Origin of the sequence: Psychrobacter pasteurii, from assembly GCF_900162815.1 — a bacterium.
Classification (GTDB): domain Bacteria; phylum Pseudomonadota; class Gammaproteobacteria; order Pseudomonadales; family Moraxellaceae; genus Psychrobacter; species Psychrobacter pasteurii.
The window spans coordinates 1-57,671 of the sequence record NZ_FUGD01000055.1; the positions used below are offsets into that span (position 1 = coordinate 1).

Genomic DNA, 57,671 nt, shown 5'->3' on the forward strand with positions numbered 1-57,671 from the left:
GGTTAGGTTTTGCGATAATATATTTATGAGCTGATTAAGGTTTGGCATAGTGTGGTTCGTAAGAAAAATTACTATTATGCCTTGTCCTTAGTCAGCTTTTTTGTTTTTGTCGTGTACAGAGATAGAGTATATAAAGCAGTTTGCAGCACTACACAACGTTATTTACCCCTCTGTACAATTTCCAATAGAAGATATTCTTAACTCTCGCCAGCCTTTAATTCAGCTTTTTAGTAAAAACCCCAAAGGCTTTTCCGGTATTAAACCCAGTAAAGTACGTTATCAGTTAAAAGGCTTTTTTAGTCATCAAGATAACTGGCTTCGACATCAACTGCGTACTTTGCTGACTAATAGAGCACCTGAGCATTTAATATGCGCTTTATATGGTCATGAACAACCTGACCAGGAGGCAATGCATCCAATGTCATCACTATCAATTAATGAGATTAAGAGCTTAAGTGACTGCCTTGGTGAGGTGGCATGTGAGCTTAATTTAAAACAAGTTGAGGTAAGGATACATGACTAATTTAGTTGCGCATAAATTAAGAACACAAAATCGTAATAGCTCTCACCAAGATATTAAAGATGAGGCAAAAAGCCTGGTGCAGTCTTATATGAGTGTTAATCCACTCGATCAAACGACTAAGCTGTCTGATTATTATCAGGATATAAACATTCTTTTGGAGAATGCCTTTGATACACCGCTTAGCTTTCAGCTGGCTCGTCAAGGCTTTTTAGAAGCTATCCGTATATACAACAAAAAGCATAATACTCATTTAGATGAGCCAGTAGTTCCCATTTTAGCAGAGCGTGATACGTTAAACATTGGGTATGAATGGTTTGTACAGGGTTCTCAAGTGAGCCTAGCTGTCCAAGATATGATTGGGATATGGCAAAGGAAAAGAAGATTTAGTACCAGTGATCTAATTGAATCAGCGGTATTCTGTAGTATCGTCTATGGCGGTATCAATGATATAGCAGTATTGAAGTCTTTCTATAACTGGATGCTAGGCAGTCGAGATGTTTATAGATTGGATTTGCCGAATGGCGACGGTGCAGAAGCTACTCAAAGTTTAGCGTTAATTGTATTAACTGTGAAAGATGATAGTTATGGCTGTCATGAAACGGATAGCAATGAGTTAATTAGTACGTTTGATAGCGAATTAAATCGTTACGTTGAGTATATTCCTGATGATATGACATTGTGCTTTTTATACGCGCTAAGAGATAAGAATGTTAAGCGTGAGAGTATAAAGTCTTTTGATACATTGATTAATGACATTAGTAAGAAGCTGAACCTCAAGAATAAAGACAAGGCAAAACCACAGTATTCCCAGCTAATTAAATATGCAAACTATAACTGGAGGCAGTTAGAAGGATCTAATCTTGATAATGCCTTATCTACTATCAAGCAAGGCACAGTTAAAACAACAGGTCTGCCTAAAGATAAGCTGATTAATTACAACCGAGAGTCAATTAATCAAAGTCCTAAGTCATTACAGTGGCATGAATTATTTGAAGCAGTCACCTCACAAATCACTACTAATAATAAAAAGAGAAGTAGCTATCCTGCATTTAGTAAAAATTTGATTAGAGAGATGCAGGAAGCACTTAAAGGTACTAGAGCAGGCTCCACCAACTGTATTGAGCAACTGCTAGATGACTTTCCTCAGCCAAATGCACAACGTATTTTGGGGTGGGTGCGTCATTTATTAAATGATAAAAGCATAAACCAAGAGAGTATAGCTAAATACGTAGGCTGTATAGGACGTGATTGGCTAATGCTAACAATGGATGAGGATATAGATGCGTGGGGTAGCAAAGAGTATGAGACTATCTACGAGCAAATCATTCAAAGCAAAGTTAAAGATGGCCGAAAAAAACCTGTCATGAAAAAAGAATCTAATCTCATCGGTGAGCTGGCAGGTCAGATTGAGTTTTCATATTTGAATAAGCTAAAAGATACACAGAAATTTACCTATGGCCGTTTGCGAACTTTCCATGATTATCAGCGTGATTATTACGACGCACCTTATGTGTATTTTCCTTGGGGTAGTAACCGCCAAGTTATAAAGGCCAACATAATATCTCCTCGAATTTATCGTGCGATGAAAGCTTATATCAATAACTCAACGCTAGAGGATGAACAGAAAAGACTGTGCTTGGTTGTTTTGAGCTTAGCCTATCGGTCAGGAATGCGCATAAATGAGCTCATTGGCATTAAAGTGTCGGATATCGCTGATATATATGTTAGTAATGATGATTTAATAGTAGAAGATCCTAAAATATGGCTAAGACCTAACCATTATCGACGATTAAAGAGTAGCAGTGCTAGCCGTGTGATACCACTAGGATGTCTTTTGAAGCAGGATGAGATGAAGCTGTTTATTGAGCATTATCATTACCAAGAAAGATTAAAACGAACATATTTATTTTCACAAGGATCAGGTAGGCAGCCGCTCCCAAGCACATTTTTTAGTAATATGATGAAAGTAATCTGGGATAGATTACTTGGGAAGCACGATTTTACTTTTCATAGCTTTAGGCATACGGCAATAAGCCATTTAGCTTTAGCATTACGCAAGTCTCCGCTAGTATCTGTAATGACTGATTATGAGTTAGAGCAGTGCAATGCAATTAGTAAAAGTATTATTGGATATCATCAAGAGCAGGGGGCCTGGTTTGGGCTAGCAAGTTTTGTAGGGCACTTAACCTGTGATACCACATTCGAGCATTATATTCATACCGCTCATCTGCTGGCAGGTGTTCAACTAAGTGAGTCAAAATTGAGATTGCCGCTTACAGTCTTGCAAGCGGTAACGGGACTTAACTATACCTCAGTGTATAGAAGAGGTGCTACTTCTTATGATCCCGCAACTAAGCAGGTGCAGCTATGGAAGCTAAGGTCCTACTTAGTGAAGAAGATTAGTGTTAGCAACCAATCTTTGTTTAACTGTGAAGATCTGAACGACAAAGCTCTACCGGCCACAACTAGTGAAAATCAAACTCACTCTCACTTAGATGAAAAAAGTAACTCTATTTTTATTCACTCGAAATATTATGATGTGATCGCGTTTTTAGAGGAATTAGAGAAGGTTAGTTTAGACAATCGGAATAAGGCGCTTCCTGAAGTAGCGATAAGGTATGGAATTAGCCTAAGCGAAGCTAAAGAGCTTTACTTGAATGCTAACCATATCTTTACCGATGATAAGAAATTATTGCTCGGGGCACCAAAAGGTAGTAAAAATCAGGAATTACTAGTTAGAGCCTTAGATAGGGCTTATCGACTATCTATAAAAAATCCTGAGGCTCTCAGAATTTTCGTAGAGATATTTTCAAATAAGCAAAGTTTTAACTCGTCGTCCCTGCATTTTGGAATCAAGCCTAAACAAGCAGAAATATTAAAGCATTTTTTAGATGTGGGTTGTCAAATTATTAATGCGTCACACTGGCAGATTAGAGCATCGAGTGAGAAAGCAGTCACCGACTTAAAGCAAAGTTTAAGCTTGGATAGTCAGATACGAATTGGAAGTCGTTTAAACTATCATGGTTATGAGATTAGAGTAGTGCAGAAAAAGACTAAACGATCTGATAAAAACTTAGCTGTTAGTGATGAGTATCTTGCTTCTTCAGGGGTGCTTAAATATTTAGGATATTTATTACAGGTTCTAATTAAAAATTAAGTATAGGTAGAGTAAGAGTACGCTTGAGATGAAGTTTCCTTTAGAAATTGTTTCTCATTAATAAAGTATGGGCATCTTGCGAGTAGATGTAAGGCAGCGATTGACTAAAGGTGTGAGTGGTAGCCTTTTTGGTAATTAATGCTGTCTTGCAGTTCGGTTACTTAAGTAGTTGCTTTGTCAGTTGTTTAATTAAATCATCTGATATACCTTGCGCCTGTAAACTCTTAATAAGAATGTTTTTATCATGAATTAGAATATCAGTTGTCTTGCGACGTCTAGCCTGCATGACCTGTTCAAGCTCATCAGGTGACAACAAGTCAAACTTAACCGCCTTACCTGCACGTAAGTCATCAAGATGATTAGCCCATTCATTCATCATTACTTGGCGCTCTGCTAGATGCTCAGAGGTGTCATATCTTCTTTTAACGCTACTTTGCTCTAAGTGCGCAAGCTGTATTTCAATAACATCAGATGAGAACTCAAGTTCATAAAGTCCAGTGCTGGCAAGTTGTCTGAACCCATGGCCTGTCATCTTAGGGTAGGGGTCACCAGTGTAGCCCATGCGTCTAAGTGCCTGATTAAACCATGCTTCACTATAAGGCTTGTTACTCATAAAGTTATAAAAGACATAGTCTGTATCACCTGTAATTGGTCTCATACGCTCTATTATCTCCATGGCCTGTGGTGATAATGGAATAATATGATCTTGCCTCATTTTCATCTTATGAGCAGGGATGCGCCATATATTTTTATGATAGTCAATCTCTGACCATTCAAAGTATCTAAGCTCTTTTGTTCTCACAAAGCACAAAGCCATGAGTTGTAGTCCAGCTGTCGTTTGTGGGTGTGCATACGAACTATCATTACAGTAACTGTCTATGTTTTTTAGTAAGTCAGCAAATTGATGCTGCTCTACTGCCTTCATACGTTCAGCTCTATGAGGTCTTAAAGCTTTGCTTCTGCCTAGTGCGACATTATTTATATTGTAGCCTTGCGTATTAATTGCATATTCTAATATAGCGCTTATTAAGCTCATGCACTTGTGGGCGGTTTCTGAGGTTCGTTTGCCTTGTGTCTCAAAGTAACTTTGAATGGCTAGGCCTGTTTGAATTATGTCTTGTGCGGTAATAGCACTGATTGGATAATCGCCGATATGTTTGAGAATATGATTATTCAAATATCCTTTGAGCTTTTGCACATTTTTTGGGGTGGTATCTTGTCTCTCTGAGATATAAGCATCTGCTATCACTTTAAATAGATCTTTTTGTTCAAAGCGGTTTTTTTCTTTTTCTCTATGCTCTTTTGGATCGATACCTTCAGCTAATAACTCTTTAGCTTTATCGCGTTCAATTCTAGCTTGCTTCAGAGATATTTCAGGTGTGAATTTACCATCAATAGTCTGATTGGCGGTTTTATATGAGCCAATGTGTAATGTCTTTTGTTTAGGTTTTATATCTTTATCAGATTGATAGCGATATGCCATAACCCAGTACAGTGATCCTTTGGGATCGTGAATTAGGTATAGGCTGTCACCGTCTGAATGTCTCATACGCTTGGCAGGTAGTGACTGTTTGGCAATTGATTTAACGCCATTGTCTGATAGAAGGTAATTTTGTCGCTTGTTCATAACCACACCTATTTAAACATAGCTAATTATTGTGTACAACATTATGTACAACATTCTATAGGTGTTACTAGGTAATTACAAGTTATGGCAAAAGATTAAATGCTTTTATAATAGGGGCTTTGGAGGGGGTTAGGTAATAAATGGTAATGAGGAAATATAAAGATTGGTGCGCTCACAGGGACTCGAACCCCGATCGATCGCTTAGGAGGCGACTGCTCTGTCCTGTTGAGCTATAAGCGCATAGAAGCATAGAAAGGAAAAATATTTTATCATAATTAATAAGGCGTTTTGCTCACTTTTCTACACGTTGATCTGTGAAAATATGAAGAGCGTATCAGTGGGACTAGCAACCACATTCACTAGTGCTATAATGCCGCGACAATCAACATATATGAAAGGTTTACATCATGGCACGTACCGCTAGCGCATTACATATTTTAGTGAAAGATAAAGAACTGGCTGAAGATATTATTGCCAAGCTGAAAAAAGGCGCTCATTTTGATGTGCTGGCTAAGAAGCATTCAACCTGTCCATCTGGTAAAAAGGGCGGTGACTTAGGTGAATTTAGAAAAGGCCAAATGGTACCGGCATTTGACAAAGTCTGCTTCAATGGCGAGCTGTTAACCCCGCATTTAGTGAAAACAAAGTTTGGCTGGCATGTGGTCAAAGTGCTTTATAGAAACTAAATTCTAGAGTCAAAGCCTTGATGGGAAAGGCTATGTATCAAAGCAGTAGAGATATCGATAGGGCACAAAGCAAACCTATCTAAAATTAAGATCTAGAATAGACGGATAAAGATGGATATTGAAAGCGGCACTGACAGTCAACTAGATAGTCAAACAGATAACCAAACCGACAATCCAATAGAGATTATCTATGAAGATGAGCATCTGGTAGCCATTAATAAAGAAGCGGGCCTGTTGGTGCATCGCAGTTGGCTTGATAAAGGCGAGACTCGCTTTGCTATGCAATTAACCCGTGATGCTGTCGGTTGCCATGTCTTTCCGGTACACAGATTAGACAGGCCAACCTCGGGCGTATTGTTATTTTCTAAGAGCTCTGCTGTCGCACGTAGCCTTACCGAAGCCTTTACTGAGCATAAGGTTGCTAAGCAGTATTTGGCGGTAGTGCGTGGCTTTATGCCAGAGAAAGGCACCGTTGATTATGCGTTAAGCTTTAAACCTGATGCCATTGCTGATAAATTTGCTGATTTAGACAAACCTGCTCAGGAAGCAGTGACCCACTGGCAGAGCTTAGCTCAAATAGAATTACCATTTGCCGTATCAAAAAAGCATGATACCAGCCGTTATAGCCTAATGAGCTTAATACCTGAGACTGGGCGAAAACATCAGCTACGCCGTCACATGAGACATCTGTTTCACCCGATAGTAGGGGATACCAGCTACGGTGATGGTCGCCACAATAAGTTTTTTCGTGCTCAATATGATTGTACGCGCATGCTGCTACATGCTCAGATGTTAACACTTGATCATCCCGTCACGGGTGAGCCATTAGTGTTGACGGCCGGATTTGATGATCAATGGACCCGCATCTTGCAAGAATTTTCTTGGGTAGATAGTGCTAAGGCTTAGCTTAGCCAGTGTTAGGCTTAGTCTGTACTTGAGGAGATAATATAGTTTGAAATTTTAGTTACTCAAGCATCTCTTCAACCGACACATCAACGTCAGAGTTAGCATCGGTATTAAACAGATCATCTACGCTGTTTTGATAGGTTTCAATGCTCTCTAATTCTGATGATTTCAACACTTTTTGAACGCTGCTAGAGAGTAAGAAGTGTCTGAAAATCATAGCTGCTGAACTGCCGTTATTGTCTTGTGCGGCAGTGTCTTTAATAGACTCTAAAATATAACCCTGAAACTTTACTTGTGAACCCTCATTGCTAAAATTTGATTTGCTCATCGCAAAGTCAAAAGGGGGCGTGATGTTTTTTTCAGACAAGCTGCTATCTGTGCTATCAGGTTTAGCTGAGTTAGAGCTGTTTGACTTAAAAGAGTCTTCAATACGCTTCATGGTTGGTGCATCCGTTAACACTAGATGGGTCTCTGGATTTTCGGAAAGATAGCTGCGTATTTGCGAGTTATCAACATAGTTAACCGTCGTTGTGATGTGCGGGTTGTGGTGTTTGAACTTGCTTAAAATATCGCTCAAAGGTTGTTTTAGTTCGTGGTTTGCCACAATATGTAGCGCTTGCTGTGGCTTAGGGCTTTCTTCATTTTTACTTAACCCCAAATCTTCATCATAACTAACGGGCAGTGGATGAGAGATGCTTTGATTATGCGAGCGCATAAACATAAGCAGGGTAGATAATCCCAGTAAGGCAAGACTAAGCCCCAGCAAAAAATAAAATAAGACAGGCGTTTGGGTTAATTTCATAAATAAATGAGGCTCGGTAGGTTTGGATGTCGGTCTTAAGGCCTATCCTCAGTGAGGTAATGTATTGTACCTTATACCGTGATATGAAACGGTAACAGGTTAGTATCTGCTCAATGAGTAGCCTTTCTTGCCAATCTATTAGACTTTTGGCATTGCACAGATTAAGACCCTAGATTAAGAATTCAGTTCACAACAGTAAGGGCATCCACTCATTGCGACAGTAGTTGACGTATAGTGGTGTTTAATGGTTTTCTTTTTGCCATAATCGGTTATGCTTATCTAACCGTTGTGTCTTTGCAATGACCGTATTTATTTGAATTGCCTTTAACAAAAGATTGCACCTCTATGTTCAAAATTATCCAATCGCATCGTACCGAAAACTTAGTTGATGAATTGCTGGTTGAATATCAATCTGTTCAGCAGTCTATTTTTGATCCCTTTGTGGTTATCGTGCCGTCAATGGTATTGGGTGATTGGCTTGATAAAACCATTGCCAGTCGTGCCGGTATCAGTACGCTTGTGATGACTAAGTTTTGGGGTCAATATCAGTGGACGCTGATGCAAGATGTCTTAAGTCGCCATAATTCTTATCTACTACAAAATAATCCTAATGAGACTGTGCTAAATGTACCTGAGGTAGCGGTGCTGTCACCGACTGTGATGCAGTGGCGTCTTTTTGGTTATTTGACCTATTACCAACAAGCTATTATTGAAGATGATAAGCATCCGGTGTATCCGCTGCTGTCATCATTAATGGATGAGCCACAAGAGGGTGTTGAGCCGGATAAGGCACAGCAAGATGCGAGGATTTGGCAGCTAGCTAGTGATTTGGCACGGGTGTTTAACCGTTATTTGACCCACCGTGAGGATTGGTTAAGTCTGTGGTCAGATAATAAGCCACTTAATGTGGATGCATTAATTGCAGAAAAAGACGCCTTATCTTTGCGCTTTGATAAATATGCACGTGGCACCCCTGAGTGGTTGGTTGATCATTATATAGAGCTTGAAGTAGCTCAGCGTTATCTGTGGTCACACCTATTCGCTGATGTGCATCAGTATCGCGCCGAGTTAGAGAAGACCTTTTGGAAAGCTTTAGAGGATAATAAGGCTGGCGAGCGCGAGCAATTACCCAAAGTGCTGCGTATTTTTACCATTCAGCAGCTGCCACAGACTGAGCTTGATTTCTTGCAGCGTCTATCTCTTTACATGGATATCACGCTACTGCACTACAACCCTTCTAAACTGTTCTGGGCGGACATCGTAGATAAGTCATGGCTACAGCGTCAGCAGATTATTAACCCTGAAATCGTGTTTTTACGCGACTATGGGCACAGTTTATTATCGCGTCTGGGCAAGCAGTCCCGTGATACCTTTGCCATGCTTGCTAATTTGTCCGGTAATGAGCTGTATCAAGATGCGGTTGTGGACTGGCAGGATAATTTTGATGATGATTTATCTGAGGGCTTTATTGATGATTTTAGTTTTGTAGGTGATGAACAAAATGATGACTTTGAGCAAGAGTCGGCTTCTCAAACCCAAAACAGCCCCAGTTTATTAAGACGTTTGCAAAATGATGTGTTGATGCTTGATGAGCGCTCAACGCAGCAAGCGACTGCGGTTAAAGTGTCACAAGCCATTAGTGAGCAAATTGAGTCAAGCAGTGATGATGCCACTGATACAGAAACGAGCACTCATGATAATGATGATAATCAAAGCACGGCTGCTTGGTACGAAGATGAGGTGCTTGAGAATAAACGCTTTGAAAAAGAGCGTGTGTGGTCGATGTCATCTCAAGATAATAGCCTAAGCATTCATTCGTGCCACAGTCTACAGCGTCAACTTGAAGTGCTGCGTATTATGATTGGGCGCTGGTTGAATGAGCCACTACCCCCTGGTGCAAAAAAGCGCCATATTTCAGACATCGTGGTGCTACTGCCTGATGTAGAGCGTCATCATGCGCTCATTAGCTCAATTTTTGTCAGTGGTAAAGGTCAAGATGGTCTGACTCTACCAGCGAAGGTAACTGGTGTGGTTGATGCCTCTATTCGTCAATTGTGGGAGGCGATTATTGGATTTTATAAGCTACTGGGTAGTGACAGCGCCCGCTTTGAAGCTGCTGAAGTATTGGATTGGTTAATGTTGCCGCCACTGTACGAAAGCTTTGGCTTGACCCATGATCAGATGAGCCGTGGCTGTGATTTATTGGTTGAGGCGGGGTTTATACGCGGTTTTGACGAGTGGCACTTGAAGCAGACCTTAGATGGCAATGACTTTGATTACCGCTTTAGCTTTGCCCAAGCCTTAGACAGATTAACCTTGGGTTTGATTATGCCCGAAGCGCAAATGAGTGACTGCTTGTATCCGCTTGAAGCGCAGCAGTGGCCAAGTACAGCGATTGCTGAGATGAGTTTGCCATTGCCTGAGGTGAGTCTTAACGATGCGCCTATTATTGAGGCGCTGTGCCGTATTTATAGCGGCCTGCTTGCCCGCCGTAATGATCACAAACAAAAACTGAAAGCCGAGGATTGGCTAGATCAGATTGAGCGCCAAGTGATTCACCGTTATTTTGGTGATGTAGATCAAACCCGTAGTATGCGTGCCATTTATAACGCCATGAACGGCTTTAAGTCAAGCCTGCGCGCCAACCGTCATTATCGACAATACGCCAGTAGCGATAATACCGATAACCGAGAAGTTGAGCAAAGGCTGGCGAGAGTTGAGCAATTACCGCTAAAGCTAAGCTTTATGCTTGATAGTATTGAGGCAGAACTTGAAAGCCAGCAGGTGAGTGCTGAGCCAACGGGAGTGATTACCTTTGGTCGCTTCGGGGCATTAAGAAACGTACCGTTTGATCTGGTGGTCATGCTCAATATGAACCTCTCTGAGTTCCCAGCGCGTGACCGTGACAACCGTTATGATTTGATGAAAGCGACGATTTCACGCCGCGGTGACCGAGTGAGTGAAGATGATGACAATGGGGCGTTCTTGGATGCCTTATTGTGCGCACGCAGTGCTTGCTGGATATTTTATAACGGTCAGAGTCTCACTGATACCCATGAGCATTTGCCAGCCAACCCTGTCAGCGAATTGTTGCAATTCTTGCAAGGAGAAGTGCAGTGGCAGGTTAATTCACTCGACAGTCTGCCAGAAGTGGTAGACCCAACCACCGAAAGTCTAAAACGTCATCTGCCTAAGCTGGTCAAACAGTGGTTGGTTACCGAGCATCCAGCACTGCCTTTTGACAAGAGTTTATTTGAGCAAGCGGTGGAGGCTGGGCAGTCTGAGCCGAGCTTAACAGACAAAGCCTCTTTATCAGAAAATAGCCTAAGCAATAAAAATCAAGGCTCAAGCCCGCAACTAGTATTGACTGACTCAAATGATTTAAATAACTCCAATAACGAGCCGTCTGATTTTGATGCTTTAGAGGGTATGCTGGATCAGGCAATGCAAAAAACCAAACTGGCCCAGCAGCGTCAGTTCCCGCCAGCCCCTTTATGGCAAGCAGTGTTTAACACGCTAAAATCTAGAAACTCTAACGACCATCCGCAGTTGGTCAGTTTGCCCAACCAAACGCATTATGAGGCAATCGCTCAGCTATTGGGTGATGAGTTAGGTCAATTAGGCGATATCGACTCTCAAAATTTGGCCGCTCTAAATGATTTGTTAGCGATTGACACTAAGCTAGAGCCTAATGAGCAAAATAAAGCCTTGGCTCAAGCGTTGTTTGATATTGGCGAGATTGATGTCGAAGGGGTGCTGGCTTATCAAGTACGTCACCCGGCCAAAGCCTTTTTGCGCACGCAAGAGGTGCATATCGTGCAGGGTGAGGAAGCAATGGCGAACCAAGAACCCCTATTTTTGGATAGCCTGAGTACCTATCAGATTAAAGATTATTTAATTCATGAGATGGCCAATGCTTCAGTCGCTAATCAGTCAGATAGCTTAGATAGTTTGGATAATTCGGAGAGTCAGGCAGAGACAGAATCTCAAGCCACGCCAGTCTTAATGTATCAAAAGATTATGCCTGCTGGGGTGGCCCGCCATACTACCTTACCCAATCAACATGAGAAGCTACAACAACAGTGTAAGGCGTTTAAAGAACAATTGATTATCAATGGCATCGATTTTCAAGAATCGGACACAGACTTTCCAATCATTACACCCATAATTGAGCATCCCGTACAGGTTGAGCTGGCAAGTGTGTTTAATCAAAAAGGAGATAGCACACTGTTATCCTTTTTGCCGAAGACAATTAAGATTAAAGGTGTAGTGCCGATACAGGTTAATGAGACTGGTGCGCGCCTAAAAGCAGGCGTATCGTACGCCAAACAGTCGCCTAAGCATTGGTTTAATATTTTGCCCAATTCTGCCAGACCTAGACATTTGCTTAAGTTTTGGTTATCGCATCTATATTGGCAGGTGGCCCGACGCACCACAGCTGAACAGGTGGCGTTAAATGACGGCATGAGCATTTGGCGTTTTAATAAGGCAGGGTCTAAGGTTAAAAAGCTTGAAAAAGCCACTGCTTATAAGCTGAGCCCCGTTGTTTACGAGGATGCTGTGATTGAACTGGTTAAATGGGCGGTTTTCGCCAAGCTATCAGGTCAGGTGCCTCTGACTTTATTGCCAGAGTATGCCCTTGGTTATTTGGACAAATGCTTAAAAGCTCAAGAAGAAGAGGGTGCTAATTATTGGCCAAAACGAGGCGACTTCACAGAGTGGCTGTTCCCAAATTACACGTCAGATGCGATATATGATACTTGCTCGCAGCATGCCATTTGGCAATACATTCTGCGCGATCAAGATGCGTTTAAGGCATTAACAGCCTCTTTAACCGCCTTGGCTCAGCCTTTATATGAGCCTATGTTTGCCGCGCTTGATGGATTGGAAGGCTAAATTTAAGCTGATTTTGTTAAAGCTAAGCTCTTGATAATTTAATAAGCCCCTTTGGTTTTAAGATAATAATTAAAAGTATACCCCTTATGACAGACATGACCGATACCCATAAATTAGACCCGTCTTATCCAAGCTCACAAGAAGATAAGGAGGCACCTCCTGCTGTTAAAACAGGTGCACCTACTCAAGCGCAACAGGCGGATAATAAAGAGGTGATACCTGCAGTCGATGTTGCTTTAAGTGGTCGCCATCTTATTGAGGCTTCAGCAGGTACGGGTAAAACTTGGACGTTAACTGGTATTGTCCTGCGCTTGCTTATTGAAGCGAGGCGTGCGCCTGAACAAATCATTGCTACCACTTTTACTCGGGCGGCAGCGGCGGAAATGCGTCAGCGTATTCATGATCGCTTGGTGGATTTCTATCAATTACTGCAATGGATCAATAACCTAAGTGCAGATCTGGCCAATAAAGAGCATTTATATCCAGCTATCCTACAAGTCACTCCTGAGGGCAGTAAGGATAATAAAACAGAGGAAAATTCAGAGGAAGCCAATTACGGGGCCGATGAGTTAAATCAAGACTTAGCGTATGACAAACAGCAAGAAGCAGAGCAAAAAGCCACTGCCAAAAAAGCTCGTGCTGATTGGTTAATAGAACAAGCTAAGTCTGCCCGTCTAGATGACATCATGCAGGACCCAATTAATCTACACTTGGTGGGTTATCTGTTGGATCATGTGTATAGTTATCCGATGACAGATGCCATTCGCCGCACTGCATTGGTGTTAACCACGCTCGATAAACTGTTTGTGGGCACACTCGATAGTTTGGCACAAAAATGGCTAGCAGAATACAGTAGTGAGACTGGTCATCAGCAAGGCATGGCGATAATTGAGGATAGCCATATTGAGCAGGTGACAGACAGTATCATCCATGATGAGCTGCGTCAATTTCAAAGCCGTTTGTATCATGAACAGCCCAAACTATATGCTTTAATGGAGCAGCAAGGTAAGCTGACCGCAGTTGGCGATCATAAGTCCTATGTGAACCGCTCGCTCAACTTTATTTCTGCGCCTATTGATGAGATATCGCTGAATGAAGCTTTTGATTTTGCTGGCTTTGAGAAGCTAATAGAAGCATTTGCTCAGTTAGACCTGACCGATATTCAGCCGTATTTAAATCCTGATTATAGAAAGTCACAAGGGTTTAATGGGGGATCTAATCTTTATAAACGATTTGAGTCTATTACTGAGGTTCATAAAGTTATCTCACAAAAAGGGATAAACTTTAAAGACTATCTTAGTGAGGACGCTAAAAAAATAATTGGCTCGATAGAGGATGCGCGTTATCCTAAAGATGATGGCAACTATAAGGGTTTCAATAAAAATAGACAAAAAGAACATGACATTTTTTTTGAGCTAGAAACCATCAGCCAATTAATGGCAATTATGGACCAGATGGAGGGTCTAAATCAGCATATATTATTGTTACTGGCCAATCTAAACCGTCATATTGTATTGGCAGTGCGCGAAAGATTGCCGGTAATTTTAGAAGAGCGTGGTGAGACTACTTTTAGCCTACAAATGGTCCGTCTCAATCAGGCACTAACCGGTCGTCAGGGCGAGAAGCTGGCACGTTACATTCGCCATCACTATCCGGTCGCACTTATTGATGAGTCGCAGGATATCAATGGCGAGCAGGCCATTATGATTGAAAGCATCTATTTGCCAAAGAGCAAGCGTAAGCAGGCAGAGAGTGATAAGCAGTCAAATAGCAACAAATCCAATCAAGAATTTTTGCTACTGGTGGGTGATCCAAAGCAAGCTATTTATGGATTCCGTGGTGGCGATGTAGCCAACTACAACTACATGAAGTCTCAATTTGATAAAAGCAGCCTGTGGACGCTAGATATTAACCGCCGTTCCAATAAGGGAGTCATTGAGTCGTTAAACTGCTGGTTTGGTATGCCCACACCGACAACGGGTGAGAATAAGTTTGCGGAATTGGGGAGCCAGATTTACTATCAGCACATTACTGCTGCCAAGTCAGAGAAACAACTGTCTTGGTTTAATGACTTAGAGAGCAACCAAGACTCTGCACAAGATGATCCATCAGTGAATGTCCCAGATTTAGTTGCTGACGTACTCTCTACTAAACCTGTCAGCTTGCTGCATCTGCCTTATGATAAGGATCTTGAATACGATGAGTATGAAGTCACGGCCCGTCATATTGCCGCTTTGTTAAATAGTGGTCAGACCCTAAAAGGCAAGCCTATTCAGCCAAGCGACATTGGGGTACTGGCTCGTGCTAAAAAAGATTTAAAACAGCTAGAAAATGAACTGGTTAAACTAAATGTGCCTACTTTGACTACCAGTGATGTCAGTATCTTTGAGACCATCATGGCCGAAGACGTGGCGGCTCTGCTTAGTGCCATGCTTTATCCTTACCGTCATGACATGATCAATCGGGTGCTGACCAGTCATCTGTATGGCCTGAGTATCAAAGAAGTCAAAGCCATGATGACGGATCATGAGTCAGGCATTGCTCAAAGCGATGAAATACCCGTTAAAGCGGCTGATAACACTGACAATAACCTTACTAATACCAACAAAAAAAGCTATCAAGACTTTATCAGCTATCTAAAAGAAGGGGCTCAGCGCTGGCAAAACTTTGGTATTTTATCAGCGATGCATTATTTGCTTGATAAAAGCCCAGTACAGTCACAAGGCGTTTGGCAGGCCTTAGCCACACATCCTGAAGGCGATCGACATATCATGGATTTGCGCCATGTAATGGATATCTTGGCGCAATATGGTATTGGCATGGGTGAGCATGAGCTGCTGGCATGGTTTAGACAGAACATAGATGCTGCGCCTAACAGTGACTGGGCCAAACAGTATCCACTACCCACAGAGTCTGGCGTACAGCTGATGACGATTCACAAATCTAAAGGTTTAGAGTTTCCCATCGTCTATGTGTTAGGTATGGGCAGTGCCAGTCGCAAGTCAGGTAATAAAGAAGATTATGGCTTGTATTTGTATAACGCCCAGCAAGCGGCTAATGCTTTGGCACGCCAATCTGGTAATCAGCGCCGTTTTTCACCGGTGAAGGACTCTGCCACCACGCCAGGCTATTACACCGATATCGAGATTCAAGAAGATTTTGAGGAATTTCGTCGCCTGGGTTATGTGGCTTTTACCCGTGCCAGTGAGCTGCTTTATGTGGTGCTACGAGATCCCAAAGACAGAACTGGGTTTGATTTAAAGCCAGTGTTTTATTGGTTCGATTCAGCCGAGGCGAAGTTTGAGCTACCCGATAGGCTTAAGAACACAATAGGTATGGTGCGTGGACAAAAAGTGCATCAGTTTTATGACGACAACTATGTTAAAGCTCAGAGTAGTCTTACGGGTAGCAGTGAGGCTATTATCCCTCAACCTGACCCAGAGCCTATCAAATACGACAAATTCTCCGATGTGATGCGGGTCAATTATTTCTATGGCTGGGCAAAGACCAGTTTTACCGCGCTGGCACGTCAATTAGATGAGTCGACACAGGCAATGGCTGTGGTTGATGAGCGTATCGATGATGCCACTTATATTGACATTGGTGATTCTAATACTGCTGTAAGTGCTCAAGCAGATGACCAAAACATACCCGTTAAAGCGGTAGACGACATTCGTTTTAGCTTTGTCAAAGGGGCCAATGCCGGTACGTTTTTGCATGAGATATTTGAGAAGATTAATTTCACCGACCCTGAGCAGTGGCCGATAGTCATAGATAGAACCGTCAGTGGCTACCAGTTGCCTTTAGTATATGCCAGTGTGGCCCATCAAAAGCGCATTTTAGAGGGGGGGAGACAAGGCGCTAATACTAGAAATTACAATATAGACGAGCAAGGGCTTCAGCACCAAGCGTTAATGACGTGGATTAATGAGGTGCTGCATACCCCCTTACTAGCCTCAGGTCAAAAGTTGGTTGATATCTCACCCAAGCAGCGCTTTGCAGAAATGGGCTTTAATATGGGCTTGTCTGAAACCTTCCAAGCACAGCAAATTAACAGCTTATTTGAAAAGTATTTGCCTGATCAAGTTGATAAACACATTCGTTTAACTGCCCAAAGTAGTAGTCAACTGTATCGTTATCTACGTGGTGAGATTGACTTGGTATATGAGCATGCTGGCAAGTTTTATGTGGTCGACTATAAGAGTAATTTTTTAGGAAATAGCCTAAGAAATTATGATGAGGCTACCTTAAAGTTGGCCATGAATAAAGCAGGATACTGGTTGCAGGCAGCGATTTACCAAGTGGCACTGCACCGTTTTTTGTCCATGCGTATTATTGACTATAAGGGCAATGAGGCTAAGTATTTAGGTCCTGTTGAATATGTGTTTTTACGGGGGACTTATAGTCCTTCAGCAGAGACTCAGCGTGCTGGCAGTAATACTCGTTATGGACTGGTGACTTGGGATATTCCCATTGAATTCGTCAAAGCATTGGACGAACTGTTCGGTAAGCCTCAGTAGCAAGGCCAGCTCTCACTCTTAGCCATTACCATTTAAATTTTAAACACATTTATAGGTCTGATAATTTAATGAAAACCAATAATAATACTGCTAACACTCGCGTTGAAGAGAGCTGGGCGGGCACCATTAGTGACTATATTTTACAGCGCCGAGCTCAGACGTATTCCGCTTATGTTCAACCAAACGATACGGCTACTTCCACACAGTTTGTAGAGACTGATAGCTATCTATTTAAAGCCTTATTTATGGTGCTCGCTAAGCAGCTAGAAGAGGGACATACCGTCTTAACTTTAAGCCAAGAAGATAGCGAACTAGCTTTACAAGGTAGGGTAGAGGATGAGGTTGCAACGCTTTATGGATGGCAGCGCGATGTATTACAAAGTTTGGCCGCGCCTTTGTTTGATTTGATTGATAGCCCCACAGTTTTGGCAGCTGTGACACAAGACCAAGATAATAATCAAAGTGAGCTGTTAGGGCTTGAGAGCAGTGATCCCATCTTTAATTTACTGAATATTTTAATCACTCGTGGCACGCAGCTGTGGTTACAGTTGAATCTGTCTAATAGCAATAAAGCACAGTTGGTTGAGCGTTTTAAACTGGTCCAGCAGTTATATCAGTTAATGCAGCTCGATAATAATGAAGGGAATGGTTCAGATAAAGAGAATATAGGAAATAACCTAAGCAAATTCATTCAACATATTAATAGGCATCCCTTATTTACCCAACTATTATCAATACAACCCCAACGCATAGAAATAGAAAATAGCCTAAGCAAAAGCAACTCAATTTCAAAGAAAACACCGATCATCTATCAAACCACTCAAATAGGTCAAAAAAACGAGATCACCTTTTGGCTACACCGCACTTGGCAAGCGGAATTTAACCTTGCTAAAACCGTACAAAACATCCTAAATCAGCCTATTAAGCCGTTAGATATTAATATCCCTGACAATCTAAATGCTCAGCAGGTGCAGGCAGTTAAAGTCGCCAATGAAAACGCTTTTAGTATTATCACTGGAGGACCAGGTACCGGTAAGACTTATACTGTGGCGCAATTGGTTATTGCTTTACAGCAGGCCCAAGCAGACAGTGATGCAAAGCAGGCATTAGGGGAGGGCGCAGCCATTCGGTTTAGTACAGACAGCGCTGGACTTGCATTATCGGCACCCACAGGGAAGGCTGCGCAGCGGATGCAAGAGTCACTGCAAGCCGCTTTAGACAGTGCACAAGTAGAGGTGCAGCTACAAGAGGCGAAGACCATTCACCGTTTGCTAGGCATCGGTAGAGACGGTAGACCGCGTTACCATGCTGGCAATCCTTTAGGTGAGGACATCGTTATTGTCGATGAAGCGTCAATGCTTGGCGTAGAGCTTGCTAACTATCTGGTCAGCGCCATTAAGCCAGGCGCCCGCCTAATCTTATTGGGGGATGCCAATCAGCTAGCTGCAGTAGACGCTGGGGCAGTGCTCTCTGACTTGTGCCATATCGAGGGACTACAACCCATTCATACTCAGCTGACGGAGAGCCGACGTTTCCATGCGAACTCGGGTATCGGCAAGTTAGCTACTGAGATTAATAAAAGCGCTGCAGATATGCATCAAGTGTGGCAATTACTAAACAACGATGAAGCATTAAATTTCCAAAGCGTGAATATTCAAAGCGGTAATGCTAGAGACACTGAATCCGAGCCAAATAAGGAAGTATCTTCTAATACTCAGCTAAAAAATAGCCTAAGCAATAAAAAAATACTTTCAAAACTCACACAAAATTACATCTCATATTTAAATAAAATTCATTCACTACTAATAACTCCAATAGCGAAATCCGTGCCAACTGAAGTAAGCCATACTATTTCGGAGCTTATGGACGATTTTAATAAATTTCGAATCTTAACCGCAGGACATAATGGAGAGTGGGGTGATCACAATCTCAATGATTACCTAACCCGGTGGCATATGACAGAATTGAAACTGCCTTTGGGTAAAAGTCCTTGGTTCCATGGTAGACCCGTTATGGTCTTACAGAACAATTATGAGTTGGGTCTGTTTAACGGAGATATAGGTATCTGCTTGCAAACACAGCAAAAAGGTGAAGGCAGCCGACTCGAGGTATTCTTTGAGAATAAGACCCAAGGTATCGCCGTCAATTTGTTAAATGATGAGCTAATTGCCACGGCTTATGCAATGACCATTCATAAGTCGCAGGGCTCCGAGTTTGATCACGTTGCCATTACCTTTGATAGCAGCAACAGTCGACTGCTTAGCAAAGAGCTAATTTACACCGCGGTGACCCGTGCCAAGCAGAAGGTGAGTATTTACAGTACCAAGCATGCCTTACAAAAAGCGGTTCAGACGCCAACGCAGCGTTATACTGGCTTGGCATTACAGTTTCAGCAGTAGCAGTAGGAATGGGTTTTTGGTAAATACAAAGGTTTAGACACAAAAAAGCACCTAGTATATAGGTGCTTTTTTAATTAAATAAAATCTATTTAGTTAAGAGACTTATTTAATATGGTTTACTCTGGGATTTTATCTTCTTTAATTGCATAGATGCCTGGAAGATGACGCAGATAACCATGGAAGTCCATACCACAGCCATAAACATAACGATCGTCAACATCAAGACCTACGAAATCTACTTTGAAGTCATCCACTTTGCGATCATGTACCTTGTTTAACAGCACACAGCAGTCAACAGATTTTGGATTCTCTTTCTTCAGCTCTTCTACGATGGCTTTTAAAGTAATACCTTCATCAAAGATATCATCCACTAAAAGAACATGCTCGCCGGTAATGTCTACATCTGGCTTAAATTTCCAAGACAGCTCATTAGTCCCTTCATTATCGCGATAACGAGAGGCATGGATGTAATGCATGCGATGGTAGAAAGTAAGGTGAGTTAGCAATTGACCTGCTGGAATTAAACCACCATTCATAACCACCATAACAATAGGGTTCAGACCGGCATAATGAAGGTTTAACTGGGCAGCTAAACGCTCATAAGCAGCAGCAACTTCAATGCTGCTAATTAAACATTCTGAATTACGTAAGGTTTGTTCAATTTCTTTATTGCTAATTTGGCTCATAGTGGTAACACGCATTTGTTTTGTTGAAAGGATCTATTTTAACAGGATTTGCCAAATTCGGCCAACCCTGTTATCAACTTTTCAGGGCAATCGCACTACAAATCGATTTTAGCTACATTTTAATTAATTATTGACCTTTTACAGATGTTATCACCAACTTTCGGACGCAAATAACAAAAACACGAGATATATAAAAATATTTTAGTTATAGTTTCTAACTATTTAATCCCTTTAATTTAGATAATCTAATTTAAAGCAGCTATTTTCTATAGTGCGATTGCCCTGATCAACTTTTATACCAACAACACGAATTGAGTTATTTTTCAATAATGAAAGGGCGATAGAAATTCACTAAACGATTCAAAGATTGATTAGGCAACTGTGGGAATAGCTTGTTAATAGCTACTTCAAGTGCTTTGTTGATACCAGCTTTAGCGACAGGCACTGATTTACGCTTAATTAGCCCCAAAGGTAGAGTTTCTGAAAAACGAGTGATAAAGTGGTCTACAACTGCATGATTCATGGCAAATAGGGCTTCAACCAGTTTTTCTTTATCTACTGAATCGGGGGTAGTTGCATCAAAACCTTCTAAAATAGTTTTGGCAGTAGCCTCATTTAATTTAAAGCCTACTCGCATATTGCCAGCATTGTCCTCAAAGACAGTTTCATTTTTCATGTATTCAAAGTTCGGCAAAACTTCTTTGTTTTTATCTTTACCTAACAAGATGTTCAACATGGTTTCAGTGGCACCTTCAATTTTCACCACGATACCACGCATTTTTTCTTGACGTTCTGGATCTGGAATCACATTGATTAAATTGACCAGCATATTATCGATTAGCTCACGTCCAATTTGTTGGGCAATATCATTACGCAGAGGATAATACGGTTCATCTTTGCCAGAGCTAATAATGTGCTCTGCTTCAAAGATCATGTCTGCTAGTTTCTCGGTAGGTTCAAATCCAAAATAGTAGGTCATCGTAAGTCCTTTTAGGGGTGATTAATCGATTTTTTAAGATATATTCCAGAAAGTATTGCTCAGTAAGATATTGAGCAACTAAATGTATTTAGTTATTGTGCTAATATAACTTAATTGTTATAGAGTCACGTAATTCGTTTGAATACTGCTTGGTCATCAGCATAGACGCTGTGAAAGGTTTATTCAATATCTTGTTAAACAATTGTTATTCAACACTATAGTTCATTAGATTAGGTAGCCACCTGCTTGCCAGCGAATTTCTAAAACTTAAACCTCAGGATCAGTTACGCATTATGAAAATAAAGTCAGCTTTCCATGGAGTATCGCAAACCTCCCATAAATATACTTTGATACTTCTTTCAAGTAGCGTTCTAACGCTTATTGGCTGTCATTCGACCTCAACTACTCAGTTTGCTTCAAATCCTGCTCTTAAAAATGGTCCTTTAATTTCTTCTGCTGACTACCAAAAAAACATTCAACGTAATCAACAAAGCTATCAAAATCAGTTTAGTTCCCAGTCAGGGATTAATAATGATGAAGTAGCCAAGTCAGCACTTATAAAAGCGATAACCCAGCACCTGACTACACCTCATGTTGCCGTTAGTCAAAGCCGAGTTCATGACTCCCCTTTTATAAATAAGGGCAGTATTGATGAAGGTTATCAAAGTGCATATGAGACGGTTCTAGATATAGCCATCCAAGAAGCCTATGAAGCAGAGAACCTTTTAGAATCAGAAGCTTATGCTCTGGAAGATGAAAGCTCTGAAGACTATAACCCTAATGAGTATAACTATGAAGACTATGATCCCTATGGTGAATACGAGGAGGACACAGATTATCAGCAGCTGATGGACACTTTGTATAAATGGTATAACCGCACGCCAGCACAGATTGAAGCCAGCAATTACTACTTCAATCAGAACATGAGATTAAATAAAATTAGCGAATTCGACCCTAATAATAAAAAAGTGAGTATGGTTTATAGCTATGATTTTGCTTCTCCCACAACTTACTACTCGATACAGCTGCCTTTAGCATTGGATTTCAATCGCGCTGAGCTAACCTTAGATCCGAGTGCCTTATTGCCAATGGTAGCTTTAATACTTCCTGAGCACGCGCCTTTGCCTGAAGAGCTTGAGGCTACTACTGTGGCTTTTAAACTGCCGGAGCAGGTTGTTGAGCAAGTGCCGCCAAAAGTGATATACGACGCTTTTATTTCAGCCATTAGTTATAGTCTAAGCGAGCTTGAGCCGGCAAACTTCACAGCTTTGGATATTTCCAGAGATGATTATGCCAAAGAGGTAGGCGCTCATTCCGCAGTGAAGCTAAATCTAGATAGCAAGCAAACCGGTAAGCTGCTTGGTGTTATCCTCAAACACATGTCTAACACTCTTCAAGAGCATGTGGACCTGCGACCTGATTTATATCCCAATTCAAGCCCAATTAAATTTGCTTTAGAAAACTGGCAGCAAACTAATAAAAAATTCCAAAGTGGTGATATGGGATCTTTGTTTCAGCTAATAGAAGCTGTTACCCCTTTGTCTTTTAATCAAAGTAATTATTACTATTTTGATGGCCGTGGAAAGCTAATAGCCTCTCAGTCCAGCACCTTAGCAGGAGGTGACTTTATGGGAGCAACGAAGACCTTATTAAGTCAGACCATCTATGATGAGCGCAGCTTTAAAGATCATCCATTAAGTGAGGTATATCAGCAATCCTTTGGACAACCTTTCACACAACAAAAGCCTGCCAGCGTCGATGGCAATGCTTGGATGAAAAAAACCCAAGACCGAAAAGATAAGTTAAATCAAGCGTATGCTGCGCGTAGTGAGTACGACAGTGAGGATGCTTTGTATGGTAGTGCGCCACAAGAGCCTATTGAAGACGAAGAATATCGACCTTCTATTAGAATTATCGATTATGGCAATGTGAATGACTACGACAAGGAAGGTGAGGCGGGTTATGAATACAAATATGAGCGAAAAAACGCTGAATAACCAACTCATAACCTCACATTTGATACTCATAAGGATCTTCATGAAAACCCTAAGTAAAAAACCTTACTTTTATAAAAAGAAAAACAAATTAGCTGCCTTGTCTTTAGCCATTCCTTTAGCGCTTAGTGCCTGTCAGGTAGCCCCTAGTAGCAATCAAAATGTAATTGCTTCTAAAATAAGCCAATTACCCGTCGAGCAGCAGTCTCAGATGGCCAAAGACACTTTATTTGAGGCTCTAAAAAAGAAAAGTCGGAGTGATTATGCTTATCAAGTAAATGTATTAGGCTCTAATGAACAAAGAAGAGAGCGACTTTCCAATGCTACGCCGCAACAGTTGGCGATGAGTGACAATCCAATCAATCATTGTGAACATGTTCATGATGAAGCTTACGTCGATTTGTTGCAGAGGGCAGAGCAATCGGGCCTGGAAATATATAATGCCAAATACTCCGCAGAAAGGCAGTCTATCAAGCAAGCCTATCAGCAGTGCGTTGCCGCTTTAGAGGCACCTTACTCACAAGAGTCTTATGAGCAGTGGTTACAAAAAGCACTTGAGCAAGCAAATATTGATTTGGCTAAGGCTGAAGCAGGTATTAAAGAGGAGGCTATTGAGGAGCAAGATAGCTTGAATGAACAGGAGCTAACGGATGACTTTCAATCGCCAGATGAGGCTATTGAGGAGCAAGATAGCTTGAATGAACAGGAGCTAACGGATGACTTTCAATCGCCAGATACTGTTTCTCTTGATACAGTCTTTGAAGATATAGCTGAAAGTGTCTTACCAGGTTATGATGCCTCTCATACCAAACTTGATGCACGCAAAGCCAAGCTTTTAAATGCTTATTTATTAAACCCAACCAATCTTACTGCCTCTGGTGTGTATCGAGCTTCTAATGGCAAAGTGAGTATTATGCCGACTATTGCCTATCAAAGTCGCAATCTACAGCTACTAAACAGCCATTTTATTTATATGGATGCTAGACAAGGTGCGGTATACGTGTGGGCTGATACCTTTGCCTATCTTTTATCCTCTTCGATAGATCCAAATTTAGGTTTAACATTCAAAAACAAGTGGATAAAAATCAATATCAATGATGGCAGTCTACCAAAAAACTTCCTTCCAGATTTGCTAAAAGCTCATCTGTTGGCCAAAGATAAAATGCATGTCAGCACGAGTGCAGATCAATACCGTTTTATTTCTACCTCTGATCTGCAAAATAATTCCCCCAAACCAGATACAAAGCATCAGCCTTACTTAAAAGATGCTTCGCTGATGATTGAGCGTAAGCTGACTAAGCAGCAATATGAGAAGGAAATACAACTGTATCTCACCACTGTATATGATCAGATGACACAGAAATACCCTCAGCTGCTTGAGGTGAAAAACAGCAATGAAGAACAAAGCAGTACTGGGGAGAACAGCACTCAAACCCTTAGTAGCAAGTATATATTTACTCAAATTTTCAAAGCAATAGAAAAGTTAAAACAGGATAGCTCCTCATCAAAGCTAGAGGACTCTATTACTACTAAGACAGTGGAAAGTAATCACGGTGAGGCGGCTAATGACAACAAGCCAAATATTGAGTATGCTGTTAAGGATGCTAAATTAGCAGAGCATGAATGGCTGTGGCGTAATGTCTATGGGCTAGATAGTCAGCAACGTATCGTTTGGCAATTAGGACAACACCAGTTAGATTCAAATGCCAGTGCGCTTCATGGGTCAAATGATCTGTTAACTAGGGTGCGTTTAGAGGTATTGACTCGATATACCAAGGCTTCGGCTACTATTCCTATTTTTGAAGTATTGCCCACAGGAGCCTCAATGCCTTCTAAGTCAAATAGTGTGGATATAAAAAACTATTTTGAAAACTTAAAGTTAAGTTATGACAAAGGAGAGGGAAGTGAGCAAGGGAAAGTCTTGTTTGAAACCCTAAAATAAACCAAATAGCGCACAAGGGACAGAAAAAAGCCGGTTAAATATAGTTTAACTGGCTTTTTTATTAGCTATAATGGGATTCGTTAATTTACAATAAAGCAAGAATTCAGTAATAAAGTCTAGCTAAACAAGCAAGTTTAAAATAGCTCTATTATTGATTCTTTAACCTATAATTCCTTTTATAAGACAAGGCTCTTATAGTTATGAAGTAAGCTGTGTCATTAAACTTAGCAGCTGGCCATAAATATAGGCTTTTCAAGGAGTGAAGTATGAACAGTGCAATTGTATTACTGTTGGGCGTCTTAGCCATGCTCGTCGGTTTTTTCTTTTATTCTAAATTTTTTGCCAAATATATTTTGGGGTTAGATAACTCAATACCTACTCCAGCACATACGATGAAGGATGGTATCGACTATGTTCCTACCAATAAGTATGTGTTATGGGGACACCATTTCACCTCAGTTGCAGGGGCAGCACCGATTATTGGTCCGGCCATTGCGGTTATCTGGGGTTGGGTGCCTGCGGTGCTTTGGGTAGTCCTCGGAACTATTTTTATGGCAGGTATTCATGATATGTCTGCTATTTGGGCCAGTATGCGCAATAAGGGTCAATCGATTGGCTCAATTGCCGGCTCAGTTATGGGTGGCCGAGTACGTACCTTGATGATGGTAGTGATTTTCTTACTGCTATTAATGGTAAACGCTGTATTCGGTGTCGTTATCGCCAACATGATGATCAAAACCCCTACGGCAGTTATTCCAGTTTGGGGCGCCTTAGTAGTTGCCTTTATCATTGGCCAGTGTATCTATCGCTTAAAGATGAATCTGGCTTTGGTTTCAGTCTTTGGGGTTGCTGCTTTATACGGTCTGATTTATCTAGGCACTTTAATGCCAGTGGTATTGCCTGAAACCATCTTCGGGTTGCCAGATAACGCGGTATGGATTTTATTCTTATTCATCTACGCAGCTGTGGCTTCGTTACTGCCTGTTTGGATGTTATTACAGCCTAGAGACTACATTAATGGTCTGCAGCTGTTTGTGGGGTTAATTTTATTATTTGGTGCCATCTTACTGGCGACACCAGATATCGTGGCTCCAGCTATCAACCACAATTTACCTGCCAGCACACCGTCAATCATGCCATTATTGTTCGTAACGATTGCTTGTGGTGCTATCTCAGGATTCCACGGATTGGTGTCTACGGGTACCACTTCTAAGCAAATCGACAAAGAAGAAGATGTGCGTTTTGTGGGTTACTTCGGTGCAGTGGGTGAAGGTCTATTAGCACTAGGTGCGGTGTTAGCGACTACAGCAGGCTTTGCTAGCTTAGCTGAGTGGGAAGGCATCTATCAAAAGTTTGGTGACGGCTCAATTGGTGCTTTCATCGACGGTGGTGCAACCATCTTAAATAATGGAATTGGCATCGAGCTTGTGTTATCACAAACGATATTGACCGTTATGGCAGCGTTATTCGCGGGCACCACAATGGATACTGGGGTTCGTCTACAACGCTATATCTTCCAAGAGTTTGGTGATGTTTATAACTTACCTGTGTTGAAGAAAAGTGTGGTAGCGACCTTACTGGCTGTGGGTACCTGTTTGTTAATTGCCTTTGGGGCCGGTGGTATCGATGGATCTGGCGGTATGATCATTTGGCCACTATTTGGTACCACGAACCAGTTAATGGCTGCCTTAACCTTAATGATTGTGACAGTGATTTTATTACGCAAAGGTAAAACCGTTTGGTACACCTTAGCGCCACTGACTTTCTTATTGGTAATGGCGGTATTTGCCTTAATCCTTCAGTTGAAAACTTTCTATACTGATGGTAACTGGCTGCTAATCGTGATGGATATCATCATTTTAATCGCAACCATTATGGTTACCTTTGAGAGCTTCTCTGTCTTACGCCGTGAGTGGAAGCAACATAGAAGTTAGATTTATTTAAAATAAGACTGCTTATAAAAAACGCTAACTTCGGTTGGCGTTTTTTTATGAAGACTTATTGTCAGGATGTGGTATTTTATTAGGTATCATCAAATATTTATATAGATTAAAGGGAGAGGGCTATGAGTAAGGATCAGTCACTATTTAGTCGATTTGTGGAAGGTTTAAACGAGTTTTATCATGCCCCTTATCGCCAGACATTGGCAAGAGCAGCGCGTGATGAAGAAGATTTATTCATGCTACTGCTATTTTCAGAAAGCCTAGGCATTGATAATCCCGCCAGCTTTTATACCTTAGAGCTACAGCCCATATTTTTAGAAAAATTCCACGAATGGCACTTACGTATGGGCATGCCTCGCTGTCCACTACAACACGGCGGCTGTTGCTAAAAGATGGGCACACACAGAGACATTAAAAAGACTTAAAGAAGACCAACTATGAAAACACTATCAAGCCTAGTCAAGCAGCTACAGAACACGCCGATAAAATTTGTCGGCGGCAAAGGCGGGGTGGGTAAGACCACCACTGCGGCAGCTTTGGCCTCTCAGTTTGCTGAGCAGCATCAAAAAACACTGGTTATCTCTACCGATCCGGCGCATAGCTTGGGTGATGTGTTTGATATGAATTTAAAAAAAAGCTCTGCTAAAAATATGCCCGTCGCATTAACTGAGAGCTTGGATGCGCTAGAGTTAGATCCTGATCTTATTATCGATGAGCATTTTGCTAGGGTTGAGCGAACCATCAGCAGCTACGCCAACCCGGATATGATGCAAAAAATTAGGGAGCATCTGCAACTGTCAAAAAGTGCACCAGGAGCGCAAGAGGCAGCTATGTTAGAGGCCATTTGTCGTTATTTGGTCGACAGTGTAGAAAAAGGCATTTATCAGCACATAATTTTTGATACAGCGCCGACCGGACATACTCTAAGACTTCTCATGCTTCCTGAGATGATGGAGGCTTGGACCGATGGGCTACTTACCCAGCAGCGGCGCCAGGCCAAGTTAAAAGGAGCAGCAGATAACTTTGCCACCAAAAAGTCTGGCCTAACCAACCCTTTTGAGGACGCAAAACCTGTCGATAAGTGGCAGCAAGCGGTCGATGTGCTAAATGCCCGCAAGAACTTGTTTAAAAGAGCAGGGGAGCTGCTGCATGATAGACAAAAAACCGCAGTGGTTTTAGTAATGACCGCAGATAACTTGCCCATTGAAGAGACGCGCCGAGCTGTAAATCAGCTAAAAGAAGCCAAATTAGCGCCTGCAGCCTTAATGGTGAATCAGCTGATTCAAGCTGAGCAAAGTGATGAGTTTTGGCAAAATAGAGCAGTGCGCCAACAAAGCCTGCTAAAAGACATTCAGCAGCACTTTGTTGATTATCCTATCTATGGCGTTTATCTCCAGCCCTCTGATGTGCGCGGAAGACAGGCGCTTGCTAAGCTCGACTAATCTTTTGGATTAGTCTTTTTCTTCATGTCTTGAGCGCTTTAATTTATCAGATAAGGACCAGGCAGCATCAGCCCTTAATTCTTCAGCCAAGCTGCTTTTACCACTGGTTAAGCTGCTCCACTGAGGTTTACCGCGGGCCTTTTTTAGCTCGCTAGGTAATTTATTAGGATTCCAAGGTGGTGTCGTGGCTTCTTGTAGCTCGGCAATAGGGGTATCGGCATTAGCAGCATGGCCGCGATGGCGTAAGGAAGCCAGCAGATCTAAAGAGCGGGTGGCCAGTAAGGTCAAGGTAGCAGGATCGATAAATAAACGCTTAACGCCTGTCAGCTTATCAGCGATGGTGCTGGTATTGGACAAGATACCACCGGCAATACCACCAATGGCGGCTCCAAGACCCAAAGTGGTTCCTAGGGCTGCAGCATCAATCCCTAAGCCCAGTAGCGCTCCTGCGGCTGCGCCTGAAGTGGTGCGTAATCCATAGCTCTTTAACAATTCTGGGTCAAACGGGTCTTGCTGATACTCGCTTAGCTCAAGGGGCGTTACTACGGCTGTGTTGTCATAAAACTTATATAGGTTTAATAACTTACCCTGCATGGTGCGCTCGCTTTGGCGAACGGCTTCTTGCATCTCAGTTAACACTGGCAAGGGATCATCATCTTCATCAATTTCACGCACATAGGCGGCGACGTCAATTAAGAAGTGAGCAATGATGATACTGGCCTGCTCATACAATTGTGCCCAATCTTCACGGCGGCGAACGATAAGCTGATTTAAAGTATCAGGATGAGTCAGCATTGTGGCTAAATTTTGCCAAAGCGTCATCTCATCTTCAAACTCAAAAGCAACCGAATCAAATCGGGTTGAGATATGTAAATTGCGGCGTGCCAGCATGGTCTGCCAGTCGCTAATATTGGCATCTTGGCTGTCGGTGAAGTTGAAAACTGGCATCACTGGTATTGCTGACCAAGACAAAATGGCCAATTCATCTTTATACTTACCCAGCACTGGCTCTCTAGCGTCAATGACATAGATGGCCATGTCACTAGAGAGCAGCTGACGAATGACTTTGGCTTCTTGAGAGTAATCCTCTAATGCATTATTTAATCCATCGCCTTGGGCATCACTTTTAGCAATGTCACTGGCTAAAAACTGCTGTAAGCGCTCAATACCATCTCTACGGCTTGCGGTATTATCCTCAAGCCAATCCATCAGCCCTGACGCATCTTCTAAGCCTGGGGTATCAAATAAGGCCACTAGATTCTCGCCAGTCTGACTATCACTAATCAAAGCCCGTTCTACGTGTCTGGTAGTGGCCGCTTCGTTCTTTACTTCCCCAAAGTACATATCACGCAGTAAAGTGCGTAGTAGGGAGGTTTTACCAGTGTTGGTGTGACCGACAACCGCTAACTTTAAAGGCTCACCTTCAGAGACCGTGGTTTTGTTAATATCTTGTAGGTAATCGGTCATGCTTTTTTTAGAGTCAGTACTATTGACTGCTTCTGGCTTTGTGACAGTTGTAGGCTGCTGAGAAGCGCCTGTGTCATCTTTGACCACCGTGTTAACCTTAGGGTTAGCGTCAACAGCCGCTGGTGAGGAGGTGCTAATTGGTGTATCGTTAGCCTCCTTGCTAAAGGCTTTATCGCTAAATAAGCCACCTGGATTAGAAGGAGTGTTATTGTCTTGAGTGCTCATAAGTTGCTCAGATTATAATTATTAATGTGATAAATTTTTGGCTATAACTAATAGCTTCTAGAACTAACATAACAGCTTCTAGGAAACCAAGCCGATATTACGCTCAGCCAAAGCGGTCTGCCATTGTTGTCTACGTACAGAATTGTCATCTTCTAATGCATCACTATCTTGTAATAGTTGTACGATAACCCCTTGTTTGGCATGAGTCGCTAGCTTATCTAGCTTGCGCATGGTGCCACGGTCAGGAAGGGCTTTAGCATGGATACCTAGCAACACTTGAACGTTATGATTGTCCAAATACTGCAGCATTCTGTCCATATCTTCTCTATCATCTAATATACCAAAATCCTCAGGCGTCGAGTTGATAAAGGCCTCGCCAGCGGCATGATACCAAGTGGGGTTGTGGTGTTTGTATTCTAATAAAGCCACCAACTTGTCACCTTGAGTCACCTTGGCCTTAGGGGCAACGGGCTGCACTTTTTCAACAAAGTCGTCTTCATCAACGACTTTACGTTGCCAAAAACTAATGATTTTTTGATAGTAAGGTAAGCTTAGGTCAATCTTCATCTTTTTGCGATTGAACATTACGGCACAAAAGGCCCAAGCTATAGCACGAGGCACAATGCCGTACATCAGCAAACTGCCTACCAGAAGGCTGGCCCATTGTCTGGCGATAGACAGCGGCATAACCTCTGTTACCAAGCGGCTTTGAACCACCGCATCAGCATCAGGTACGTTAAAGCCAACCAAGCTAGGCAGCCAACCAAGCCAATGGGTTAGGGTCATTAAGGCTTGGTCTGATAGTAAGGTGGACTCCCAGCTAAAGCTATATTGGCGCACAATTAATAAAAATATAATTGCAAAAAGCATGCCGGTCAAAGTAGCCAGCCACAGCTGATGACTAAATCGGCTCAGATACCAACGCATGCCAGTGTGCTGCAATTGTTCATCATAAAGCTCCACAGCAGCTTGGGTCGCATCATCTTTACCCCTAATAAGCGTTTTTGGGCTGATAAAACTGGTAATAATACTAGGTGACTGACTGCCTCTATTGATAAGCGTAAAGATTAACCAGCCGACCAACATCAGAGTGTGAAAGCCTAACAGACAAACCAAGACATAAAAGAAGTTCACCACGTTAGACTGCAACAAAGCAAATAAGCCTAAAAACCCTGAGACACACCACAAGATACTCATAATAAGAATGATGCCTTTAATACGACCATCAATCTTATTTAAGGTACTAGCTAAGGCCCCATTACTGTCGATACGCTCAGCTCGGCGATGTATTTTTTGTAGAGAAGTCGCTTGCTCGTCCTGAAGACGTTCTGTAATCAATAAGGGATCTGTAGCAAACACATGATTTTTGGTCTCAAGTTTGCGTACCAATTCGGTGAGTTGATCTTGTTTGGATAGCATGGCATTCCTATTGGGCTATTTTTTGTCTTATATGGTTATTTGTCTAATACTAAGAGATATAGAGCGGCGTGTCCTATTTATATTTTTTTAATCATACTACCAAATGGGAGTAAAGACTAAAGTCGGATTACAACAAGTCTCATAACAAAAAGGGTACTGCCTGGTTAAGCTGTACCCTATGCATAAACTTGCCCGCCAGTTGAATCTGTTAAATCAGCAAGTAGAGCAAACCAATAATACCAATGGCCACTAAAAATAATAGCAAATTGGACAGCACACTCTTAACCGTCACTTCCTTGGCTATGGCAGGTACTGCAACCTTCTTACGCTTTGCGACATTCAACACCATATCAATGTGGTCTAAACCATCTTCTTCATAAGGCTGACCTAGCGGCTCAAATCCTAAGGATTGATAGAAGTTAATCAAATAAGTCTGAGCGGCAATTTGAATCGGCTTTTTGCCATATTTAGAGTGACAGTATTTAATAGCGCGGGTCATAATTTCGCGCGCGACCCCTTGATGTCTGTTGTCGGGTAACACCAGAACTCGACCGATACGCGGATTGGGGTTGGTCCCATTGCCACCCACTGCTGGGGGAATAATGCGACAATAGCCAATAAGCGTTTGGTCCATATGAGCAACCAGATGTAAGCAATCAAAATCCAGCTCATCTATGTCTTGGTATAGACACTGCTGCTCAATCACAAATACTTGAGAGCGGGCTCGAAGAATATGGTAAATATCAACGCCACTAAGCTCATCAAAGCCTTTAATAGTATATTTAACGGTCATCTAAAAACATCTTATGAGTTATTTGTCAGCCCCAAACACACAGCAAATTAAGTCTCGCTATTTAGGGTTTGGCTAATCTTATCTAAATTTAAACTGTCTGACATGGCGTTAAAGATATCATAATACGCGCCATGCTTCGCATACAGCTCTTCATGGGTACCGGTTTCGACCACACGACCATTATCAATAACAATCAAGTCATCAGCATCAATAATCTGCGAGATATTGTGCGACACAATAATTACAGTGCGGTCTTTTTTAATCAAGTCTAGGCTGTGCTTAATTTGCTGTGTTGCAATGGCATCAAGGCTTGCCGTAGGCTCATCTAAGAATACAATCGGAGGGTCTTTTAGGAACATACGTGCCAGCGCAATTCGCTGCTGCTGTCCGCCTGAAAGCAATTTTGCCTCACTGTCATAACCCTCTGGCATACCCACAATTTGCTCATGAATAGAGGCCTTCTTAGCCGCGTCAACAATCTCGTCATCGGTGGCCTGCATATTACCATAACGAATGTTGTCAGCGATGGTTCCTGAAAAAATATGGTTCTTTTGCAGCACCAAACCAATTTGTTCCCGTAGATTATGAGTATTATAGTCGTCTAAGTTTTGACCATCGAGACAAATCGTACCACTGCTAGGGTCATAAAACTTCACCAATAAATTAATGATGGTACTTTTACCCGCACCACTTAAGCCAACTAAGGCGGTAATACGGTTGGGGTGAATCTCAAAGCTTACATCATGCAGCGCTTGCTTGCCATTAGGATATGAGAAGTTAACATCTTTTAGGGCGATGTGACCTTTTAGATCCGTACATTCAATCTTACCTTCACTTTCAATGGCATCATCGTCATCTAAGATATCAAAGAAGCCTTCTGCATAGGTTAGGGCGTTATTAACCTGATCATAAATACTGTGCAGCTGACGGATTGGCGCCGCCACGTTTTGAAATAGCAGCACATGGAACATAATGGCACCGATGGTCATCTGATCATTGAGCACAAAATAGGCGGTCAAAACAATGATAACCACGACCCCAATTTGCTCAATAAAGCTCTTGCCAGCGTTATACATAAACGCAATGCTGCGAATACGCAGCTGGTTGGTGGTCATGTCCTTTTGGATTTCCCAGTGCTTATCCGATTCAATCGGCTCACGCACAAAGGATTTAATGACGGTAATAGACTCAATAATTGAGATAACCAGCCCGCTTTTGGTTTCGCGGTACTGACGCATTTGCTTGCGAAAGCCTTGCAGTCTATTGGCTTGTCTTTGACTCACAAAAAAGTAAATCGGCACAATAATCAAGCCAACCATGCCCACCCAGAAGTTGGCATTAAACATGATGACAAGTGACACGATGGCGCTGGCAAATAATGGCAGCATGTCGATAAAGAAGTTTTGTACCAGCTGAGTTAAGCTGCTCACACCCAGATCAATACGGGTCTGCAGCTTACCACTGGCGTTTTCTTCACTGGTATAAAACGCCATCTTGTACGACAAAATCCGATCAACCACCTTTTGTGATAAGTCACGCGATAGGTTAATTCGAATACGCTCACCAAAATAGCGCTGACCAAAGGTAATGCCGACGTTTAACACCTCTTTTACCAGTAAGATGGTACTGATTAAGATAAGAAGCTGTAGCCCTTCAGTCCACGGGTCAGGTAGGTCGACAATACCGGTTAAGGTGTCGATGGTGTACTGCAGTACAAAGGCGTTAACCTGAGCGGTAAACGACCCCAACACGGTCAATATCAAGGTAAGAATAAATAGACCGCGATAAGGCCGTGCAAAAACAGACAATCGCTTGAGGATATACCAAAGCAATCGACCACGGTCTTTGGGTTTTGAAGGTGGCTTTAAATCAAGCGGAACACGTTTTGGAGGTGAGGCCATAGTAGTATACTTATCGTTGATTAATGTTCAAAAATACTATTTTAACCATCTTAGCGGCTGCTCAACAGCGCAACTATGTATAAAGCTTGTTGTTAATCTAGGCTAAATACATATGAATTAAGGTTAATCACTGCTAACTTTTATATTTCTTTAAAAAAGCACTTACCCTATTAAGAATAAGTGCTTTAGAGTTTTTATTGCAGATGGATTAATATTAAATGGTTAGAAACCATCTGCCGGTACAAACACTTGACCAACCATAATACGGCGAGCAGATCGGCTCATCGATACTTTTTTGGCCTGCCAGCGACCATCAACGTGCTCTGTTTTACCGCCCACAAGTAGCGTACCTGACGGATGACCAAAACGAACTTCTGATAAGCTACCACCGCCAGCCGCTTTATTCACCAGCGTGCCTTGGGTGGTTGCTGCAGCTGCAATGGCAACCGCTGCTGTCCCCATCATCGCATGGTGTAGCTGCCCCATACTCATGGCGCGCACCACCAAATCAATATCCTTTTCATCAACTGCCTTACCACTTGAAGCTGTATAACTTTGTGCTGGGGCTACCCAAGCAATCTTTGGAATATGCTGGCTTTTTTCTGCTTCCTTCACATCCTCAAAGATGCCCATTGCCACGCCGCCTTTGGCACGGATTTTCTCAAGCTTGGCTTGTAGCTCTGGATTGCTATTCACATCAGGCTGTAGCTCAGTACCTGTAAAGCCCAAATCTTCAGCATTCATAAAGATGGTTGGGATACCCGCATTGATAAACGTTGCTTGAACATTATCTTTATCCAGGTCGCAACCGGCCACATCAAAATCATCAACCAGATTTCCGGTCGGGAACATGGCACTTGAGGCATCAACTGGATCGATAAATTCAATTTTGACCTCAGCGGCAGGGAAGGTAACCCCATCTAACTCAAAGTCGCCGGTTTCTTGAACTTGGACATTACCTTGTTCATCTTGATAAACAGGTACGTGAGCGACAATGGTTTTACTGATGTTTTGCTGCCAAATGTTAACTTCACAGATACCGGTCTCGACACTGGCGGCGACTTTATCTGCATCGACCAGACCCATGTTAATGGCACAAGCTCCCACAGCAGCGGTTAGGTTGCCGCAGTTACCCGCCCAATCAATCATCGGCTTGCTAATATTAACTTGTCCAAATAGATAGTTCACATCATGACCGTCCTTATCAGATTCGGACAAAATCACAGTTTTTGAGGTGCTTGAGGAGCCATTGCCTAAGCCGTCTATTTGTTTGCCATAAGGGTCTGGACTACCGATAACACGTAATAAGAAGTTGTCTCGAGCGCTACCGGGCTGCTGACAACGCTCAGGTAGGTCATTTAGGCTAAAAAACACCCCTTTTGAGGTGCCGCCACGCATATAGGTGGCTGATACAGGAACTTGTGGTTCGAATTTTGGTTGAGACATAAGACTTATTTCCTTAATGAGATTTTATTATTATCAGATATTAGAGTGGTTAATCCGTTTTATTAGATAAAAAATGTGCAATAAAAAAGCGCACAAGCACAATAGAAGGTGACTTGTGCGCTTTATTAAACGCGGCTGATTGGCTTATTTATTCATAAAAACTAAGCCACGCTACCTTCTAAAAACTCTTTAGCAAAGCGTTGTAGCATACCGCCAGAGTTATACATCTTCACTTCATCAGCGGTATCTAAGCGGCATTTAACCGGTGCTTTATCTACGCTACCATCTTTACGGTGAATGACTAGAGTCATCTCGCCACCAGCAGATACTTCACCTTCGATGTCGAACACTTCAGTGCCGTCGATGTTTAACGTTTTGCGGGTTGTACCTTCCTCAAATTGAACCGGTAGGGCGCCCATACCCACTAAGTTTTGACGGTGGATACGTTCAAAGTCTTCAGCAACGACCACTTCTACACCTGCCAAACGAACCCCTTTTGCGGCCCAGTCACGGCTTGAGCCTTGACCATAGCCATCACCGGCGATGATGATTAGCGGCTGTTTGCGGTTCATGTAAGTCTCAATTGCTTCCCACATGCGCATGGTTTCGCCTTCTGGTTCAACTCGAGCCAGCGAGCCTTGAATGACTTCACCGTTTTCATCACGAACCATCTCGTTTAGCAGTTTCGGGTTAGCAAATGTAGCACGTTGAGCGGTTAAGTGATCACCGCGGTGGGTGGCATATGAGTTGTAGTCTTCTTCTGGCAGACCCATTTTATCTAGATACTCGCCAGCAGCACTTTCAGCCATAATCGCGTTTGATGGTGATAAGTGGTCTGTCGTGATGTTGTCACCCAGTACAGCCAATGGACGCATGCCTTTTAGCTTGTTCGCTTCAGCCATTGTGCCTTCCCAGTAGGGTGGACGACGGATATAGGTACTCATTTCACGCCAGTCGTACTGAGGGTTGATTACATCGGCGTTATTGCGGCCTGCATCCGCTTTGGCTTCATCAAACATTGGAATGTAAACCTGATTGAACTGTTCAGGCTTCACCGCAGATTTAACAATAGCATCGACTTCTGCATCATCAAACCAGATGTCTTTTAGGTACACGTCATTGCCGTCTTTATCTTTACCTAACGAGTCTTTTTCGATATCGAAGCGGATGTTACCGGCAATCGCATAGGCCACAACCAGAGGAGGAGAGGCTAGGAATGCTTGCTTGGCATACGGATGAATACGACCATCAAAGTTACGGTTACCAGACAGTACCGCGGTTGAGAATAGGTCACGATCAATGATTTCTTGCTGAATCTCTGGATCTAGTGCGCCACTCATACCGTTACAAGTGGTACAGGCGAATGCCACCACATCAAAGCCAAGCTTTTGTAGCTCAGGAAGCAAGCCAGCTTCTTCTAGATACAATTTAACGGTTTTTGACCCTGGTGCTAGCGATGACTTCACCCAAGGCTTACGAACCAAGCCCTTTTCAACCGCATTACGCGCAACGATACCGGCAGCAACCATGTTGCGTGGGTTAGACGTGTTGGTACAACTTGTGATAGCCGCAATAATAACTGCACCATCTGGCATTTGGCTGTCATCTTGCTCTGATAGAGGCTGATTATCAGCGTGAGCAATACCAGCTTCCACTAGATCGGTGGTAGATACACGAGCATGTGGACGTGATGGACCGGCGATATTACGCACAACTTTTGATAAATCAAATTTTAGTACGCGGCTGTATTCAGCGTCTTCCATGCCATCGGCCCACAGACCCGTTTGCTTGGCATACGCTTCAACGATTTTGATTTGTTCTTCACTACGGCCGGTTAGGCGTAGATAATCGATGGTCTGCTCATCAATTGAGAACATAGCCGCCGTTGCGCCGTACTCTGGAGTCATGTTAGAGATAGAGGCTCTATCGCCTACAGTTAGGTTGCGTGCGCCGTCACCGAAGAACTCGATATACGCAGAAACCACACCTTCTTCACGCAAGAATTCAGTCATTGCTAGCACTAAGTCAGTACCGGTAATACCTTCTTGCAGCTTACCAGTTAGCTCAACACCAACGATGTCTGGCAAACGCATATATGAAGGATTACCTAGCATGACGCTCTCGGCTTCTAGACCGCCCACACCGATAGAGATGACGCCTAGCGCATCAACCATAGGGGTATGGCTATCTGTACCGACTAGCGTATCTGGGAAAGTGACCGCATCACCATTTTGATCAGCGACTACTTGTACTACTGGCGACATTTTCTCAAGGTTAATTTGGTGCATGATACCGTTGCCTGGTGGTACCACGTTCACGTTATCAAAGGCATACTGACACCAGTTAATAAAGTGGAAACGGTCCTCGTTGCGGCGCTCTTCAATAGCACGGTTTTTCTCAAAAGCATCTTCTTCAAAACCTGCGTGTTCAACCGCTAATGAGTGGTCGACAATCAATTGTGTTGGCACAATTGGGTTTACTTTTGAAGGATCACCACCTTCAGCGGCGATGGCATCACGAAGGCCAGCTAAGTCAACAAACGCCGTTTGACCCAAGATGTCGTGACACACAACACGGGCAGGGTACCAAGGGAAGTCAACTTCTTGTTTACGGTAGATATGCTGCGATAAGGCTTCTTTTAAATCTTCTGGTGGGCAGCGGCGTACCAAGTTTTCACACAGTACTTTTGAGCTAAATGGCAGCTTGGCATAAGCGCCTGGCTCAATCTCGTTAACAGCTTGTTCAACGTCAAAATAAAACAAATCCGTACCAGGCAATGGCTTTTTATATTGCTCATTCATGGTTTGCGGATTGGTCTGGGTTAAAGGCTGCTTATTGTCATTGGCGTTTGGCATTTCAAACAATCCTTAATATTGGTATTTGTGACTGACGGTCAGCCCTCATTAATCTCTTTGCTACTCATTTGAGCATAGTTCTTTAAACACGAGCAAACTAACAAGGGCGACAGTCATAAAGCGGGGTTGTCTTTCTAGTTCTTATTCACAGTCTAACGACTGGTCAGATATTAACCACGCTCGCTAATTGCTGGTACTGATCTTGGCTCTTCGCCAGTGTACTCTGCGCTTGGGCGGATAATGCGGTTATCAGCACGTTGCTCAAATACGTGAGCGGCCCAGCCAGTTAAGCGAGAGCATACGAAGATTGGCGTGAATAACTTAGTTGGAATACCCATAAAGTTATAAGTCGACGCATGGAAGAAGTCAGCATTACAGAACAGTTTCTTCTCGCGCCACATTACCTCTTCACAGCGTACTGATACTGGGTATAACACCTCATCACCCACATCAGCGGCTAGTTTTTCAGCCCACTGTTTAATAATGACGTTGCGAGGATCTGATTCGCTGTAAATTGCGTGACCAAAGCCCATAATTTTGTCTTTGTTGTCTAGCATGCGCAGTAAGCCTTGTTCAGCCGCATCTGGTGAGTCAAAGCTTTCGATTAACTCCATCGCTGCCTCATTCGCGCCGCCGTGTAATGGGCCACGTAACGAGCCGATAGCACCCGTGATACAAGAGAAGATGTCTGATAGAGTTGATGCACACACACGAGCAGTAAAGGTAGAGGCGTTGAACTCATGCTCAGCATATAAGATAAGTGAGACGTTCATCACATGCTCATGCAATTCGCTTGGTTTTTCACCTTTTAGTAGGTGTAAGAAGTGACCACCGATGGTTTCAGAATCAGTCACACAGTCAATTTTCACGCCTTCATGGCTAAAGCGGTACCAGTAGTTAATAATCGCTGGGAAAGCTGACAACATACGGTTGGTTTTGTCCAACTGCTGCTCGAAGCTGTCTTCTGGCTCTAAGTTACCTAGCATTGAACAACCGGTGCGTAGCACGTCCATTGGGTGCGCATCTTGTGGAATACGCTCTAAGACGTCTTTTAGAGGTTGTGGAAGGTCACGAAGCTGCTTTAGCGTTGCTTTGTAGTCATCAAGCTGGGCTTGGGTTGGTAGCTCACCGTATAACAATAAATAGGCGACTTCTTCAAAGATGCAGTTTTCGGCTAAGTCTTTTACATCATAACCGCGATAAGTTAGACCTGAGCCTGATTTACCTACCGTTGATAATGCGGTTTTACCTGCTACTTGACCACGTAAGCCTGCGCCTGATAATTGTTTACCTGCTGCCATAATAAAAGTCCTTTTTTTAGGTGATGGTATATTAAATGATTGAGTTTGCGCTTCATTGTTAAAATTAGCTTTTACAATGAAACGCAATTAGGGTCTTAGTTACTATTTATTTGTTTTGAATTATTTCTTTTGAGCAAATAACTGATCTAACTTCTTCTCAAAATCGTGATAGTTTAAGAAGTCGTATAGCTCCATACGGGTTTGCATAGTATCAACCACAGCTTCTTGAGTGCCGTCATCTAATAGATGCTGATAGACGTTTAACGCCGCTTTGTTCATCGCACGGAAGGCAGATAGTGGATATAACACCATGTCCACACCAACGTTGAATAACTGCTCAGTGGTGTATAGGTCAGTCTGACCAAACTCAGTCATGTTCGCTAATACTGGGATGTCTAACACATCAGTGAACTTACGATACATCTCGATATCGGTTAGTGCTTCAGCGAAAATCATATCCGCGCCCGCTTCTTGGAAAGCCACAGCACGTTCAACAGCCGCCTCTAAGCCTTCAACCGATAAAGCATCGGTACGTGCCATAACCACAAAGTCTGGATCAACTTTGGCGTCTAAAGCGGCTTTTAGACGGTCAACCATTTCAGAAGTTGAAACGATTTCTTTGTTTGGACGGTGACCACAACGCTTTTGCGCTACTTGGTCTTCGATATGAACCGCAGCAACACCTGCTTTTTCCATCTTCTTGATGGTCTGTGAGATGTTGAATGCACCGCCCCAACCGGTATCGATATCAACCAATAGTGGGGTATCAACTGCGTTAGTGATACGGCTGGCATCTTCTAATACGTTATCAAGGCTGGTCATACCTAAATCTGGTAGGCCGTATGATGCGTTCGCCACACCGCCGCCTGATAGGTAGATGGCTTTATGACCAACTTGGGTTGCCATCATGGCTGTATAGGCATTGATAGTACCGACAATTTGTAGAGGTTGGTTGTTTGCTTTTTGTTCAGAGATGGCATCGCGGAAGCGTTTACCGGCAGAAATAGTTGTCATAATCTTTCCTTAGATACAAGAAGGGGAGGAGTACAATAAGGCTTGTCTTTGACGATAGAGTACCGCTTATTTGGGCAATAAGGAAGAGGGGCTAGTAACTTAATAAGTAAGTTTAATTAAAATAACTATGTATTTTTGATTATAGTATTCAATTTATGAATGGTTCTATTTAAAAATTCATGGTTTGCCGGTCAAGTTATTTATAAACTGTAAATTGAGAAGAATAATCAAAGATCAAAATACACATTTTGTTACAATTATATCTGTGAAATAGTGCAATAAAACCTTATTGCGCACGGCGATAGGTAATTCCCCGTTCTTCATAAATCCCGTAAATCACTTCAAGTAAAGTGTCGAATGCAGGGTGGGTGGGGTTTTGTAAGGCACACAAATAAATAGGGGAGGTCGCATCTTCGTGAACCAGTTTGCGATAACTGATTTGTTCAGTACGTACAGACTTCAAGCTATCAGGCACCAAAGTTATGCCCTCGCCAGCTGCCACAAGACCCAAGGCGATTTGAATATCACTTACCGAGGTGGTTTGATGCGGTAAAGCCGACTGCTTGGCAAATAGATGTAATAACGGCTCACCAATTAGAGCAGGGCTGTCATATTCTGAGTGCTGTGAGGCGGATATATGAGCCGCTGGTAAATGAGTTTGATGATACAAGATAATCCGGCTGTCTTGCAGCTGGGATAGGTGAATCTCTTGCTGCTCGGTTAAGGGATGAGCTTTTGGCAGTGCAGCCACATAACGCTCATGGCGCAATAACAGCTGCTTGATACTGGCGTCATCATGAGAAAAACGACCAAAACCCACATCAATCTCGCCTGCCTTTAACGCACCCACTTGTTTAAAAGAGCTAATGTCTTTTAAATGCACCGCTAAATTAGGAAGGCGCTGTTTGGTACGGGAAATAATGGTAGGCAATAGTCCATATAACACGGAAGGCACAAAGCCGATATTTAAAGTATCCGGTGGGTGGGCAATTTTTTGAGTTAAGCTGATACTGCTTTCAAGCTCTTTTAAAATAGAGTCTACCTTGTCATAAAAAAACAGCCCAGCTGCGGTTAATTGCAAAGGGCGATGGTAACGGTCAATAAGCTCGACCCCAATATCATCTTCTAACTGCTTAATTAATCGGCTTAAAGTAGGCTGTGATAATTGGGTGACCAAGGCCGCCTCACTGAAGCTTTTTAGTTCGGCTACCGTATGAAAAGCAGTCAGTCTTTTTAATTGCATTTATTCCTCGTTAGGACTTTTACTCAAATTCAATGACACGACCATCAGCTAACGTCATCTGCCCATTGGTCACCACAATCTCAACATTTTGAGGGTTTTGGATGGCTTTCATGACATTGGTGTCTGAGATACTCACATCTGTAATTATTTTATTGGCATTTCTGGGCGCAATCGGAGGCTCAAATTTGGTCAGCGGAATCACCACAGGTTTCGGTTTTTTGAAAGCCGGATAGCGTAAAAGTAGCGTTGCCTTAAAGCTATTAATAGCCACATCCCCTCTGTTAGCCAACACAAAAGACAGCTCGACATTGTTTAAGCTATCGGTAGCGCTAGTATGAGCCGGTAGTAAGGTCAATGTGAACTCATTTTGTTGTGCATTTTGACTGACTGGGCTTTTACGACCCGTTGGATTATTGGGGTGCAATGCCTCATATCGGCGTTGTTGATCTAACGCCTTACCGATAGTTATTCGCGGCATAGCCCCTTTTTCATAGGCCTCACTCAAACGCATACGTATCATATAGCGGCTTAACAGCTGTCTGTCTTCTTCTGATAACTGCTCTAAGGTATCGCCTAACTTATCCTGCCATTTTTCAGCATCCGTGGGAATGGTTTGTAACATGGGGTTTTGGGGCTGAGGCTTACAGCCGGTCATCGCTAAGGGAGCCGCACTTAGCAAGAGCGCTAGCATTACGCCATAACGACGACAAGCACTGTGACTATGGGCTGATGAGGTAATTTTTGTGGTTTTTAACGACCCGAAACCTTTCATGTAAGCCTCCAAATTGCTTTATTATTCCCTAGAGCGAAATGAAAAAGGGTTATTAAGACTATATAACGTAACCAGTAGCTGATACAACAGCAATTTTACAACGCTTGTTCTGTGAGTTAAAAAAATAGAGCTGCTTTGAATTCAAAGCAGCTCTAGATAATTCATCTTATGTTTAGTGGGTTATGAAAGACAATCCTTAACCGCAGATTAATCAATCATCCCTAATAGCTGAGCCATAAATAATAGCGCAATACCGCCTAAGAAGATTAGACCGGCAATACTATACAGCTTCATGCCTGAAGATAACTGCTGATGGTTTTTGGCAAGAGAGTAGTTTAACCAACCAAAGATGGGAGCAGATACGAAAGCTGTGATCATAGCAAATTTAAGCATAGCGCCTAACTGACCTGTGAAGAAGGTAATAATAATAAACCCGCCCCAAACACAGTATGTAGTCCAAGCTAGAATTTGCTTTTGCGAAACCTCTAGATCGCCTTTTACCAAACGCCAGCTTTCAGCGTTCACGCGGCCATAGCCATCAGCACAGGTAATAGTGGTTCCAAACATCACCATAAAGGCAATAAAGGCGACCAACAATCTTGCCCATTCACCAATGGTGGCTGTGTACATGTTAATCAGCTGATCGACATAAGCACCACCTTGGGTCTGAATTTCTACACCAGAGCCATACTGAACAAATACACCCAGGGCTAAGAATAACAAAGCCAAAACAGAGGTAGCAATAAAGCCGACATTAAAGTCAATTAAGCCTTGACGGTGCGTGGTCTGGTCGTTTTTAACCTTCGCAGAAATCCACATTGAGTTAATGGCAGAGAACTCAAGCGGTGCTGGCATCCAGCCCATTAATGCCACGATAAAGCCTAAGGTCGCCATATTCCAAGGTGAGGTGGCAACAAAGTCTGGTGAGATGGCAGTAGGCTTGCCAGAAGCAATCATAACGGCCGCTAAGGTCGCCACAGTCAATGCCACCATGATCCATTTGGTAACCCTATCGAGCATTTTATAATGCCCTAGGATAAGGAATAACCAAGAGACAACCATAACAATTAACGATAAGGTCGTGGTGGATAATCCAAGGCTTTCAGGTAGCATGAACCCTAGAATAACGGCAGCTAACAACGCCACTGCGCCGGTACTAATAACTGAGGCTGCAATGGACAATATAAAAAAGGCCCACAAATAAATTTTTGATTTTTTTGCATATCCAGCAACTAAAGATTCGCCCGTTTCATAGACATAATCAGTGCCAAACTTAAAGAAGGGATACTTAAAAAAGTTAGCCAAAATAATCATAATCGCTAACTGCCAGCCGTACATTGCCCCAGCCTGAGTCGATGAGATCAAATGCGAGCCACCGATAGCAGCTGTCGCTAATAAAATACCTGGGCCAAAGGCTTTCCAGTTAACACCACTGGGTGCTTTTTCAGCTACTCCACTGTTATTCATAAACATGCGTCCTTAACATATATTTTTAATCCAAATAAGTCTTTAAGCCTTTAGCGTTTCAAACTTTCATCAGTTTTTTTATTATGCATCGCTAAAGGCAATAAAGTGAAAATTTAAGTCAGTATTTTCGGCTAATAGAATAGCCATTAATTTGCTATGTCTGCAACTAAATTAACTTAGCAGACCCAATAGCTGGGCCATAAACAATAGCGCAACCGCACCTAAGAATATCAGGCCCGAAATACTGTAAACCGTCATCGCTGTAGATAGCTTCTTGTGACTCTTAACCAGGGAGTAGTTTAACCAGCCGTATACTGGGGCTAAGACAAATGCCGAGATCATGGCAAATTGCAGCATCATGCCCAGCTGACCTTTGAAGAAGGTGATTAGAATAAACCCGCCCAATGCTGAAAAAGTAGTCCACCAAAAGATAGATTTTTGAGAGGCTTCATTAGGGTTGTTATTAATCAGACGCATGCCTTCAGCAATCGAACGACCATAACCGTCAGCACACGCAATGATGGTGCCAAACATCACCATAAACGCCACAAAAGAGACCAAGTACTTAGACCAATCGCCAATGGTTGCGGTATACATGTTCATCAGCTGAGTAATGTAGGCACCACCTTGGGTCTGAATTTCAGTACCTGAGCCATACTGAACGAACACACCAAGGGCTAAAAACAGAATGGCCAAAATAGCACTTGAGATATAACCGGCATTAAAGTCGATCAAACCTTGTCTGTGCGTGGTGTGGTCCGTCTTCACTTTTTCTTTGGTCCACATAGACGTCATAGCAGCAAACTCAAGTGGTGCTGGCATCCAGCCCATTAGTGCGACAATGAAACCCAGTGAGGCCATATTCCAAGGTGATATTGCCACAAAGTCTGTCGCTATTTCAGTGGGGTTACGTGCTGCAATAAATACTGCCAAAATGGTGCTGATAATAAGTGCGGCCATGATCCATTTGTTAAAACGGTCTAGCACCTTGTAATGCCCCATTACCAAGAATAACCAAGAGACACTCATAACAATAAACGACAACGTTGTCATAGATAGGCTTAAACTTTCTGGAAGCATAAAGCCTAAGATGACTGTAGCTAATAAGGCAACGGCACCAACGCTGATTAGTGCAGACGCTAATAACAAGATCGTATATAGCCAAAGATACACACGCGATTTTTTAGCATAACCGGCAATAAGAGATTCGCCCGTGTCATACACATAATCGGTACTAAATCTAAAGAAGGGATATTTAAAGAAGTTGGCAAGAACAATCATAACGGCCAGCTGCCAACCATATATCGCACCCGCTTGGGTTGATGAAATAAGGTGAGAGCCGCCAACTGCGCCCGTTGCTAATAGGATACCTGGCCCAAAAATACGCCAGTTTAGCTTCCCGTGATTTGGAGATGCTGTGCTCATAAAGACCTCTAATGAGTAGTTGTAATGGGAGTTTGGCTGACCAGATATACAATAAAATTAAAAGATAGCTGTGCTGTCAGTTCATAAAAGCTGAATATACTATCACGTATATTATTCAGACCAATCACAATTTGCTATGTGTCGACTGCCTTTTAGTTATGGGTGTTCAGCAAAAATCACACACTTGAATAGCCAAGCTAAAGGCTGTCTTAAGACACCGTACAGTCAAATAAAATCCATTTAAATGAAAAGCTTAACTTCCTTTTAAAACTGCCTGTGCATATGAGCATCAATAGGCTTATATAACCCAGTCATCTGCAATAAAATAATACCATAACTAATAATTATCAATATGACTAGCACTGCATACTATTCGGAACTTTTACTTGGCTTGATTAGTCAGTACGATGGAGCGAGTGCGCAACGGAAATTGCGCCTTAGTAAGGGCTTTAAAATCTAAAGCATAATAAATAATGAGAACAAGGAGCGTTACATGCTATACCAAACCCCGAATACCGAGAACAGCTTGGTAAAATTCCGCGAAAAATATGACAACTTTATTGGCGGAGAATGGGTTGCTCCCGTTGATGGTGAGTATTTCGAAAATACCAGTCCAGTTGATGGTAAAGTCATTTGCCAAGTCGCTCGCTCAAAAGCGGCTGATATCGAAAAAGCACTAGATGCTGCTCATGCTGCTAAAGATGCTTGGGGTAAAACCAGTGTCACTGAGCGCTCAAATATTTTGCTTAAAATGGCTGACAAGATGGAAGAGCATCTTGAGCAAATCGCTGTGGCCGAGTGTTATGAAAACGGTAAGCCCGTTCGCGAAACCTTAGCGGCAGATATTCCTTTAGCGGTTGATCATCTGCGTTATTTTGCTGGTGCGATTCGTGCACAAGAGGGCGGAATTAGCCAAATTGATGACGATACCGTTGCTTATCACTTCCATGAGCCTCTAGGGGTGGTGGGTCAGATTATCCCTTGGAACTTCCCACTACTAATGGCAATTTGGAAAATTGCCCCTGCGTTAGCTGCCGGTAACTGTATTGTATTAAAACCTGCTGAGCAGACGCCAGCGTCTATCTTATATATGCTAGAGACTATTGGTATTGCTGATCTTCTACCAAAAGGCGTACTAAATATTGTTAATGGTTTTGGTGTTGAGGCCGGCAAGCCACTAGCATCCAACCCACGTATCAGCAAAGTTGCGTTCACCGGTGAAACCACAACTGGTCGCCTGATTATGCAATACGCCAGTGAAAACATTATCCCAGTTACGCTAGAGCTTGGTGGTAAAAGCCCAAACATCTTCTTTGCCGATGTGATGGATGAAGATGATGATTTCTTAGATAAGGCAGTTGAAGGCCTTGTGATGTTTGCGCTTAACCAAGGTGAGGTATGTACTTGTCCATCACGTGCTTTAGTTCATGAGAGTATCTATGATGAGTTTATCAAGCGCTGTATTGAGCGTGTCAATGCCATTAAGCTTGGTAATCCACTTGATACAGAAACTATGGTTGGGGCACAAGCCAGCTCAGATCAGCTAGAGAAAATCCTATCTTACTTAGATATTGGTAAAAAAGAAGGCGCGAAAGTACTGGTTGGTGGTGAGCAAGATCAGCGTGATGATGAGACCAAAGGCGGTTATTACGTGAAGCCGACCATTTTTGAGGGCACTAACGACATGCGTATTTTCCAAGAAGAGATTTTTGGACCGGTATTGTCAGTGACGACCTTCAAAGATGACGAAGAAGCAATGCAAATTGCTAACGATACACTTTATGGTCTAGGTGCTGGTATTTGGACACGTAATGTTCATAAAGCCTACCGCTTTGGCCGTGGTATTCAAGCCGGCCGCGTATGGACCAACTGCTACCACGTGTACCCAGCTCACTCAGCATTCGGCGGCTATAAGCAATCCGGTATTGGCCGTGAAAACCATTTAATGATGCTAGATCATTATCAGCAAACCAAAAACATGCTGGTGTCGTATAGCACCAAAGCGATGGGCTTTTTCTAAACTAGCTGTAAGTTCTAAAGTAAGTGGTAAGTACTAAGTAAGTGACAAACTGCTTTACAGATTAGTCTGTAAAGCACCTTTTAATACCAAGCGTGATTAATACGTTATGCATTTACAAGGAGAAGCAATATGTCTAATAAAATGAAAGCAGCTGTTTTACATGAGTTCAAACAGCCATTACAGATTGAAGAAGTTGATATCCCAACCGCGGGCCCTGGTCAGATTGTTGTAAAAATGGAAGCATCAGGCGTTTGTCATACCGATCTTCATGCAGTCGAAGGTGATTGGCCAGTTAAACCCAATCCGCCGTTTATTCCAGGTCACGAAGGGGTAGGTATTATTACCGAAGTAGGTGATAACGTTCATCATGTTAAAAAAGGCGACCGCGTTGGTGTGCCATGGCTGTACTCGGCTTGCGGGCATTGTACTCACTGTTTAGGTGGCTGGGAGACGCTTTGTGAAAAACAAGAAAACTCTGGCTACTCAGTAAACGGTAGTTTTTCAGAGTATGTGCTAGCAGACGCCAACTACGTCGGTATTATCCCTGAAGGTGTCGACTCTGTTGAAATCGCTCCTGTGTTATGTGCCGGTGTCACCGTATATAAAGGTCTTAAGATGACGGATACCAAACCAGGCGATTGGGTGGTGATATCTGGTATTGGCGGACTGGGACATATGGCAGTTCAATACGCGATTGCTATGGGGTTAAACGTTGCAGCGGTAGATATTGATGATGAGAAACTAGACTTCGCTAAACGACTGGGCGCAAAAGTGACCGTTAATGCCAAAAACACCGACCCAGGTGAGTATCTACAACAAGAGATTGGCGGTGCACATGGTGCTTTAGTTACCGCAGTTTCTGCTAAAGCATTTGATCAAGCGCAAGCTATGCTACGCCGCGGCGGTACATTGGTTTGTAATGGTCTGCCTACTGGCGATTTCCCAGTTTCTATTTTTGATACGGTTCTAAATGGTATTACCATTAGAGGCTCAATTGTAGGTACGCGTTTGGACTTACAAGAATCACTGGATATGGCAGCTGCAGGTAAGGTGAAAGCAACCGTAGCTGCTGAGCCGCTTGAAAATATTAACGATATTTTTGATCGTATGCGTGAGGGTAAGATCGAGGGTCGAATTGTTATTGATTACTCCAAGTAGCGTTTAGCATTCATTAGAGGCATGATTTATTAGCACTTATACTAATAAATCATCACAACAATAGGCCGTATCGTTTTATCGCACTGTCATTCGTTGCATGCGTATAAAGCGATATGGCTTTTTTTATCAAAAGGATATTGATATGAAAGTAGACGCAACCCAAGCAGCACTAGAGCTTATAGAGCTTTTAAAGTCTAAGCATGGCGAATTAATGTTTCATCAATCAGGAGGATGCTGTGATGGCAGCTCACCCATGTGCTATCCGCTAGGAGAGTTTAAGGTCGGTGGGCAGGATATTTTAGTCGGTGAAATTGGCGGTTGTCCTTTTTACATGGGCAAAGCACAACATGAATTATGGCAGCATACTGACCTGACCATCGATGTAGTTAATGGCCGTGGTGCCAGTTTCTCTCTAGAGATACCAGAGGGCAAACGATTTATTGTGCGCTCTGAGATTTGTGAGCGATAAATATTGTTTAGTTGCCGATATTGACTGCTGCTTGTCGTTATTTGGTATTGTTTTAAGACGATATAAATTCAGATTAAAACGATAATGAACGCATCGTTTTTATTAACTCATTGCTTAGCCTTATCTATTTTCATACTATGAATGTTGAATAAAATCACTTTATAACCTAAACCACTCGTTAAGGATGACGATATGACTATAGAACCTTTCAAAAGTAACTGGGCAACTGAAGAACATGAAATGGTATACGACAGTGCCTTAAAGATGTTCAAAAGCTGGGAAGAAAAAGACGAGCAATGGCGTGAAGATGGCAAAATCGCCCGTACCGCTTGGAATGAAGCCGGTGAGATGGGCTTTTTATGTGCTTCAGTACCAGAGCAGTATGGCGGCGGCGGTGGCGACTTTGGTCATGAGGCCATGTTGCTATTGGCACAAGCTCAAGCCAACCAATCAGGTTTTGGCGGGCAAGTTCACTCAGGTATTGTCGCCCCTTATATCCTCAAGCACGGCACAGAAGAACAAAAGAAAAAATGGCTTCCAAAAATGGCCTCAGGCGAATATGTCGCTGCCATTGCCATGACTGAACCCACCACAGGCTCTGACCTGCAAAATATCAAAACCTACGCCGTAAAAGACGGTGATGACTACATCATTAACGGCTCAAAAACCTTTATCACCAATGGCCAACACGCCAACTTAATTGTACTGGCCTGCAAAACAGACCGTGAATTGGGTGCAAAAGGCGTATCACTTATCGTGGTCGAAACAGATGGGTTAGAGGGCTTTGAGCGTGGCCGAAATTTAGACAAAGTCGGTATGAGCTCGCAAGATACCTCAGAGCTGTTTTTTAGCAATGTGCGTGTGCCACAATCCAACCTATTAGGCGACACAGAAGGCCTGGGCTTTATCCAAATGATGCAAGAGCTGCCACGTGAGCGCTTAATCATTGCTATTAGCGGTGTCGGTGCCATGAAACTTGCCATTGAGCTCACCCTCGATTACGTCAAACAACGTGAAGCATTCGGCAAACCTATTTGGAGTTTCCAAAATACCCGCTTTAAGTTAGCCGAATGTCAGGCCGATTACTTAGCTGCCAAGAGTCTGTGTGATTCAGCCATTAGCGCCTTAATGGACGATACGTTAACCGCGGCACAAGCCTCACTGATTAAATACTGGGTCACTGAAAAGCAGTGCAAAGTTATTGATGAGTGCTTACAGTTATTTGGCGGCTATGGGTACATGAAAGAATATCCAATCGCTCGTTTGTTTGCCGATGCGCGCGTGCAGAAGATTTACGGCGGCACTAACGAGATTATGAAAGAGCTGGCCTCACGCTATATGTAGTCTTTATCAAACAAGCTTTATATTTAATTATAGTGTTTATAGTAGCTTGAACATTATCATCGAAACATTAAATGGATTTACTGTTTAAATAAACCCTAATGCATTGATTGATCTATTTAAAGTGGTCAGTGTATTAGGGAAAGTAATAAAGGGATTTTTATGACGCAAGTTGCCTATATTTATGATGCCATTCGTACGCCTCGTGGCAGGGGTAAAAAGGATGGCTCACTTCACCAAGCCAGCCCGATTTGGCTGGTCCGCACCTTATTAAAAGAAATGCAGCAGCGCCACAATTTAGATACCAGTTTGGTAGATGACGTGGTGCTTGGCTGTGTCACACCTGTGGGCGAACAAGGCTCGGATATTGCGCGTATTGCGGTCATTGATGCTGGCTGGCATCAAAGTGTGGCTGGCGTGACCTTGTCTCGTTTTTGCGCCTCGGGTCTTGAGTCAATCAACTTAGCAGCCACCAAAGTTATGTCCGGTATGGAGGATATGGTGGTGGCAGGCGGCGTGGAGTCTATGAGCCGCGTTGCTATGGGCTCAGATGGCGGTGCTTGGTATATGGATCCCAGAGTCAATGACGTCACCCAGTATGTGCCTCAAGGTATTGGCGCAGATACCATTGCGACACTGCGTGGCTTTAGCCGAACGGATGTGGATGCTTTTGCGGCTGAATCTCATAGACGAGCGGCCAATGCGTGGGAGAAGGGATATTACGATAACTCGGTTGTGCCTGTGACCGACTTAAATGGCATGCTGTTGCTCGATAAAGACGAAACCATTCGCCCTAATACCTCTGTTGAAACCTTAGCAAAATTAAATCCCTCATTTGCCAAGCTGGGCGCTATGGGCTTTGATAGCGTTATTTTGGATAAATACACCACCATCGAGCGTGTTAACCATGTGCATCATGCCGGCAACTCATCAGGTATTGTGGATGGTTCAGCGCTGTGTCTGGTGGGTAATAAATCAGCTGGTGAGAAAGCCGGTTTAAAACCTCGGGCTAAGATTACCATGGCTTCTGTGATAGGTTCAGAGCCGACAATTATGCTAACAGGTCCAACACCTGCCTGCCAAAAGGCGCTTGCTAAGGCAGGCATGACTCCAGACGATATTGACCTATGGGAGATTAACGAGGCCTTTGCGTCTATTCCGATGAATACCGCTGCCGATTTAAACGTTGATTTGGATAAAGTAAACGTCAATGGCGGCGCCATTGCAATGGGACATCCACTGGGTGCAACCGGTGCCATGCTATTAACTACCGTACTAGATGAGCTTGAGCGTCGTGACTTAAATACAGCGATGATTACGCTTTGTGTTGGTGGTGGTATGGGTATTGCGACCATTATCGAGCGTGTTTAACGGCCATTATTGAACGCTTTCAACTGCAGTAGTCAGCCACTAGCTAATCACTCTCATTTTTCTTAAATGTGATGAGATAGCACAAGATACGGATAACAGTAAAAATATAGGGATATACCATGAGCACAAGTAGCACAATGGCTATTAATAAATTATCAGATTTTTCAGCCCCTCATTTTTCAACTGAGTTAGACGACGGTATTGTCACCGTTACTATTGATCAGACCGACCGAAAAATGAACGTCATTGGTGATGGCTTTAATGAAGCCTTTGCTGCCTTAACCGATGCCTTTATTACCGATGAAGAAGCCAAAGGCTTAATCTTAACCTCAGGCAAGTCCACTTTTGTGGTGGGTGCCGATATTGATAGATTGTCAGAGGTGGAAACCGCAGAGCAGGCATTTGATTTGGTAGAGGATTTAAAGCACAGTCTGCGCAAATTAGAAACAGCAAACAAACCCGTTGTGGCCGCCATAACCGGTACCGCATTAGGCGGCGGGTTAGAGCTTGCGTTAGCCTGTCATCATCGTATTGCTATCGATTCATCCAAAACGCAGCTTGGACTGCCCGAAGTTAAGCTTGGCCTTTTGCCAGGGGGTGGCGGTACCCAAAGATTACCGCGTCTTATCGGTATTCAAAAAGCCGTCGAGCTAATGACTCAAGGCAAAGCACTGCGTCCGAAGCAAGCATTAGAAGCCGGTCTAATTGATGCCCTAGCAACAGACAAAGCTGATTTAATTGACCAAGCCAAGCAGTGGATTAAAGACCATCCTGAGGCTCGCCAGCCATGGGACAATAAAGGCTTTAAAATCCCTGATGGTAACAGCACTCATCCAAAGTCGGTGCAAGTATTGTCTGTAGCGCCTGCCATGGCCAATCAAAAATCCCATGGCAATTATCCTGCAGTCACTCATATCTTATCGAGCGTGTTTGAAGGATGTCTGACTGATATTGATAATGGTCTTGAGATTGAATCGCGTTATTTTGCAGCGTGTGTATTGTCACCTGAATCCAAAAATATGATTAATACCTTATGGACTCAGCTCAATAGTATTAAAAAGGGACAATCTCGACCTGCAGGTTTTGAGCGCAATAAGATCTCTAAAGTAGGGATACTCGGTGCTGGCATGATGGGCGCAGGCATTGCATACGTCGCTGCTAAGGCTGGCATTGAGGTGGTGCTATTAGACAGCAGCTTGGAGAATGCTGAAAAAGGAAAAGGTTACTCAACTAAGCTGTTAGATAAAGCCATTAGTCGTGGCCGCTCAGCAGACGCTAAAAAACAAGCTTTATTAGCGCTTATTCAACCAACCACCAGTTATGAGGATCTTAAAGACTGCGAGCTGGTTATAGAAGCAGTATTTGAAGACATTAAAGTAAAAGCTGAGTGTACTGCTCAAGCTGAGGCAGTGATTGCTGATTCCGCTTTATATGCATCAAATACCTCAACATTACCTATTACTAGCTTAGCAAAGGCCAGTAAGCGACCCAATCAATTTATCGGATTACACTTTTTCTCACCTGTCGATAAGATGCCATTGGTAGAAATCATCGTCGGCGAGCAAACAGATGAGGCTACATTGGCTAAAGCCTTTGATTTTGTCACCCAAATTGGGAAAACACCCATAGTGGTTAATGACAGTCGCGGATTTTATACCTCTCGTGTCTTTGGCACCTATGTCTCAGAGGGCATCGCCATGCTCAGCGAGGGCGTGCATCCTCGCAGTATTGAAGTGGCAGGCTTAAAAGCGGGTATGCCTATGCCGCCTTTGGCACTACAAGATGAGGTTTCTTTAAGTTTATCATTAAAGGTTAGAGAGCAAGCACAACAGGCATTAGAAGCAGAAGGAAAATCCTTAAATGAGCATCCTGCACATGCTGTGATTAAAAAGATGGTCAATGAGTTTGGTCGTGAAGGAAAAAAAACAAGTAAAGGGTTTTATGACTATCTTGAAGGCAGTGACAAGCACTTATGGCCTGAGCTAACCACCCATTATCCTGTTAGTGACAATCAACCTGAGCAACAAGAGCTGATAGATCGCCTGCTATATATTCAAGCCAATGAATCTGCAAAATGCTATGAAGAAAACGTGGTACGTTCGGTAGCTGATGCCAATGTGGGTTCACTGTTTGGTTGGGGGTTTGCGCCAAATCATGGTGGCACGCTGCAATTTATTAATTCAGTCGGTGTTGAGCATTTTGTTCAGCACTCTCGAGAGCTTGCGGAAGCTTATGGTGAACGATTTGCACCTGCCAAGATTTTAGTCGATATGGCAGAGTCTGGTAAAACTTTTGGTGATGTAGTTGGTGGTGGAGAGAGTCATGACTAATACATTGTTAACTCAAATGGCTGACTGCTTAACTGATATTAAAGTGGTTGATTTAACCCGTAATCTACCTGGACCTTTTGCTACTCGATTATTGGCTGATTTGGGCGCAGAGATTATCAAGATTGAGCCATTACAAGGCGATCCAGCTCGTGCTTTTGGAGATATATTCAGCTCGCTTAACCATGGCAAACAGTGCATCAAGATTGATTTTCGTAGCCGGGAGGGCCTCGAGTTGATTAAACAACATCTCAAAGATGCCGATGTCATGCTGGATAGCTTTCGCCCCGGTGTGCTTGATGCAATTGGGCTAAGGAGCGATGTTTTACAAGCACTGAACCCTAAATTGGTTATGGTCTCAATTACCGGTTATGGCTTCGCTGATGGAGAGCACATCACTCACGACTGGAGCCAAAAGGCAGGGCATGACATTAACTTTATGGCGATGAGCGGTGTACTTGATCAATTAAAGACCGCAGAGGGCGGGCAATCTATGCCCAACGTACAGTTTGCTGATTTGGCAGGTGGTAGTGATACCGCGATTATTGCACTACTCGCTGCTGTACTGTCTGCCAGAGCAACCGGTAAAGGCCGTCATATCAATGTCAGTATGACGCACAGCTTATATCATCATCTGGTTATGCCTAAGGCCACTGGCAAGCTCATTGAACAAATGACCGGTGAAACCCCAAAGCCGCAGCATGACTTTTTAGGCGGTGTACTGCCATGTTACCGGTTATACAAAACGTCAGATAATCGCTATATGGCTGTCGGCTCACTTGAGCTTAAGTTTTGGCAAGAGCTATGTGATGTGTTGGAGTTACCTAAGCTTAAAGAAGTGCATTGGCAACTTGGCGTATTACCTAGCATGCCGGCGAGTATCGAGGCTATTAAAACTGTCACGGCAACCTTTGCTAGCCAGCCTTTAGCCCATTGGCAACAAGTGTTTAATGATACGGATGTGTGTGTCACCCCTGTATTGACGTTAGCTGAGGCTGAGGCGCATCCTTTGTTTGCACATCAAGATGAGTATAAAGCGACGGCAGGCTGGCAGGTGGTTGGGTAAGCCGCACTGATATGAGGTGAGACAGTTAATTGAGCATAGCCATAATTGACCCCTGCCGTCAAATCCGTACACCTAAACTTGGGAGATTTTAATTACGCAGCCTGACGGTAGAAATCAACCCAAACCTGTCTTGGCGATCTCATACCTAAATCTTGCTGAATCCTCGTTCCACTCGAGCATAGCTCTCACCTTGCGTCGCTGCAAAGCAGTGCTTTGCTAATCGCTCCTCATTGTAATAAAACTCAATATATTTGATGATACTGTTGATAGCCTCAAATCGAGTTGTGTAATTATGATGATATACCAACTCATTCTTTAAAACGCCCCAGAAGCTCTCTATTGGCGCGTTATCATAACAGTTGCCTTTAGCACTCATAGATCCTTTAAAACCGTATTTACTGATGATTTTGCGATAATCATCGCTGCAATACTGACTACCTCTATCTGAATGCACAATAAGACCTTGGCTAGGTCGTTTATCCTTGATTGCTTTATTTAAGGCTCTACAGACTAAATCTGCTTTCATGCGTTTATCGATAGCGTAGCTAACCAGTTCTTTGGTATACAAGTCTTTGACGCCTGCCAAATAAAGCCAGCCCTCATCTGTCCAGATATAGGTGATATCACTGACCCATGCACAATTAGGACGATTAACGCCAAATTGTTGTTTAAGCAAATTAGGATAGATTCGCTTGTTATGGTCTGAGTCTGTTGTCACTTTAAAGCGCTTATGACGTCTACATTTGATGTCATGTTCTTCCTTGATACTACGTACCATATACTTGCTGACATCGTGCCCTTGTTCACTTAAATGTGCGTGTAGACGCTGATAACCATATCGCTCTTTGGTTTCACTGTGAGCAGCTTTTACAAGCAGTTCACAGCGGTTACGATGTATTTGCTGAGCACTGATATCACGCTTCGTCCAGTCATAGTAGCTTGATGGTTTGATATCAAGGATTTTACACATGCTGGTAATGCTAAATTCATATTTGTGATGGTCAATAAAGGCGTACCTTACTGACCGTTCCTTGCAAAGTACGCCGTGGCCCCACTCGAGCATAGCTCTCGTCTTGCGTCGGGGCGAAGCAGTGCTTCGCTTCATTCCTCCTCATTTAGTATCTCTCGCTCTTCTTGTGCAATCTTCAACTCTCGCCTTAAACGCTTATTCTCTTCAATAACGGCCATTAATTCAGAATCAAACTGTTTAGTACCTTTGAGCTTACCTTGATTAGCTTTCCGTTGCCAATTAGCTAGCGTTTGCATTGGTAGCCCTAACTGCCTTGCTGTGGCACTGACATTGCCACCATTATCTTCTATTGCTTTGACCGCTTCTGCTTTAAATTCTTCACTATATCTCTTAACTTTGAACCGCCCCGGTATTGTCAGAGACTTAATATTCTGAGAGAATACGACAATGAAAAGACAAACCTACACTCCTGCCACATGGTCAGCTATTCAAGCCATTGCCCCTAAGATTGGCTGCACGCCTGAAACCCTGCGCTCATGGCACAAGAAGCATATAGATCAAACTATCCCTGCATCGGTACAAGCTCAAAGCCAAGAGCAACGTATTAAAGATCTTGAACGTGAATGCAGAGAACTCAAACAGGCCAATGAGATCATACGTAAGGCAGCGGCTTTTTTCGCCCAGGCGGAGAAGGGCCGTCCACCGAAATAATGGTCAAATTTATCGATGATCACAAGCAGAAATACGGGATCGAGCCAATATGTAGAGTACTACCGATTGCCCCATCAACCTACTACCGTACTAAAGACTTGGAGAGTTGCCCTGAAAAGCGCTCGTTGCGTCAGCAGCATGACGACTATTATATCAGCGAGATTAAACGCATCTGGCAGGACAGTAAATGCCGTTACGGTGTTCGTAAAGTCTGGCAGCAGATGAAGGCAGATGGTATTCATGTGGCTCGTTGTACGGTAGAGCGTTTAATGAAGCAGTATGGTATGCAAGGCATCTGGCGCGGTAAGGGCAAGATCACCACCAACAGCCGTGATGACCAAAAACGCGCTGATGACCTAGTCAATCGTAACTTTAATGCCCATCGTCCCAATCAGCTATGGGTAGCTG

35 protein-coding genes, 1 tRNA gene, 1 pseudogene and 1 other annotated feature (1 of these 38 running past the window's edge) are annotated in these 57,671 nt (G+C 43.0%); of the genes and pseudogenes, 19 read left to right on the top strand and 18 right to left on the bottom strand.

Going from position 1 to position 57,671, the window contains the following annotated elements; all coding sequences use genetic code 11:
- The first annotated feature begins 515 nt into the window (after positions 1-515).
- Positions 516-3,680 (top strand): site-specific integrase, encoded by a 3,165-nt coding sequence (locus tag A1232T_RS03300; RefSeq protein ID WP_077448047.1) that lies wholly within the window; start codon positions 516-518, stop codon positions 3,678-3,680.
- 157 nt (positions 3,681-3,837) lie between these two features.
- Here the strand turns inward: A1232T_RS03300 and A1232T_RS03305 are convergent, their stop codons facing one another.
- Both A1232T_RS03305 and A1232T_RS03310 read right to left on the bottom strand, forming a co-directional pair.
- On the bottom strand, positions 3,838-5,307 hold the full coding sequence (locus A1232T_RS03305) for a tyrosine-type recombinase/integrase (RefSeq protein ID WP_077448048.1): 1,470 nt from the start codon (positions 5,305-5,307) through the stop codon (positions 3,838-3,840).
- A 164-nt stretch (positions 5,308-5,471) separates the two neighbouring features.
- Positions 5,472-5,547, bottom strand: a tRNA-Arg gene (locus A1232T_RS03310).
- A 167-nt stretch (positions 5,548-5,714) separates the two neighbouring features.
- Here A1232T_RS03310 and ppiC point away from each other — a divergent pair.
- Positions 5,715-5,993 (top strand): peptidylprolyl isomerase PpiC, encoded by a 279-nt coding sequence (ppiC, locus tag A1232T_RS03315; protein ID WP_077448049.1) that lies wholly within the window; start codon positions 5,715-5,717, stop codon positions 5,991-5,993.
- A 111-nt stretch (positions 5,994-6,104) separates the two neighbouring features.
- Positions 6,105-6,899, top strand: a complete 795-nt coding sequence (truC, locus tag A1232T_RS03320; RefSeq protein WP_077448050.1) for a tRNA pseudouridine(65) synthase TruC — start codon at positions 6,105-6,107, stop codon at positions 6,897-6,899.
- A 58-nt stretch (positions 6,900-6,957) separates the two neighbouring features.
- Here truC and A1232T_RS03325 read toward each other — a convergent pair whose 3' ends face one another.
- The gene (locus A1232T_RS03325) at positions 6,958-7,701 is read right to left on the bottom strand and encodes a hypothetical protein (protein ID WP_077448051.1); all 744 of its coding nucleotides are present in this window, start codon (positions 7,699-7,701) and stop codon (positions 6,958-6,960) included.
- Positions 7,702-8,046: 345 nt separating this feature from the next.
- On the opposite strand from A1232T_RS03325, the gene A1232T_RS03330 reads away from it, so the two are divergent.
- The 3 genes from A1232T_RS03330 to recD all read left to right on the top strand — a co-directional run bounded on the left by A1232T_RS03330 (position 8,047) and on the right by recD (position 19,516).
- Complete coding sequence (locus A1232T_RS03330; protein WP_077448052.1) at positions 8,047-12,597, top strand: exodeoxyribonuclease V subunit gamma; 4,551 nt, start codon at positions 8,047-8,049, stop codon at positions 12,595-12,597.
- 86 nt (positions 12,598-12,683) lie between these two features.
- Complete coding sequence (locus tag A1232T_RS03335) at positions 12,684-17,117, top strand: UvrD-helicase domain-containing protein (RefSeq protein WP_077448053.1); 4,434 nt, start codon at positions 12,684-12,686, stop codon at positions 17,115-17,117.
- Positions 17,118-17,185: 68 nt separating this feature from the next.
- A complete protein-coding gene (recD, locus tag A1232T_RS03340; protein WP_077448054.1) occupies positions 17,186-19,516 on the top strand; it encodes an exodeoxyribonuclease V subunit alpha in 2,331 nt (776 codons plus the stop codon).
- A gap of 116 nt (positions 19,517-19,632) precedes the next feature.
- On the opposite strand, the gene A1232T_RS03345 is transcribed toward recD, so the two are convergent.
- Positions 19,633-20,202 (bottom strand): hypoxanthine-guanine phosphoribosyltransferase, encoded by a 570-nt coding sequence (locus A1232T_RS03345; protein ID WP_077448101.1) that lies wholly within the window; start codon positions 20,200-20,202, stop codon positions 19,633-19,635.
- Between the two features lie 316 nt (positions 20,203-20,518).
- Positions 20,519-21,181 carry a hypothetical protein gene (locus A1232T_RS03350; RefSeq protein ID WP_077448055.1) on the bottom strand — a complete coding sequence of 221 codons (663 nt, stop codon included), beginning with the start codon at positions 21,179-21,181 and terminating at the stop codon, positions 20,519-20,521.
- Between the two features lie 293 nt (positions 21,182-21,474).
- Between A1232T_RS03350 and A1232T_RS03355 the strand changes: the two genes are divergently transcribed.
- The 5 genes from A1232T_RS03355 to A1232T_RS03375 all read left to right on the top strand — a co-directional run bounded on the left by A1232T_RS03355 (position 21,475) and on the right by A1232T_RS03375 (position 28,502).
- A complete protein-coding gene (locus A1232T_RS03355; protein ID WP_077448056.1) occupies positions 21,475-23,178 on the top strand; it encodes a hypothetical protein in 1,704 nt (567 codons plus the stop codon).
- A gap of 40 nt (positions 23,179-23,218) precedes the next feature.
- Positions 23,219-25,117: a hypothetical protein gene (locus tag A1232T_RS03360; RefSeq protein WP_077448057.1), complete on the top strand. Its 1,899-nt coding sequence runs from the start codon at positions 23,219-23,221 to the stop codon at positions 25,115-25,117.
- Positions 25,118-25,383: 266 nt separating this feature from the next.
- Positions 25,384-27,051, top strand: a complete 1,668-nt coding sequence (locus A1232T_RS03365) for a carbon starvation CstA family protein (RefSeq protein WP_077448058.1) — start codon at positions 25,384-25,386, stop codon at positions 27,049-27,051.
- Positions 27,052-27,182: 131 nt separating this feature from the next.
- Positions 27,183-27,449 (top strand): cory-CC-star protein, encoded by a 267-nt coding sequence (locus A1232T_RS03370; protein WP_077448059.1) that lies wholly within the window; start codon positions 27,183-27,185, stop codon positions 27,447-27,449.
- A 48-nt stretch (positions 27,450-27,497) separates the two neighbouring features.
- Entirely contained in the window at positions 27,498-28,502 is a 1,005-nt protein-coding gene (locus A1232T_RS03375; RefSeq protein WP_077448060.1) for an ArsA family ATPase, read from the top strand.
- A gap of 9 nt (positions 28,503-28,511) precedes the next feature.
- Here the strand turns inward: A1232T_RS03375 and A1232T_RS03380 are convergent, their stop codons facing one another.
- From A1232T_RS03380 to A1232T_RS03435, 12 genes are all read right to left on the bottom strand, one after another.
- Positions 28,512-29,969, bottom strand: a complete 1,458-nt coding sequence (locus tag A1232T_RS03380) for a DUF3482 domain-containing protein (protein WP_425272055.1) — start codon at positions 29,967-29,969, stop codon at positions 28,512-28,514.
- Between the two features lie 303 nt (positions 29,970-30,272).
- Complete coding sequence (locus tag A1232T_RS03385) at positions 30,273-31,613, bottom strand: DUF2868 domain-containing protein (protein ID WP_077448062.1); 1,341 nt, start codon at positions 31,611-31,613, stop codon at positions 30,273-30,275.
- Positions 31,614-31,821: 208 nt separating this feature from the next.
- A complete protein-coding gene (locus A1232T_RS03390) occupies positions 31,822-32,406 on the bottom strand; it encodes a GNAT family N-acetyltransferase (protein WP_077448063.1) in 585 nt (194 codons plus the stop codon).
- A gap of 47 nt (positions 32,407-32,453) precedes the next feature.
- Positions 32,454-34,307 carry an ABC transporter ATP-binding protein gene (locus tag A1232T_RS03395; protein WP_077448064.1) on the bottom strand — a complete coding sequence of 618 codons (1,854 nt, stop codon included), beginning with the start codon at positions 34,305-34,307 and terminating at the stop codon, positions 32,454-32,456.
- Between the two features lie 222 nt (positions 34,308-34,529).
- Positions 34,530-35,753, bottom strand: a complete 1,224-nt coding sequence (gene prpF, locus A1232T_RS03400; RefSeq protein WP_077448065.1) for a 2-methylaconitate cis-trans isomerase PrpF — start codon at positions 35,751-35,753, stop codon at positions 34,530-34,532.
- A 161-nt stretch (positions 35,754-35,914) separates the two neighbouring features.
- Positions 35,915-38,554: a Fe/S-dependent 2-methylisocitrate dehydratase AcnD gene (gene acnD / locus A1232T_RS03405; protein ID WP_077448102.1), complete on the bottom strand. Its 2,640-nt coding sequence runs from the start codon at positions 38,552-38,554 to the stop codon at positions 35,915-35,917.
- 224 nt (positions 38,555-38,778) lie between these two features.
- On the bottom strand, positions 38,779-39,909 hold the full coding sequence (gene prpC / locus A1232T_RS03410; RefSeq protein ID WP_077448066.1) for a bifunctional 2-methylcitrate synthase/citrate synthase: 1,131 nt from the start codon (positions 39,907-39,909) through the stop codon (positions 38,779-38,781).
- Between the two features lie 120 nt (positions 39,910-40,029).
- Positions 40,030-40,923 (bottom strand): methylisocitrate lyase, encoded by an 894-nt coding sequence (gene prpB / locus A1232T_RS03415; RefSeq protein ID WP_077448067.1) that lies wholly within the window; start codon positions 40,921-40,923, stop codon positions 40,030-40,032.
- A 286-nt stretch (positions 40,924-41,209) separates the two neighbouring features.
- The gene (locus A1232T_RS03420) at positions 41,210-42,166 is read right to left on the bottom strand and encodes a LysR family transcriptional regulator (protein ID WP_077448068.1); all 957 of its coding nucleotides are present in this window, start codon (positions 42,164-42,166) and stop codon (positions 41,210-41,212) included.
- Between the two features lie 19 nt (positions 42,167-42,185).
- Complete coding sequence (locus A1232T_RS03425; protein WP_244152357.1) at positions 42,186-42,938, bottom strand: hypothetical protein; 753 nt, start codon at positions 42,936-42,938, stop codon at positions 42,186-42,188.
- A 207-nt stretch (positions 42,939-43,145) separates the two neighbouring features.
- The gene (locus A1232T_RS03430) at positions 43,146-44,405 is read right to left on the bottom strand and encodes an NRAMP family divalent metal transporter (protein ID WP_095532722.1); all 1,260 of its coding nucleotides are present in this window, start codon (positions 44,403-44,405) and stop codon (positions 43,146-43,148) included.
- A 171-nt stretch (positions 44,406-44,576) separates the two neighbouring features.
- Positions 44,577-45,830 (bottom strand): NRAMP family divalent metal transporter, encoded by a 1,254-nt coding sequence (locus A1232T_RS03435; RefSeq protein WP_095532723.1) that lies wholly within the window; start codon positions 45,828-45,830, stop codon positions 44,577-44,579.
- Positions 45,831-46,323: 493 nt separating this feature from the next.
- Here A1232T_RS03435 and adh point away from each other — a divergent pair, with 493 nt between their 5' ends.
- From adh to A1232T_RS03470, 7 genes are all read left to right on the top strand, one after another.
- On the top strand, positions 46,324-47,850 hold the full coding sequence (adh, locus tag A1232T_RS03440; protein WP_077448071.1) for an aldehyde dehydrogenase: 1,527 nt from the start codon (positions 46,324-46,326) through the stop codon (positions 47,848-47,850).
- A gap of 129 nt (positions 47,851-47,979) precedes the next feature.
- A complete protein-coding gene (gene adhP / locus A1232T_RS03445) occupies positions 47,980-49,008 on the top strand; it encodes an alcohol dehydrogenase AdhP (protein ID WP_077448072.1) in 1,029 nt (342 codons plus the stop codon).
- Between the two features lie 142 nt (positions 49,009-49,150).
- Positions 49,151-49,477, top strand: a complete 327-nt coding sequence (locus A1232T_RS03450; RefSeq protein WP_077448073.1) for a DUF779 domain-containing protein — start codon at positions 49,151-49,153, stop codon at positions 49,475-49,477.
- A gap of 192 nt (positions 49,478-49,669) precedes the next feature.
- Entirely contained in the window at positions 49,670-50,821 is a 1,152-nt protein-coding gene (locus A1232T_RS03455; RefSeq protein WP_077448074.1) for an acyl-CoA dehydrogenase family protein, read from the top strand.
- 159 nt (positions 50,822-50,980) lie between these two features.
- Positions 50,981-52,189, top strand: coding sequence for an acetyl-CoA C-acetyltransferase (locus A1232T_RS03460; RefSeq protein ID WP_077448075.1), 1,209 nt, complete (start codon positions 50,981-50,983; stop codon positions 52,187-52,189).
- 119 nt (positions 52,190-52,308) lie between these two features.
- The gene (locus A1232T_RS03465; protein ID WP_077448076.1) at positions 52,309-54,519 is read left to right on the top strand and encodes a 3-hydroxyacyl-CoA dehydrogenase NAD-binding domain-containing protein; all 2,211 of its coding nucleotides are present in this window, start codon (positions 52,309-52,311) and stop codon (positions 54,517-54,519) included.
- Positions 54,512-55,582, top strand: coding sequence for a CaiB/BaiF CoA transferase family protein (locus A1232T_RS03470; RefSeq protein ID WP_077448077.1), 1,071 nt, complete (start codon positions 54,512-54,514; stop codon positions 55,580-55,582). Before A1232T_RS03465 ends, A1232T_RS03470 begins: the two co-directional genes overlap by 8 nt.
- A 92-nt stretch (positions 55,583-55,674) precedes the next feature.
- On the opposite strand, the pseudogene A1232T_RS03475 reads toward A1232T_RS03470, so the two are convergent.
- Positions 55,675-56,965: pseudogene (locus tag A1232T_RS03475) on the bottom strand (IS3 family transposase).
- Between the two features lie 34 nt (positions 56,966-56,999).
- Here A1232T_RS03475 and A1232T_RS03490 point away from each other — a divergent pair.
- Positions 57,000-57,671, top strand: a protein-coding gene (locus A1232T_RS03490; RefSeq protein ID WP_425272054.1) for an IS3 family transposase whose coding sequence is annotated in 2 segments (ribosomal slippage) — positions 57,000-57,231 and positions 57,231-57,671 — 1,167 coding nt in all (it continues 494 nt past the right edge of the window). Because the reading frame shifts where the segments join, the coding sequence is not laid out codon by codon here.
- Positions 57,221-57,337, top strand: a sequence feature (AL1L pseudoknot). It overlaps the preceding gene by 117 nt.

Bases quoted from the DNA above. Each gene is read 5' to 3' on its own strand.
- recD (WP_077448054.1), top strand. From the start codon at position 17,186: ATGAAAACCAATAATAATACTGCTAACACTCGCGTTGAAGAGAGCTGG.
- acnD (WP_077448102.1), bottom strand. From the start codon at position 38,554: ATGAATGAGCAATATAAAAAGCCATTGCCTGGTACGGATTTGTTTTAT.
- A1232T_RS03465 (WP_077448076.1), top strand. From the start codon at position 52,309: ATGAGCACAAGTAGCACAATGGCTATTAATAAATTATCAGATTTTTCA.
- adhP (WP_077448072.1), top strand. From the start codon at position 47,980: ATGTCTAATAAAATGAAAGCAGCTGTTTTACATGAGTTCAAACAGCCA.
- A1232T_RS03350 (WP_077448055.1), bottom strand. From the start codon at position 21,181: ATGACCTACTATTTTGGATTTGAACCTACCGAGAAACTAGCAGACATG.
- A1232T_RS03355 (WP_077448056.1), top strand. From the start codon at position 21,475: ATGAAAATAAAGTCAGCTTTCCATGGAGTATCGCAAACCTCCCATAAA.
- prpB (WP_077448067.1), bottom strand. From the start codon at position 40,923: ATGACAACTATTTCTGCCGGTAAACGCTTCCGCGATGCCATCTCTGAA.
- A1232T_RS03360 (WP_077448057.1), top strand. From the start codon at position 23,219: ATGAAAACCCTAAGTAAAAAACCTTACTTTTATAAAAAGAAAAACAAA.
- A1232T_RS03345 (WP_077448101.1), bottom strand. From the start codon at position 20,202: ATGAGCCAAATTAGCAATAAAGAAATTGAACAAACCTTACGTAATTCA.
- A1232T_RS03305 (WP_077448048.1), bottom strand. From the start codon at position 5,307: ATGAACAAGCGACAAAATTACCTTCTATCAGACAATGGCGTTAAATCA.
- adh (WP_077448071.1), top strand. From the start codon at position 46,324: ATGCTATACCAAACCCCGAATACCGAGAACAGCTTGGTAAAATTCCGC.
- A1232T_RS03460 (WP_077448075.1), top strand. From the start codon at position 50,981: ATGACGCAAGTTGCCTATATTTATGATGCCATTCGTACGCCTCGTGGC.
- A1232T_RS03430 (WP_095532722.1), bottom strand. From the start codon at position 44,405: ATGAATAACAGTGGAGTAGCTGAAAAAGCACCCAGTGGTGTTAACTGG.
- prpC (WP_077448066.1), bottom strand. From the start codon at position 39,909: ATGGCAGCAGGTAAACAATTATCAGGCGCAGGCTTACGTGGTCAAGTA.
- A1232T_RS03330 (WP_077448052.1), top strand. From the start codon at position 8,047: ATGTTCAAAATTATCCAATCGCATCGTACCGAAAACTTAGTTGATGAA.
- A1232T_RS03435 (WP_095532723.1), bottom strand. From the start codon at position 45,830: ATGAGCACAGCATCTCCAAATCACGGGAAGCTAAACTGGCGTATTTTT.
- A1232T_RS03470 (WP_077448077.1), top strand. From the start codon at position 54,512: ATGACTAATACATTGTTAACTCAAATGGCTGACTGCTTAACTGATATT.
- ppiC (WP_077448049.1), top strand. From the start codon at position 5,715: ATGGCACGTACCGCTAGCGCATTACATATTTTAGTGAAAGATAAAGAA.
- A1232T_RS03425 (WP_244152357.1), bottom strand. From the start codon at position 42,938: ATGAAAGGTTTCGGGTCGTTAAAAACCACAAAAATTACCTCATCAGCC.
- A1232T_RS03380 (WP_425272055.1), bottom strand. From the start codon at position 29,969: ATGACCGATTACCTACAAGATATTAACAAAACCACGGTCTCTGAAGGT.
- truC (WP_077448050.1), top strand. From the start codon at position 6,105: ATGGATATTGAAAGCGGCACTGACAGTCAACTAGATAGTCAAACAGAT.
- A1232T_RS03455 (WP_077448074.1), top strand. From the start codon at position 49,670: ATGACTATAGAACCTTTCAAAAGTAACTGGGCAACTGAAGAACATGAA.
- A1232T_RS03300 (WP_077448047.1), top strand. From the start codon at position 516: ATGACTAATTTAGTTGCGCATAAATTAAGAACACAAAATCGTAATAGC.
- A1232T_RS03370 (WP_077448059.1), top strand. From the start codon at position 27,183: ATGAGTAAGGATCAGTCACTATTTAGTCGATTTGTGGAAGGTTTAAAC.
- A1232T_RS03365 (WP_077448058.1), top strand. From the start codon at position 25,384: ATGAACAGTGCAATTGTATTACTGTTGGGCGTCTTAGCCATGCTCGTC.
- A1232T_RS03335 (WP_077448053.1), top strand. From the start codon at position 12,684: ATGACAGACATGACCGATACCCATAAATTAGACCCGTCTTATCCAAGC.
- A1232T_RS03325 (WP_077448051.1), bottom strand. From the start codon at position 7,701: ATGAAATTAACCCAAACGCCTGTCTTATTTTATTTTTTGCTGGGGCTT.
- A1232T_RS03395 (WP_077448064.1), bottom strand. From the start codon at position 34,307: ATGGCCTCACCTCCAAAACGTGTTCCGCTTGATTTAAAGCCACCTTCA.
- prpF (WP_077448065.1), bottom strand. From the start codon at position 35,753: ATGTCTCAACCAAAATTCGAACCACAAGTTCCTGTATCAGCCACCTAT.
- A1232T_RS03450 (WP_077448073.1), top strand. From the start codon at position 49,151: ATGAAAGTAGACGCAACCCAAGCAGCACTAGAGCTTATAGAGCTTTTA.
- A1232T_RS03385 (WP_077448062.1), bottom strand. From the start codon at position 31,613: ATGCTATCCAAACAAGATCAACTCACCGAATTGGTACGCAAACTTGAG.
- A1232T_RS03420 (WP_077448068.1), bottom strand. From the start codon at position 42,166: ATGCAATTAAAAAGACTGACTGCTTTTCATACGGTAGCCGAACTAAAA.
- A1232T_RS03375 (WP_077448060.1), top strand. From the start codon at position 27,498: ATGAAAACACTATCAAGCCTAGTCAAGCAGCTACAGAACACGCCGATA.
- A1232T_RS03390 (WP_077448063.1), bottom strand. From the start codon at position 32,406: ATGACCGTTAAATATACTATTAAAGGCTTTGATGAGCTTAGTGGCGTT.